Raw genomic sequence first — 55,066 nt, forward strand, 5'->3', positions numbered from 1 at the left:
GGGGCCGGGTCTCTGGGGCGCCCCGGGCCGCCTCGCCGCACAGTGGAGGTGGTCATCCCGAGACCCTATCCCCGTTCGGTGATACGGGTCAGCCAGGATCGCAGCCCGCTCGGGTCTTCACCACGCCAGGCGAGGTATCCGTCCGGCCGCACCAGGAGCGCGGGGCCCTTTCCCTCAGCGTCGAGGCGCAACCACCGGACTCGGTCCCCGATGGACTCGGCGGCAACATCGCGCAGGACCTCGGTGTCGGCCAGCAACACCCAGCCGCCGTCGAGCGCGTCATGCAGCCGGATCCGTTCGCCCGCTTCCGTTCGGCAGTCCCGGTCGGTGACACGGTCGCCCGAACGGAGACGGCCCGAACCCCCACCCAGAGGCCCGCTTCGGTAGCTGATCCACAGCTGGGAAGCCCGCCGGGTGGCCGCGTGCTGGATGGCCGGCAGCCGAAGCATCGGGACCACCAGCCGGTCCCGGACGAACCGACCGACGGCGCCCTCTCCCAACAGCAGCCGGGTATTGCCGGTGGTGCGGTCGAGCACCTCGGTGGCTATCGGACGGCGCTCCTCCGGATAGGTGTCCAGCAGTGCCGGATCGGCCCGGCCGTCCAGGACGAGCCCCAGTTTCCAGGCCAGGTTCTCCGCGTCGCCGATGCCGGTGGTGATGCCCTGCCCGCCGATCGGACTGTGGATGTGGGCGGCGTCGCCGGCCAGCAGTACCCGGCCGCGCCGGTAGGTGTCGGCGAGCCGACGGTGAATCCTGAACACCGAGGTCCATGCGGCGGAACGGATGCGGGCTCCGGACTCACCGGTGCGTTCGGCCAGCATCCGGCGGATCCGGTCGAGGACGTCGTTCGAGGACAACCGTTCCCCGTCGTCCGGGACGTCACCCATCAAGCGCCACAGGTCATCGGCTTGCGAACGCATCGGGATGGCCAGCAACATGCCGTCACGATGGAACCAGCCCGCCGATCCGGTGCGGTCGCGCTCCCAGTCCAAGTGGACGTCGGCGAGCAGGAATCGTTCGGCGACGGGCACGCCGGGGAAGCCGATTCCCGCCAGTCCTCGGACGGTGCTGTGCGCCCCGTCGCAGCCGACGACGTAGTCCGCGGTGACGGTCCGGCCGTCCAGATCGGCGACGACGCCGTCGCCGGTATCGGTCAGGCCGGTCAGCTGGGTGGACCATTCGATGTGGCCGCCCAGCTCGGCGAACCTGTCCCGGAGCCGCCGCTCGATCTGGGCCTGCGAGACGAACAACGCCTGGACGGGCTCGCCGGCCAGGTCGGTGAACCGCATCGTGCTAATGGGACGGTTGTCGACGTACATGGTGAGGCCGAGCGGTTCCAGGGCCTGTTGCGGCAGATCACCGAGGGCTCCCAATCGTCGCAGCGCCGCGGCCCCACCGGCGTGCAGGATGTTGGCCCGCGAGGTCTGGGCCGGGCCGGTCGCGCGGTCGACGACCCGTACGTCCAGCCCGTAGCGGGCCAGACCGCAGGCGAGGCTCAGGCCGGTCGGTCCGGCTCCAATGATGAGTACCTGGGACATGACGGCTCCTGTTTGTATACGCAAACGGTTGCGTATACAAATATAGTCCACTCTCCCGTGATAGTCCATCTATCCGGACCCCGTTTCCCGAGTTGTCATCACAATGGCCGTCGAGGTTTCTCATGGGCCCAACCGATTCTGTGCGGTCCGGCGGTCGGGCCCAGAGGGTTCGTCGGACTCGCAGCCCATCGTCCAGTCCGGAGGGGATCTGCGGATCGAGCCGGCCCAAGGATCTGGTAAGCATTGTGGATGTTCGCGGGCCTTGGTTCTGCCGTCGAGCGGTACTGCTTGGATGGGGTCTGCTCCTCGACGTCCTCGTGAAACGTGAGGTAGTCGAACGGTATGGGACTTGCGAACGGACGGCGTGAAGGAGGAGACGGATGACTGCTGGTGGCTTTTCGTCGACAGGGCTGGCTCGGGTCCGGCAGTTGCTCGAGCGTCATGTCGACTCCGGCTTCGTCCCGGGCGCCTTGGCCGTCTTCGCTCGGAACGGCGAAGTGCACATCGAAGCGGCGGGCAATCTCGCGTTCGAGGGCGCGGGCTCGACGACACCGATGGCGGGCGACACCATCTGTCGGTTGGGTTCGATGTCGAAGCCGATCGTCGCCGCGTGCGCGATGACACTCGTCGACGATCGCATCGTCGGCCTCGACGACCCGGTCGACGACCTCCTCCCGGAACTGGCGAACATGACCGTCCTCGCCGATCCCAATGGGCCACTGGAAGACACCGTCGCGGCGGAACGCCCGATAACGCTGCGGGACCTCCTGACCTACACCCTCGGCACCGGCATGGTTGTCGCCGATCCGGCAACGGTTCCGATCGCGAACGCGCTGAACGGCCTCGATGCACCGTCGCCGGACGAATGGATCCGCCAACTCGGTGCGCTTCCGCTGGTCCATCAGCCGGGTGAGCGTTGGATGTACGACACGGCCGGCAACGTGACGGGCGTGTTCATCTCCCGGGCCACGGGCATGTCCTTCGGGGACGCCCTGCGCGAGCGGATCTGCGGGCCACTCGGGATGAGCGACACCGGCTTCAGCGTGGACGGCGAGAACCTCGGTCGATTGGCGACGGCGTACGCGCGCGACAGTTCCGCCACCGGTGAGGCGGTCGTCGAGGACGGCCCCAACGGGCGATGGAGTCGGCCGCCGGCGTTCGCGAGCGGTGGCGGTGGACTCGTCTCGACCGCCCACGACTGGCTCGCTTTCGCCTCGGCCCTGTTCGCGGGCGGCACTCACCGGGGCGAGCGGGTGCTGTCTCGGTCGTCGGTGGATGCGATGACCACAGACCAACTGACCCCCGCGCAGAAAGCGGTCTCCGGGTTCTGGCCGGGGTACTTCGACACGATGGGCTGGGGTTTCGGCATGTCGGTCATCACCGGCCACGCCGACCTCGGTCACTCGGTGGGAAGCTACGGATGGCCCGGCTTCTACGGCACCGCCTGGTACAACGATCCCGCCCGGGACCTGACCACGATCTTCATCCTGCAGCGCGCGCATGCGGGGAACCAGCAACTGCCGATGTGGCACGACTTCTGGACCGCCGTCCACCAAGCGGTCGACGACTGAAAACAGGCGCGAAAGACCCCCGACAGCCGTCTCGAAACCTCCACATAGTGGCGATGGAGCCTGAAACCCGTTGGCCATGATCTGGGAAACCATCAAGTCTAATGAGGACTCAAGATGTAGGTTCCGAACCGTCTTGTCCTCGGGTGGTTGATGCACCATAGGTCTCATTCGGACTCTGGAACCCCCACACCATGGACCATGGTGGACACGTTCCATTGGTTCGCGGAGATGGGTTCCATCTCATCATCGACGACCTCCTGTTGCTGCCCGATTCGGCACCGATCATTGGCGAGGATCTCCATATCTTTCCGCACCTGGTCGCCTCTATCGTGGCACCGGTCCGTGCGGTCTGACGGCTTCCGACGCCTGACTTCCGCCCCACCGCGTTTCGTCAACGCGGTTCACTGTGGTCGATCGCGGCCGGGCACGACGACCGTCGATCTCTGGGTGGCCGGGCCGGACGCGACTCGATATGTCCGTATTGCTCTGTCGACTGTCGATTAGTATCCAGACGACCGGTGCCCATTTGCGCCACGATGACATATGTCACAGGAGATCCATAATCCGTCCGGGTGTGACGTCAGTCCGTTTACCTGTGATTTCTCTCCGTGAATACTCTGAAACAGGCTGGTAGTGGCCTTGGTCGAGATTGATCTTGCCGTTCGCGGAGCGTTTGCTTATGGTTGCAGCGGCCTCAAGTGGAGGTTCATGTACTTCGATATGCCCATCGATTAGTCGCCCAAGAAGGTCTGCCTGCTCATGCGCCGTGTTTCTATCCGCAATGCCCATGTGCGTGTGGCGTTGCTCGCCGCGTCCTTGGCGACGGTCATCGTCGTGGCGCCGGCCGCTCCGGCCTCGGCGGAGGATTCGTGTACTTCCGGCGTCGCCAACGATTTCGACGGTGACGGGGTCCGCGACCTCGCCATTAGTGATCCCCGGGCCACTGTGAACGATCGTGCGAGCGCCGGTCGCGTCCACATCGTGTACGGCGACGGTGCGACGCAGACGATGACGCAGTCCGATCCCTTCTTCCCAGGCTATGCGGCCGAGGTCGGTGACCAGTTCGGCTATGCGTTGGCCTCCACCGACTGGAACGGCGATGGCTGTTCGGATCTCGTGATCTCCTCGCCGTTCGAGTCGTTGGACGCTGCGAACCGCGCGGGCATGGCGTCGATCGTCTTCGGATCGCCCACTGGGCTCGGAGCGGCGGGAACGCTGAACTTCTACGCGAACACGGCTCCGTTCACCGCCACGGATCCGACGAATGACCAGTTCGGATATTCGCTAGCAGCCGGAAAGACTGCCTCGGGCGAGCCGTACGTGGTCTTCGGAATCCCCGGTCGTGAGTTGGTGAAGCCGGACGGATCGGTCTTGGAACAGGCGGGTGCCGTCGCGTACGCCCGTGGTTCTCAGAGGACGGTGACTCATCAAGACTCTTCGGGCGTGTTCGGTATCGCCGAGGCGGGAGACTTGTTCGGATACTCGGTGGCCGCAGCGGGGCGGCATATCGCGGTCGGCGGTCATGGTGAGGACGTCGGCGGCGAACCGTACTCCGGAACGGTGGCGGTTCTCGAGCACACCATCTCGGCGGGCGCCCAAGTCGCCGTTGGTGGCATCGATCAGACGGCTCCGGGCGACACCGGCGTGCCGGGCGCTGACGACTGGTACGGCCGTACCTTGGCCATGGTCGACTATCTCGATACCGCTGGAGTTCCGCAGTCACTGCTCATCGTCGGCGTTCCAGGCGAGGATTCATCGGACGGCACGGTTCCCGATGTGGGCAGGCTGGTCACGGTGTCTCCCACGGGAACCGTGACCGAACTCGATTCGGTCAACCAGGACTCCCCGGGAGTCGATGGCGGTTCCGAGGTCGAAGACCTGTTCGGGTGGAGCGTGTCGGCCGTCAACCGCGATCCCGTGAACCTGGTGACCTGGGACGACCTCCTGTTCGTCGCGGGGAGTCCCGGAGAGGATGTCGGCGCCTTCATCGATGCCGGGGGAATCCAGGTGTTCTCCGCGATCGGTGCTCCCGGCGATCACGATGTCACGGTCTCAGCGTCCTATCTGGCCGGAGCTGGATTCGTCGAGGTGTCGGACCGACGGCTCGGGCAGTTCGTTCACGCCACCCCCGATCTGCTCTACATCGCCGACCCTCGAAGCGCCGACCCGGCGGTATACGGAGTTCCGTGGAACAACCTCCTGTTCGGAGCGACTCTCCCCGTGGTCGCGTACCGGCCGGGCCAGAACGGTCTTCCGTCCGACGGGGTGGGTCTATTCGGAGCGGCACTGGCATGACGGCGACGGATGCGAATGACATGTGGACGATCGGCAATGGGAAGAGGAGCACGGTGAACACGTCGAGGACTGCGGTGACCGGGATGACGGCACTGGCGATGGTCGCGTCGGGCCTGTTGGTGGGCGCCATCGTCGACGTCTCACCGGCGTCGGCGGATCCAGCGCCAACGGATCTCACAGCGGAGACTGAGACGGAGGCCGTGGCACTGGCTCAAGAGACGGGTGACCCGGTCGAGATCCTGGCACTTCGCGGCGAAACGCGTGACGTGTTCGCCAATCCTGATGGGACATTCACCGCCAATGAGCATGTCGCTCCAGTTCGAACCATCACGAATGGCGAGTGGGTCGGCATCGACACCACGCTCCACCTCAACGCGGACGGTACGGTCAGTCCGGCTTCGACCACACTCGACCTGGTCTTCTCCGGAGGTGGAGATACGGATCTGGTGAAGGTCAGCGAAAACGGTAGGAATGTCGAATTCGATTGGCCGACGACTCTTCCCTCACCGTCGATCGACGGCGACACCGCGGTCTACCTCGACGTGATGCCCGATGTCGACCTTCACGTGACGGCTCTGCCGGATGGTTTCACGCACACCTTGATAGTGAAGACCGCAGTGGCGGCGGCGAACCCCGACCTTGTGGCGATCCACATGCCGATCGCGACCGACGGTGTGACGGTGACGGGTGCCGCTGACGGTGGGCTGCAACTGACGGACACCGCCTCCGGCGGGTTGATCCTGAACAGCGCCGCTCCGACGATGTGGGACGCATCGTCCACACAGGCTCCAGTTGGCACCGAAGTGGACAGTGGGTCGGTGACTATCATTCCTGACCGGGATCTGTTGGAGAGCCCCGACACTCAGTTTCCGGTCGCGATCGACCCGGTGTACCGAGACGATTGGCGTTCGAGTTGGGCGATGATCGATTCCGGATACCCGAGCCAGTCGTACTACAAGTTTCCCGGGACGGTTCACGAGGGCCTCGGATACTGCCCCGGTCTCAACGGCTGTGCGGCGTCGCTGATCAAACGTCTGCTCTACAAAGTCCCGACGAGCGCCTACAAGGGGAAGGACATCATCTCGGCGCAGTTCGCCGTCACGGTCGAACACTTCTCGGGTTCGAGCGCCTCTCATCAGGTGGAGCTGTACAAGATGCCCTCGGGCATCAGTACGAGTACGACGTGGAACTCGAAGGCTGACGAGTGGGCGGGCAACAAGATCGACACCAGGACCGCTCCCAGCGTTCCATCAGACGAATGTCGCTCCAACGACTCCTCCACCGCGATGGAGTTCGATGTGAAGCCGGAGATGGAGCAGGCGGCCAGCGCCGGTACCAGTGCGTTGACCTTCGGTCTCCGCAACACTGTGGAGAACGACTCAGCCAACTGGATGCGGATGTGCGAGAACGGCATCCTGCGCGTCCACTACAACACGCCGCCAGCGCAGCCCGACACCGCCGAGATGGGAATGAATCCGGGCAAAGCGTGCACCTACGAGTTGGGGTCCGATACTTACACTCGCACGCCGCCCACATTGTTCGGAACGTTGAGGGACGCCGACCACGGGCTCATCAACGATTGGAGTGGCGACGGAGGCCGTGTGTCCGAGCAACTTCAGGCGCAGTTCAAACTGCTCTGGGGTACCGGACAGGAATGGACGTCACCGTTGTCCCCGGCGAAGGCGTCCGGGAGTCAGTTCAGTATGGACCTGGCTCTGGAATCCGGGCTTCCGACGCTGCCGACGAACGCCCCCATCGGTTGGATCATGCGGGCCTACGACGGTGAGTCGTACAGTGCCTGGTCGTGGTCGGGTGACGCGAGCCGCTGTCGGTTCATCATCGATCCGACGAAACCCTTGCCTCCCGTCGTGACCAGTACCGACTTTCCCGATGGCGACGTCGTCACCCCGGCGGTCGGCGAAGACGGCACGCTGTCGATCGACACCGGCGACGACGACATCGCGTCCTACACCGTCGACTTCAACAAGGATGAATCCGGTCCTGTGACGATCGAGCCGTCGACTCCAGGTGGGCCAGCGAACGCCGTCTTCCGTCCCGAGCTTCCCGGCCGTCATCTCATGACCGTAGTGGCCGCTGACGCGGCTGGCAACAGTTCGACCGGCGTCTACTCGTTCAAGGTCTCGGTTCCCGACGCGATTTCCTCCTTCGCCCTCAGCGACCCGGTCGGTTCGACGACCGTCGTCGAGGACGGCGGTGAGAATCCAGGTACCGCCGGTCCCGGCGTCACCTTTGGTATTCGCGGCCCCGGTGCCCTGACCGCCGCCGACTTCAACGGCACCTCGAGCGCCTACATCTCGACGAACGTTCGCGGCATCGTTCGCACCGACGAGGCGTTCGCGGCCTCGGCGTGGGTCAGAGTGGACGCGCTTAACCGGGATCAGACGATCGTTTCCGTCGACGGAAGCGGAGAGGCCGGGTTCATTCTCGGATACCGCTCGACGAGCGCGACCACCGGTGCGTGGATGCTGCAGATCCCTGACACCAACGTCGAAGCCTTCAATCACTGGCGAGTTACCGGCGGAGTGGTCAACGAGGCGAACCGTGGCGAATGGGTTCACGTCGCCGGCGTCTACGACAATCACGACAGGAAGATGTACCTGTACGTCAACGGTCAGCTGGTCGGTCAAGGCGAACGGAAGAGTTCCTGGCGTGCCACCAACGCGATCCAGATAGGACGCTCCTATGATGCTGGCCTTCGTGGCCGTTATCTCGACGGCGCGCTCGCCGACGTCCGGGTCTTCGATCGGTTCGTCGCTCCCGACGAGACGGGATTCCTCGCGACCGTTCTGGCCCGCCGCGCCGCCTACTGGCAGCTCAACAGCGGTACCTCGGAGTATCTCGGCGGCGCGTCGTTGACCTTGACAGGCAATGCGACGGTCGTCCAGCCGGGGGGTTTCGACCCTCCCGCGTTGGTTGGAGATGGTCATCTCGAGTTGGATGGCGTTACCGGCTACGCGTCAACCCCATCAGAGTTGATTGATTCGAGGTCGTCGTTCAGTATCACCGGGAGGGCCCGCCCAGTTACCGACAATGCCGTGGTAGATATGGCGGTCTTTGCTCTGCCGGGTAACAACACCGATCTGGTCAAAGTCCAGTATTCCGCTCAGTTCCAGGCGTGGCAGCTGATCGCCGCGACCAGTGACAGTGCCTCGGCGGAGACGGTCACCGTTACGAACCCGGCGTATGTCTCTGATGGTTCCGCGGGCCAAGCGATCGCCGTCACCTACGACGCGTCCACTGGCCAGTTGCGCCTGTGGGTTGATGGGGTCGCTAGTGACCCGTTGATCGACCCGTTCACCACTTCGTGGCAGACAACCGGAATTCGTGTCGGACTGTCGAGTGCGACGACGGATTATTTCGCCGGGGCGATCGATGACGTGCGTGTCTATGCCGGTTCGTGCCATCACGCCCTGATTCGACTCCTCGCCACCAGGGCCCAACAACCTTCTCTCTAACCCGATGACGCCTTCACCCCAGGAGTCCACAGACATGTCCACACCCCCCATGGTGGAACTGACCCGACGCCGCCGTGTGTCGGAACACCTCCGCAACGCGCAACTGTTCGTGTTGAGTCTGGTGCTCGTTATCGGATTGATGTCCTTCGTTCAGATCGTCCTTCAACCGGCCTCACCAGATGATCCGGTGATGGCGGATCCCGTTCCCGGTACCTCGGTGGACGTGGAACCCAAGCGGGGCAACCCATTGGCGGCACCGGAACCCACCAAAGTGACGTGGCCGGTGACGGCTCGTGAGACCGTTCGCGACGGCCGTACTGTCGACGTCGGCGGTCTGCCGGTCACCGTCATGGGTGGGGACGCCGTCGTATCGACGGCCGATCGTGACGATGTCCTGGCCGCTGGGGTGAGCGGCACGGTTGTTGGCATCACGGTGGACGAACCCGTCGACATCGTCCTCGACTACTCGTCCTTCGCCGCGGGTTATGGCGGGGACTGGGGCACTCGGGCGACTCTGTATCGCCTACCGGACTGCGGTTCCGGCGTGACCGACGAGTGCGCGACGACGGCCGAGGCCGTGTCGGTCGTCAACGACACGGAAGCACGCACCCTCAACGCGACCGTCTCTAGTGGTGTCTTCGCCGTTGTCGCTGCCGCTTCGGGTTCCGGCGGGTCCTTCGCCGCGACTCCACTCGGGATCTCTTCACAGTGGACTGTCGGTGGGCCGTCCGGTGCGTTCAGTTGGTCGTATCCGATGCCGTCCCCGGCGACGTCCGCGGGGCCAGGGCCCGCGGTCAGTTTCGACTACAACTCGCAGACCGTCGACGGCCGGACCGGTATCACCAACAACCAGGGATCGTGGATCGGCGAGGGCTTCACCTTCGAACCCGGATATATCGAACGGCGTTACAAGCCCTGTGTGGATGACGGTCACGACGGCGTCGGTGACCAATGTTGGGCCTTCGACAACGCGACGATCATGCTGGCGGGCGCGTCGGGTGAACTTGTCAAGGACGGTACCGTCTGGCGGTCGTCCACTGACGACGGTGCGACCGTCGAGCGGTTGACCGGGGCGGTCAACGGCGATGACAACGGCGAGCACTGGAAGGTCACGACCCTCGACGGCACGCAGTACTTCTTCGGGATGAACCGACGCCCGGGTTGGGCGACCGGGGACGTTGAGACCGGCTCCGTGTGGACGTCACCGGTATTCGGCGACGATGCGGGGGAGCCCTGCAACGCGTCGACGTTCGAAAACTCTCACTGCGATCAGGCCTGGCGGTGGAACCTCGACTACACCGTCGATCCCCTTGGAAACGTCGTCTCCTATGTGTACGGCAAGGAGACCAACCACTACGCCCTCAACGCGGACTTGACGGCCGACGGCGTGAAGTACACCCGTGGCGGCTACCTCAAGTACATCGAATACGGCCAGCGCGAGAGCACCCTCTTCGATGTCCCGGCGCCCGCGCGTGTCGACTTCACCGTGGCCGAGCGCTGCCTGCCGACCGCCGGGATCGACTGCGACCCAGCCGATCTGACCGACGCGACCGCAATGCACTGGCCGGACGTTCCTGCCGACCAGATCTGCGACGCGGGAGTGCCGTGCGAACCGTTCCAGGTCTCGCCGACGTTCTTCACGCGCAAGCGGCTGACGGCGGTCACGACCCAGGTGTACACGGCGAGCGCGTACAAGCCGGTCGACATCTGGGCGTTGAACCACACCTTCGTCACCAACGTCGACGGCACCAGGACCTTGTGGCTCGATTCGATTCAACGGACGGGGCATACCGCGACGACTCCGGTCACACTGCCGCCGACGGAACTTCTGCCGGTTCAGTTGGAGAACCGTGTCGAGGTGGCTGACGACAACCTTTCGGCGTTGGTCCGACCTCGCCTCGCGACCGTGTACACGGATACCGGCGGACAGGTCGAGGTGACGTATTCCAATATGGACTGTGCTGCCGGCGACACTCCTACGCCTGCGACGAACACCCGGCTGTGTTTCCCGGTGATCTGGCAGCCGTCGTCCCAGACGGAGAAACTCACCGACTGGTTCCACAAGTACGTCGTCACCATGGTGGTGGTCTCCGACCGTGTCGGCGGGGCGCCGGATCAGGTCACGCGCTACGACTATCAGGGCGATCCCGCTTGGCGGAAGACGGAGCCCGACGGGATCACCAAGGACGAGTTCCTGACCTGGCGTGACTGGCGCGGCTTCGGTAAGGTTTCGTCGATCATGGCACCCGGGAAGCCTGGCGAGTCTCGAACGGACTACGTCTACTTCCGCGGCATGCATGGCGATAAGACGAGTTCCGGCGGGACGCGCACCGTCGACCTCACCGACTCGACCGGTGCCGTGCATCGCGACTGGGACGAACTGTCCGGCCGTGTCCTAGAGACGATCGTCTATGACGGCGCGGGTGTGCTGGGAAGCAGCATCACGTCCTACTGGCGGCACGTCACCGCGACGGAGACCCGTGACTGGGGTGACGAGGTCGCGACCTTCGTCCGTCCATCGCGTACGCGTTCGTTGACTACATTGTCGACCGGTGCAGTGCAGGAGACGCGCACCGATTCGACGTACGAGACGGGGCACGGGCGTCTGACTCAGGTGTTCGACCACGGCATCACCACCGACGTCGGCGATGACACGTGCACCCGTACCTCGTACGCGGACAACCCCGGGAAGCGGATGTACGCCTATCAGAGCCGCACCGAGCTCGTGGCCGTCGGTTGTGACGTCACCCCCGACCGCTCGGTCGACGTTCTCGATGACACCCGAACCAGCTATGACGGCGGCGTGTGGGGCGCGGCTCCCACGAAAGGTCTCCAGACTCGTCACGAGATCTTGAAGTCGCACAACGGAACCACTCCGACCTATCTGACGGTTAGCACCACCGAGTACGACGGTTACGGTCGCGCGACTCGCGTGGTCGATGCCGACGGAGTGGCCGCGACGGTGGCATACGTGGACGTCAATGGCCGATCGTCCACGATCACGGCTGTGAATGCATTGGGCCACACCACGACGAGCATCCTGGAGCCGTTGCGAGGACTCCCGTTCAAGCAGACCGATGCGAACGGCAAGGTATCCGAGATGGCCTATGACGCGGTCGGTCGCCTGTCCGCCGTGTGGCCGTCGTTCGCACCAAACGCACTGGGGCGGGCGCCCACGTACGTGTTCGAGTACGTCAACACGGAGAACGCGCCGGCCGCAGCCATCTCGCGTTTCTACGACGTGGCGAAGCATGCCTATCGGTTGGAGTCGATCGCGATCTACGACGGCTGGATGCGCGAACGTCAGGCTCAGGTCCCTGGCCCAGAAGGAAACCGCCTCGTCACTGACGTCATTTATGACGAGCAAGGCCGCGCGGCGAAGACCAACGACGCCTACTACGTCACCGGCGCACCCAATCCATCCACTGTGATTGCAGTAGCCGATGATCTCGTCAATGGCCAGATGCTGTCTGTGTATGACTCCGCCGGTCGGATCACCGCCGAGATCGTCGCCGACGCCGGCGAGGAACGCTGGCGCACCACGTACTCGTACGACGGCGAACTGACGCACAAGGTTCCGCCGCAGGGCGAGGCGGCGGTGACGACGGTCTCCGACGGTCTCGGCCAGATCATCGAACAGCGCCGATACCACGGCCGTCAACTGAGCGGCGCGTACGACTCGACGCAGTACGAGTACGACCGCGGTGGAATGCTCTCGTCGGTGGCCGATGCCGTCGGCAATGTCTGGTCGTATGAATACGACCAGCAGGGGCGTCAGATTGTCGCTCGTGACCCCGATGCCGGTGATACGACCTTCGTCTATGACGATCTCGACCGTCTCGTCTCGACAACCGACGCTCGTGGTGTCACGTTGTCGACCTCGTATGACGTGCTCGGGCGCGTTAAATCCACATGGGAGGGACAACCGGAAGTCGGCACCAAGCTGACCGAGACGGTGTGGGACTACAACTTCAAGGGATATGAGTCGGGGACGTATTCCTACGACGACGACTTCACTCTCCTCTCACGGATTGGCTCACGTGACTGGGACTACCGGCCGACGATGATGTCCTACGAGGTCGAGGGCCCTGCCGCTGGCGCATTGGCGGGAATCTATAGACAGGAGGTCGATTACAACGACGACGGCACTGTGAAGCACCAAGGCCTTCTGTCAGCCAATGGCATGCCGGAATCGATGCAGACCTTCGATTACGACGAGTTGCGACGACCTATTTCCATCATGGGTTCTCGATCCTGGGCCTCGAGTATCTCTTACACGGCGACAGGCTTGCCGTCGGTGATTCGGCTCCCGATGGCGGGCACGACGTTCGAGCAGACCTTCTCCTACGAGCACGGTACGAACCGTCTCGAACGGATGTGGCTCGATAGGGATGACACCGGTGGAACGTTGTCCGACGTTCGGTTCGACTATGACGACGCGGGCAACATCCTGTCGATCGTGGACGACGCCACGGCCCCCGGCTCGGCACGTGACGCGCAGTGTTTCCAGTACGACCACGCCCGCCAGATGACGGAGGCGTGGACGTCGGCGGCCGCCGGAGTCTCATCCAACGAGGTCTGCGCCGGTGGTCCGGAAACGACCGGTGTCAACGGACCTGCGCCGTACTGGAATTCGTACCGATTCGACGCCACAGGAAACCGTTCGGGTGTCACCACACGCTCCACGGCGGTTCCCGACAGCGGCGTTGACCACACCTACAACTACCCGACTCCGGGTTCGCCTGGGGCGCACCAGGCTCAGACGGTCACCTCAGGATCCGCCACGATGGCGTCCTATCTGTACGACGAGGTCGGGAACACGCTCAGCGTCGACCGCGCGGGTTCCCTCCAGACGATCGGCTGGAACGCGCAAGGCAAGGTCGAATCCATCTCACAGGGCGACGAGGTCGTCGACTTCAAGTACGACGCGGGCGGCAACGAGGTGCTCCGCACGGACTCGTCTGGTCGGACGCTTTACCTGCCTGGCATGCAGTTGCATGAGGACACGTCCGGGGCGGTCGACTGGACACAGTACGTTTCTCTGCCGGGTGGTACCACCGCGGTGGTCACTGAGGACGGTACGCAGTACCAGTTCGCCGATCACAATGGCACCGGTCAGCTGGGCATCGATGGCACCACCGGCGAAGTCACGCACCGTTACACCGACCCGTATGGGAACCAGCGTGGTACCGATCCGACGTCGTGGAAGGGCGAGAAGGGCTTCGTTGGCGGGACCGTGAACGCGGCCACCGGGTATACGACTATCGGTGCCCGGCAATACGACCCGGTGACGGGGAAGTTCCTGTCGGTCGACCCGATCATCGACTACTCCGACCCCGAACAGCTCAACCCGTACACATACTCACACGGGAACCCGGTGACGTTCTCCGACCCGACGGGGTTGAGGACTGATCAGGGTGAAGGGTTGGGCGGGAAAGCCGCCAAGCCCAAGTCGAAGACGAAGACTCCGGCTCCGACGCCTGATGAGGTTGAGGAGGCGCAGAAGACCCTCAACACGTCGTTGACGGATGTCGTGATCGATATCGCCGGTGACATGCTCCTCGATTTCATCGGTGTCAATGACTTGATGTCGTGTGTCGGTGATGGCGACATGTGGGCGTGTGTGAGCCTGGCATTGGACGTTGTCCCGTGGGCGAAGGTGTTCTCGGTCGGGAAGAAACTGTGGAAGGCCGCCGACCAGATCATGTCCGCGGTGGCCGGATACGACAAGGTCATCGGCAGCGCGAAGAAGGTCATCGAACGAGCCAAGGCCGCGTCGAAGAAGGCCGAAGACTCCCCGAAGAAGGACGTCGATGACGTCGCGGAACCGACGCCCCCGAAGAAACCCGACGACAAACCCGATAAACCCAAAGACGAACCCGCGAACACGGACAAGGCAGCGTGTAACTCGTTTACTGCTGCGGCGAAGGTTGTCATGGCGGACGGGACGGCGAAGCCGATCGCTGACGTCGAGATCGGTGACGAGGTCCTGTCTTCTGACCCGGCCACGGGTGAGGTCAGCACTCAGCTGGTGACGGCCCTCCCGCGTACGGGCGATGAGAACAACAAGGTCGACCGGGTCATGGTCGATGTGACGGTCGACGTCGACGGTCATGGCAAGGGCGACGAGGTCATCGAGTCGACCGCCGGCCACGCGTTCTGGACGAACCTCACCGAAGCGTCGAATGACGGCGCGAAGTGGGTTCCCGCCCGCGATCTCGTCTCGGGCGCGTGGCTCCGCACTTCGTCAGGCACGTGGGTCCAAGCAACAGCCCTGACAACCGAAACCCGCCCCGTCAACACCTACAACCTGTCAGTCAGCCAAACCCACACCTACTTCGTGGAAGCTGCCGCAGCAGATGTACTCGTACACAACTGCGAAGTAAAAGGGCACTCTGAGCTCTGTAAATGCGATCCGGACGATCCGACGAGCGAAGTTACTCTCGACTTCAGTTCGTTCGAGCAGGCAAGAAACTACGGACTGGAGTTCATAGGAAGCATTGATCTAGGATCGAGGTCGCCGCTTAAAGGCAGGCTCGAGGCAGCAGTCGAAACATTCGGGAAGGTCGTGGGGTTTACAGGAAGAAGCGGGGGAGAGTTTCGTGAATTTCGACTAGACTTCGACCCTACTAAAGGGCCACATATCAATGTCATGACTGGAAAGAAAGGAACGGCTCGAAAACTGGCACTTGTGTGGCCGGGCACCAGCATTCTTCCTCTGTTGGGAAAGAACACATGAAACAGAATGATCCTTCAAGCGCGTACGGGAGTCATCCTGAATGCCTTCCGGGATTTATGAAAGATCGCCGGCACTCCACGGCGGCACAGATCGTGAGGTTGAGCTTCCAGGAAAGTCGCTCAATTGAAGAACAGAGCTTGAATCGATTTCCAGCATATGGCAGTGGAGCTTTGTGGTGGGAGGAGTGCTCGTATGATGACCGCTGGCGGTGTAGTTCCGATGAAGACTTGGCTACTCTTCTAGCGAAACTGCTTCATCCGCATATAGCGAAGGGGGAGCGGGTCGCCATTTTCTGGGGGAACCTCGCGATTCCGACCGTGACTCTTCCAGCTCGCCTCGTTGTTGCATATGCCGGTGAGATATCAGATATCGGGCCACACTTCTGGATCTATCCAATTGGCGGTTCGACTCTGATCGAATGCCTTATGGATGGACAAGTGACTGTCGCCACGATTCCATAGAGCTCGTATCAAGTTTTGTTGAGTCTTCGCTAGCAGATGAGGGCGCAGGCGAGTGAGATGAGTCCGTTGTGGAGGTCGGTGTGGACTTCCCAGCGTGTGGCGAGGCGTTTGTACTGGTGGAGCCAAGAGATCGTGCGTTCGACGACCCACCGGATTTTGCCGAGCCCGATGATGCCCTTCGTGCCGCGTTTGGGGATGATCGGTGTGATTCGCCTGTGCTGCACCGCTTCTCGGACTCTGCGAGAGTCGTAGCCCTTGTCGGCGAGGACCGTATCGGGGCGCCGTCTGGGCCGGCCGGGTCTGCCGGCGATCGGCGGGATCGCGTCGACTAGTTCGATGGCGCAGGTCACGTCGTTGACGTTGGCGCCTGTCGTCAGTACGGCGAGCGGTACACCGTTTCCGTCGCAAGCCACGTGGTGTTTGGACCCAGGACGGCGACGCCTCGACCGGGTGAAGGCCCCACACGTGAGCCCCCTTTTTAGACCGTATGTGCCCCGCGTCGATCATCGCCGTCGACCAGTCGAGTTCACCGGCTCGGTTCAGCTCCGCCAACAAGACCCGATGCAGGCGGTCGAACACGCCCGCATCGGTCCAACGTCTCAAACGCCGCCAACACGTCATGCCGGAACCGAACCCCAGCTCCTGGGGCAGATCCTCCCACCCGATCCCCGTGAACAACACGAACAAGATCCCTTGCAGACACTTCCGGTCATCGATCGGAACCGGACCCCGCCGCCCCGGACGGTGAGGAGGCAACAGCCTCTCCACGAAACTCCACCAGCGATCATCCACGATCCACGGTGCAGCCACCCCGCCATCAAACCAAACCCGGCAAGCCCACTACCAGCGGGACCACCACAGAAACTTGATAGGAGCTCTTAGAGCGATATCTTGGGCATTTGGAGGATTTCAGAGGAGGTGAAATGCCGCGAAGTGATTATTATTTGGCTCTTTTCCGCATGTTGGGTGATGAGCGTGTGGGTTGGGATGTCGTTTCTTTGGCAGGGAGGGGCATTGCAGTGGAAGCATCCAGCAACGTTTGGATGTTGAATGTAGGGAAGCGTTCGGTGGATCCGTATCGATTGGGTGCTCTGCTTATCGCTTTCGGTGTGACGGCTGAGCGGATTCCTGATCTGTGGAAGGCGTTCGATGATGGCGTGTTGTCGAGGGAGGATTTTGTTGCGCGGTTGACTGAGACCGTCGAGTTTCTTGAGGCGTGGCCAGACATTGAGCCTTTTTCATCCTGTTGGGGATTCGTTGGAGTGCAGCGGATCTAGGGTTCTCGGGGTGTGGTTCTGGTGTGGATTGTGGCCGGGTGTGGGCGTGAAGGAAGCTCCTGGTAGAACGACGGTTGTCTATGTCGCTGTCCCGCAGGAGCTTCTCTTGTTGTTGTATCAGGCGGGTTTGGGCGTTGTCGTCGTCGACCCTGCGGTTCGTGGCCGGGGTGATTCGTGCCCACCGGAAGAAGGCCCGGGTGCGGTGGCGGCGCGTTACTGCTGGTCGGCAGGCGTTGATGACGCTGGCGTATCTCCATAAGGGTGAGACGTATGCGTGTTTGGCGGTGGGGTTCGAGGTGTCGGTGTCGACGGTGTTCCGTCGGGTGAACGAGACGATTTCCCTGGTGGCGGCGCGTGCGCCGGGTTTGGTGAAGGTGTTGCGGCGTGCGAAACGGCGTGGGGTGCCGTATGTGATCCTCGACGGGACGTTGATCCATGGTGATCGCGTTGCGGTGGATCATCCGTATTACTCGGGGAAGCATCGGACGGATGGGGTGAACGTGCAGGCCATCACGGCCCCCGATGGTGATCTGTTGTGGACGTCGGGTGCGTTGCCGGGGTCGGTTCATGACACTGCCGCGGCACGGATCTGGCGGATCCCAACCTACTTGAGGGAGACGGGCATGCCGACCCTCGCCGACAAGGGCTACACCGGACTCGACGACCAGAACATCGCAACGCCGTGGAAGGGCCGAGACAAGCCCGGCCCGAAGAAAACCCAGAACCGGACCCAAGCGCGCCTTCGCGCACCCGGCGAGCGTGGCTTCGCCGAACTCAAGAAGTGGCGGATCCTACGACGTTTGCGCTGCTCAACACACCGAGCCACCATCATCGTCCGCGCCATCACCGTCATCAACCACACAGGATGAAAAAGGCTCAAGGATACGGAGCGACTATATTTGACCTGCGATGATGATCTGGTTAGGGACAGGGAGGTCTATGGTGCAAGAAATTGATGAATATCGTGCTAGGCGGACTTTGTCGATGCTTGCGGTGGATGGATGGAAGTCTGCTCAGATGGGATTGGAGATGTGGGAGAGGTCGGATCGTCATGATCTTCTAACTTCTCCGCTCGAGAAGGGTTACGTTTCAGGGCTGTTCGCTCTCCGCGCGAGAATTCTTCGAAAGTCTGGGCTCAAGTCAGTCGATGTGGATCGATGTGTACGCGCCATTGAAAGTAGCGATATGTCGGAGGTTGTTGTTCTTTCGATTTTCGACAGTGAATGGTCGTGCATTTTCGTGACCTCTCCGGATCTACTCGTCCCTATCGGGTCTATAGCGATTGCGCAGCGGGAACCAACCCTGATTCTTGATCAATGAGCTGACGGGTGAGGTCAGTACTCAGGTGGGCACGAACCCTTGTGACATCTCAACTCCTTCCTGCCCGCTGCGTCCCCAGAAGACTGCCCAGCGGTGAATGGCGGGCCCAAGGACGGATTCGCTATTGCCGTCTGGGCTGTTCTCGGTACAGCGACAGGTAGGTTGGCGGTACTTCCTAATAGGAGGAAATGACGGTGTTGATGATTCTGTATGGTGACCTTAATGGGGAGATGGGTCTCGATGGGACGGTCGGCAGCTTCGTTGCGTTGGGGCAGCTGCTTCGGCGTGGATCAGGTGACATGGATCTGGCGACGGCGGATGATCCGTATCCATACGTGGGTTCCTTGTCGCGTATCACTGTCCGCCAGTCGAACCGCAAGATCGTGATGCGTGTTGTTGATGGTAAGGACTTCGAAGTGTGCGGAAACATGGATTCGCTACGTCAGCTCGCGCGGAATATCGAGAACTTTGCTGCTTCTGCATACGGTAAGGATCATCTTCATGTCGATTATCATCCCGATCATTGGTATCTCGAAGAAGAGTCGGTTTCGCTGGTCGTGCGCGTTGACCCAGCCCTCGAATGATCCCGTTTCAGCCTGCCGAGATGTGGTGGACTGCAACGGATCTAGGAACCTGATGGTGTGATTCTTGTGTGGGTTGCGGAAGAGGCGTCTTCATGAGTGCTGACATGAGTCGGGCATTTCGTATTGACCCGGACTCGATTGCTGGCAATCGCTGGCCGCATATTCAGCACGTGCACTTTGAGATATTTGAGAACGGCAAGAAACTAAAGGTTGTCCCGTTACGGTGGGTGGGTGAGGGTGATGTCTCGCATGTGGGCGATGGCGATGGCGCTGGTGGCGTGGAGGACTCCGTCGCCTTTGAGTCTGCAGTTGCGGAGGATGTTCCAGTTTTCTATGCTGCCGATGGCGTGTTCGATCCGCGCGCGTATTCGTTTGTGGATGGTGTTGAGGTCGCGTTGCCATGGGGTTATGGTGCCGCCGTTGGGTTTGCGGTAGGGGATGATCACGTGTGGGTGTCCGGCGTAGCCGCCGTCGGCGATGACGGTGGCGTTGCCGGCGGCGTGGTTTATTCCGGATTGGGTGAACGCTTTCGAGTCGTGGCGGCTGCCGGGGAGGGGACCGGCCACGGCGACGGTCAGGCGGGTGTCGGCGTCGATCATCACCTGGATGTTGCTGCTGCGTCGGTAGTTCTTCGACGAGTCGGCGCCACGGTCGTGGGTGGGGACCAGGGTCCCGTCGACAATGAACACTCTGCCGGTCGTCGCGGCGGGTCGAGCGTGTTCCAAGCCCAGCAACGGTTTCAGCGAATCCATGATCCGACCGGCCGCTGACTTCGAGACACCGAACAGCGGTCCGATCTGACGCACTGTCAGGTTCGTTCGCAGGTAGACGGCCACCAGCAACACCCGATCGGCCAAGGTCAAGCTCCACGGCCGGCACTTACGCCCATCGGCGATCACGGGCCCGCCACGATCGGCCACAATCTCCACCAGATTCCCGAACTGCCTGGGAGACAACCCACTGAACACCCGAATCCACTCCGGACTATCAACACTCAACCTGAACACGCCCAGTACAACGACCGACACCCCAACCAGTAACGGGACAACCTCTAGTAAACAATCATGTGGAACTCGAGTAGTAATGAGGAGAGGTGAGTGATGGAGATCAAGCTGGAGAAGCAGGGTCGCATTCTCTCAGGGTTTTATGAGGGTTACTACATTAAGTTCCATAAAGATTCTCAGGTGACTGGTGGCTATTATGTCTTCCTGCTCAATCACCTGACTTTGCCGACGGATGGGGGTGACTTCTGGGAGCAGGATTGGGAACACCTCGAAGAGTTCGTGAAGTCGTCCGAGTGGGAGATTGAGTGGCTGGAGGATGGCGGTGATGTCATTCTCAGTGAGCCTGTCCCTGGTGTAGAGCGTGGTGACCAGGTCGATTCGGCTGGGGTCGTGGTCGATGTTGAGGTGGAGTCGATGCCTGTGGAGGTCGATGAGGATGCTGTTCGGCGGGTTTTGTCGATGCTCGCCGAGGATGATTGGTCGGCGGCGCGAACGGGTTTGTCGATGTTGTCGTGTGTGCCGGAGCGTCGTGACTTCGCGGCATCGCTGATGAAGCGAGGCGACGCTGTGGCGTTGTATCAGCGCCGCGTATCCGGGTTTGCGTGGCACGGTGGTGTGGCGGCGTTCTTGCATGCGATCGCTCACGCTGATGTTCCGGAGGTGGTGACCTTCTCGTTCACCAACAACGAAGCATGGACGTGTGTCGTTGTCGCGGATCCGGACCTTCAACACCCGATCGGGTCGGTGCTGATCCCGAATGAGAAACCCTCCCTGGTAACGGAACCAGGACCAGGGAGCTGTCTTGGGTGCACCGAACAGTGAGCCCCTTCCCTCCTGTTTCAGTTACGTTGGGCTGCAGCGGATCTAGGCTCGTGTCCATGTAGTTCTCTCCTCGGATCCGAAGATGGGTGAGGTCAGCACTCAGCTGGTGACGGCCCTCCCGCGTACGGGCGATGAGAACAACAAGGTCGACCGGGTCATGGTCGATGTGACGGTCGACGTCGACGGTCATGGCAAGGGCGACGAGGTCATCGAGTCGACCGCCGGCCACGCGTTCTGGACGAACCTCACCGAGCCGTCGAACGATGGCGCGAAGTGGGTTCCCGCCCGCGATCTCGTCTCGGGCGCGTGGCTCCGCACTTCGTCAGGCACGTGGGTCCAAGCAACAGCCCTGACAACCGAAACCCGCCCCGTCAACACCTACAACCTGTCAGTCAGCCAAACCCACACCTACTACGTCCAAACCGCGACAGCTGACGCACTCGTACACAACTGCGAGGTAAAGGAGCACTCATCCCTCTGCAAATGCAAACCAGATGAACCTAGAAGTGAAGTAACTCTCGACTTTAGCTCATTCGAACAGGCTAGGAACTATGGACTGGACCTGATAGGAAAAATTGATCTAGCATCGAGGAGCAGTATCAAAGGCAGATTGGGATCGGCGGTTGAAACATTGGGGAGAGTGACCGGTTTCAAAGGGCGCAGCGATGGAGCACATCGAGAATTTAGGCTTGATGTTGATCCCGAAAAAGGGACACATATCAATGTGATGACAGGAAAAGGTCAATGTGTCCGAAAGTGGGCACTCAGGTGGCCGGGAACTAGTGTCGCTTCCTGGCTAGTTAGGAACGCATAATGAAAGTCAACCCCGCTCGTGACTACGGAAGTCGACCGGATTACCTTCCTGAATTTATGCAGGACAGTGAGGTTTCTGAGGCGTGCCAGATTGTGATGTTGAGTTACGAGGAAAGCCACGTATTGGAGGAAGCAAGCCTGAATAGATTTGTAGCCTTCCGGAGTTCGGAGCTGCATTGGGAAGAAGGCTCGTACACTATTCGACGATTGTGTGATGATGGTAATGACCTCGCTCTAGTGTTGAGGGAAATGTTGGCACCCTGTGTGGAGGAATATGACCATGTCGCCATTTTCTGGCCAAACCTACTGCTGCCGACCGTGACGCTTCCTGTCCGGGTATTCATTGATCGCGTTGCGGAGATCTGGGACACGGATCCGCAATTCTGGTTGTATCCGGTAGGCGGACCGATTCTGATCGAATGCTTGGTTGACGGCCAAGTGACGGTCGCCACCATTCCATCGACTTGATCCATCGAGCCTCTTTCATCCTGGCGTGGATCTTTGTGCTGCAACGGTTCTAGGGTTCTAGGTGTGTGATTCAGGTGTGGATGGCGCCGGGTGCGGGCCTGAAGGAAGCTCCTGACAGAACGACGGGCGTTTATAACCGTTGCTTCACAGGAGCTTCCTTTTGTTGTTGTATCAGGCAGGTTTGCCGTTGTCGACCCTCCGGTTCGTGACGGCGGTGATCCGGCGGGTGAACGAGACGATTTGCCTGGTAGCGGCACGTGCACCGAGTTTGAGACGGTGTTGAGAGGGCGAAACGGCGTGGGCTGCCCTCGCCTGATACAACAACACGGGAAGCTCCTGTGAGACGGCTGGCTTAGACACTCGTCGTTCTGTCAGGAGCTTCCTTCAGGATGATCACCCAGGCCGTGCCTGCCCCACACCCCGACCCCACCAGACACAAACCCGACAAAACGACACCTCGAGCAAGCCCTGGGCCGGGTACGACAAGGTCATCGGCAACGCGAAGAAGGTGATCGAGCGGGCGAAGGCGGCGTCGAAGAGGGCGGAAGATTCTCCGAAGAAGGACGTCGACGACGTCGCGGAACCGACGCCCCCGAAGAAACCCGACGACAAACCCGATAAACCCAAACACGAACCCGCGAACACGGACAAGGCAGCGTGTAACTCGTTTACTGCTGCGGCGAAGGTCGTGATGGCGGACGGGACGGCGAAGCCGATCGCCGACGTCGTCGTGGGTGACGAGGTTCTGTCTTCTGACCCGGCCACGGGTGAGGTCAGCACTCAGCTCGTGACGGCCCTCCCGCGTACCGGCGACGAAACCCACAAGGTCGACCGGGTCATGGTCGATGTGACGGTCGACGTCGACGGTGATGGCAAGGGTGACGAGGTCATCGAGTCGACCGCCGGTCACGCGTTCTGGACGAACCTCACCGAGCCCGGTAATGATGGCGCGAAGTGGGTTCCGGCCCGCGATCTCGTCTCGGGCGCGTGACTCCGCACCTCAAGCGGCACCTGGGTCCAAACAACAGCCCTCACCGCCGAAACCCGCCCCGTCAACACCTACAACCTCACCGTCAGCGGACCACACACCTACTACATCGACCTTGCGAACACCGATGCACTCGTACACAACGTTGGCGAATACTGCGGCGACGATGCAGAAGCTCTAAAAGAGTGGGACAAAGGGACCTTTGCTACTGTTGAAGATTCTGCCGATTATCATCTCGATAAGCATGGAAAAGGAAGAACGTTCGCGGAATACACTCAAGAAGCTCGGAATCTGTGGAATAAGACAAAGCCGAGTGATCGCATTCCTTGGCCACTTAAGAATGGAGCCAAGGGATGGAAAATCAGGGGTGGATTCTTTGGCGGCGAGGGTATCTATACCGGAATCGGAAAGATCGTGACCTGGTTTGACTAATCAAAAGAGATTTGAGCTGGCTTTTGCTGCATTTCTATCAATTCCATTTCCAGCATATCCACGATCTGAGGAGCTAGCAGACTGGTGCTCTGAGTTGCTTACGATAGACGGGCATGTCGCGGGATACGCATCTCGTGTGCGGTCTGGCTTTTTGCACGCCAGAGAAATACCATCACTTGACGAACTAGTGTCCGACGTTGAATCGCTTCGAATGTCGCTCGAGCTCATCCATTCCGAGTCAAAAGAAACGACCGAACTCATCGACGAGTTTCGAACCTATGTTTCAGCGTTGGAGCGTTTGATTCAAGAGCTTGGCCGTCTTTCTATGAGCTCCTACTAGAAAGGTCCTTTGGCGGATCCTCATACCCCTATTGATCCCGCTACGATTCGGCCAGGGGATGACTGGCCAAAGGAGAAATGATTGTGCTGGCGATTCGGTATATCGACCTTGATGGGGAGCTGGGCCTCGATGGGACGTTCAGCAGTTTCGTTGCCCTGGGGCAGCTGCTTCGGCGTGGGTCAGGTGACATGGATCTGGCGACGGCGGATGATCCGTATCCATACGTGGGTTCCTTGTCGCGCATCATTGTCCGCCAGTCGAACCGCAAGATCGTGATGCGGGTCGTTGACGGTAAGGACTTCGAAGCGTGCGGAAACATGGATTCGCTACGTCAGCTCGCGCGGAATGTCGAGAATTTTGCTGCTTCTGCATACGGTAAGGATCATCTTCATGTCGATTATTATCCCGATCATTTCTATCTAGACGAAGAGTCGGTTTCGCTGGTCGTGCGCGTTGACCCAGCCCTCGAATGATCCCGTTTCAGCCCGCCAGGATATGCTGTGCCACAACGGATCTAGGACTCTGACTGTGTGATTCTGGTGCGAGTTTCGGCCGGGTGCGGTCATGAGGAAAACTCCTGATAGGGCGGCGGTTGTCGAAGACCGTTATCCCACAGGAGCTTCCCTTGTTGTTCTACCTGGCGAGTTTTCCGTTGCCTGAGTTGACCTTCCGGCTCGTGGTCGTGTAGCTCTGTCTTCTGATCCGAAGACGGGTGAGGTCAGCACTCAGCTGGTGACGGCGTTGCCGCGTACTGGCGATGAGAACAACAAGGTGGACCGGGTCAAGGTCGATGTGACGGTCGACGTCGACGGTGATGGCAAGGGCGACGACACGATCGCGTCGACTGCTGGTCACGCGTTCTGGACGAACCTCACCGAGCCCAGTAATGATGGCGCGAAGTGGGTTCCGGCCCGCGATCTCGTCTCGGGCGCGTGGCTCCGCACCTCGTCAGGTACGTGGGTCCAAACCACCGCCCTCACAGCGGAAACCCGCCCCGTCAACACCTACAACCTCACCGTCAGCCAAACCCACACCTACTACATCAAGTTCGCGAACACCGACGCACTCGTACACAACTGCGACGACGGTGGCTTTAAGCGACCAGTTTCTGAGGATGAGACGTCCAAGATCAATCAGGAATATGGCGGGACGAACACACTTCATGGATCTCCGGGAAATGCACTCGCCAATGCGAGTCGCTACCGTAGTTTCTGGGAGAAGTCGGCAGTGATGATTCGCGACATCGCAGGAAGCCACATGTTCAATGACGGGAATAAACGGACCGCTCATGCGGTAGTTTCTTTGCTCATGCAGCGAAATAACGTTATCAGTGGACCTACTTCGGCGGATCTGTGGAACGTCATTCTGAGGGTGAGTGACTCGAAAAAACCAGGACACACCATGGATATTAAGGGCATTGCATCGATGTTGAGGGGGTTCTGATGGGAGGTAGCCTTGGGTGGATATTGAGCTGATAATGGAGGCGCTTGGAGAAGCTGGCGTCACTACAGTAATCAAGTGCGACCATGAGAGATCAGTGCTTGGAGGAAAGCCGTGGACTTTGGTGATGTCGGGTCTTGCCTTGGGTAGTTCCGGTCCTATCCATACAGACTCACGAAGCTTGCAGGATTGCTTGGAATTCGGTTTCCGTGAATTGCGAAAGCGCCCCGGAAACTGGGACTGGCTGGAGCTGCTCTCATAGGCCATTCTACGGTCCGTCTGTATCTGAAGGACGAGCACCCATAAACAGTGCTCGTCCTTCGACTGTTTATACGCTGTTCCTCGGAAGGAGCTGAGTTATGCATCGATATGACGAATTTACTTTCGGTTTGACCTTGCTAATGCGTTCGTTTCATTAAGACTGGACGAAATTGATCCTGAGACAGGAAGCCAAAAGGTGTTCAAGGGCTCGAGGGTTCATGAGAGGCCATGGGCAGGTGCTCTTGAGTTCGATGTCCCTGGTGCTCGTGTTCCAGGTAAGGCGAGGATTCTTGCGTTGAAGGGAGATGGGTGGATGCGGCTTGGGTGGTCGACGGATCATTATGAAACAATTCATCCTTTTACTGCCCCACATTTCCCTGATGCGGGGTGGACGCGTCGCAGGTTAGATGTTGGTACTTAATCGAGGAGAAGGTCTAAATAGTATGAGTGATGGCCTGGCGTTTACGCCCTTGTATCGTTTCACCAATGGTGTGGGTGGGACGACGATCATTGAGGCGCTTGAGATCGAGGGGTGGTTTGTTGATCCTGAGGAGGATGAACCGGATGAGTTCGTGATATTCGGTCGGATGGTCAATCCGGAAGGTTTGAGCGATGAGTCTCCTGGGAATGTGGTGATGGATGTCCTCGATGCGACGGGCGGGGATATGGGGGGCTATGACATCGGTTCAATGGTGGTTAGTCGTGTTGAGTCGAGTGACATTCCGGGGGTGGATCGTATCGGCGGTACGTTCTTCGGCCATACGGCACCGTTCGCGGGTGCCGGCCTGTTTTATCGGCGGTTGGCGACTGGTGTGCCGGTGCGGTCAGGGGAGTGGATGGAGTATCCAGGCGAATGGCATCGGAGTTGGCTGCATACGGTTCAAAAGCGGTGGTCGGGTGGTGGGCGGTCGGGTGATTGGCCGGTGTGTGTGATGGATGGTCGGCGGATCGTGGGGGAGGCGAGTTTCTACTGTGCGATCGGTGAGGCCGTGAGCGGTCCGGGGAAGTACTTCGGGAGCAACCTGAACGCGCTGGATGATTGTCTGATGATGTCGGTTCACGGTGTGCCGTTCGAGTTGGTGTGGACGGATTTTGCGGCGTCGGCGCGGCGGATCGACCCGTTCGAGGTGGAGATCGCGATCGACATCTTGATCGAGTACGACATCACGGTCACCCTTCGATAGAAGAGCGCCGATTGAGCCTTTCCGCGTAAGCCGTGGTGTGCAGGGAGCGCCTGGTCGTGTTCTTTGTCGAGCATGACGAGGGTGGCTCGGGTGATGTCATGGCTGACGGGACGGCGAAGTCGATCGCCGATGTTGTCGTGGGTGACGAGGTTCTGTCGTCGGATCCGAAGACGGGTGAGGTCAGCACTCAGCTGGTGACGGCGTTGCCGCGTACTGGTGAGGAGAACAACAAGGTCGACCGTGAGATGGTCGATCAGGGGTGGATTTTTTGGTGGCGAGGGTACCTATACCGGAATCGGAAGATCGTAACCTGGTTTGACTAATCAAAGAGATTTGAGCAGGCCCTTGCTGCATTTCTATCAATGTCCTTTCCAGTATATCCACGATTTGAGGAGCTAGCAGGCTGGTGCTCTGAGTTGCTTATTCTAGACGGGTATATTGCGGGATACGCATCTCGTGTACGGTCTGGATCCTTTCGCTCCGGAGAAATACCATCGCTTGACGAACTAGTGTCCGATGTTGAATCGCTTCGGATGTCACTCGAGTTCATCCATTCCGAGTCAAAAGAAATGACCGAACTCATCGACGAACTTCGAACCCATGTTTCAGCGTTGGGAGCGTTTGGTTCAAGAGCGTGCCCGTCTTTCTGTGCAAGATCCCTGGCTATATCGGAAGCCCCTATTCCGTCGCAGATTACGTCCTGGCTTGAGAAAAAGGGAATACCATGGAGGGTCATGCCAAGGGTATGAGGCACGGCTTCCTCATATATGACGTTCGAAAATTGCGAGAAGATCAGAGGAGCAGCTATGGGGATATGCCTATTTCCTGCGGATGGTAATAATGATAGTCCAGATGCGTGCTTCTCATACGGTGGATTTCACAGGTTTCGTACATGTCTCGCGATGGTTGAAGGAATTGAACTTGGAAAGATGGTTGGCTTCGGTGGGGAGTTGTCATGGGACGAGGTTTCTTCGCCACTCAAGCCGATCTTGAATTTCCCTGATGATGGCGTGCCGACATTTTCTGCCGAGCAGTGCCATCCAGTCTTGGCTCGGTTGAAGGCCATCCAGGAAAGCTGGCCGTTGCATAAGTTGATGATAGCCGAATCGATGGAGTTCGAGCGTGGGGAAGCCAGCGAAGTAGATCGTGGCCTCCACAATCTCATTGCGGTTATCGACATATGCGTCGAAAAGAGAGTGGATCTCTTCACGATATAGAAAAAGGGCTAAATGTGAGCCTTCTTCATCCACTGTGGTTGATGGTGATGATGGCTCGGCGACGTCGGTGGATCAGTCTATTGAGCAGCGTAAACAATGGACTTGCACTTGAGGGAAACTGTGCATATCGTTTCACACGCTGATATAGAACCTCATGTACGTCGATATGCCCATTGCTCGATTGGTTCCGGGCGCGAACCCTTGTGACATCTCAACTCCTTCCTGCCCGCTGCGTCCCCAGAAGACTGCCCAGCGGTGAATGGCCGGCCCAAGGACGGAGTCGCGACGACGGACTCGCTATTGCCGTCTGGGCTGTCCTCGGTACACGACAGGTAGGTTGGCGGTACTTCCTAATAGGAGGAAATGACGGTGTTGATGATTCTGTATGGTGACCTTGATGGGGAGCTGGGCCTCGATGGGACGTTCAGCAGTTTGGTTGCGTTGGGGCAGCTGCTTCGGCGTGGGTCAGGTGACATGGATCTGGCGTAGGTCGGTTGATGGTTTCAAAGCCTGGCGGGGCGTGCGGTTTCTGCATGTCAAATGTGGCAGGAATGTTGCCAGCGAACTCATCGCTCGCGGTTCGATCTCAGCTCGGCCAAGTTTTCAGTGAGGTATCCTTCTGAGGATTTGCTGAGGCGCGGTCTTTGTTGCCGAACCTCGACTGCTTCCTATGAGCTCCTATCAAGTTTCTGTGGTGGTGCTGCTGGTAGTGGGGTTGGCGGGTTTGGTTTGATGGCGGTGTGCCTGGACTGTGGATCGTGGATGATCGCTTGTGGAGCTTCGTAGAGAGGCTGTTGCCGTCTCATCGGCCAGGGACCTGTAGCCCGGTTCCGATCGATGTCCGTAGATGTTTGCAAGGGATCCTGGTCGTGCTGTTCACCGGTATTGGGTGGGAAGATCTACCACAAGAGCTGGGGTTCGTTCGGGTATAACGTGTTGGCGGCGTCTCCGCCGGTGGACGGATGCGGGTGAGCTCGAACGGTCGAAGGCGATGATCGATGCGGGGCACATCCGGTCTAAAAATGGGACTCATGTGTGGGGGCCTTCTCCAGTCGAGGCGTCGACGTCCTGGGTCCAGACACCACGTGGCTTGCGACGAAAACGGTGTACCGCCGTACTGACAACCGGCGCCAATGTCAACGACCTTGGCCTGCGCGATCGAACTCGTCGACGCGATCCCTCCCGTCGCCGACAAGGCCTACGACGCCCGGAAAACCCGAGAAGCTTCGCAACACAGGAGAATCATGCCGGTCATCCCGAAACGAGGCACGAAAGGCATCATCGGGATCGGCAAAATCCGATGGGTCGTCGAACGCACCATCCTCTTGGCTCCACCAGTACTAACGCCTCGCCACACGCTGGGAAGTCCACACCGAACTCCACAACGGACTAGCCTCACTCGCCTGCGCCCTCATCTGGGACCGACGACTCAACAAAACTTGATAGGACCTCTATAGGCCACTATGGTGCATTATGAAATGAACAGAAAAAATTTTAATCCATCCGCGATCGTCAATCTTACCGATTGGGCTAATCTCGAAAATGCTGATGGGATGGCCTTCCCGGACACTCCGGCCAAGCTTCGCGACTTGGTGTCGGGTGACTTTTCGGCGGTGACGAGTTCGCTCGATCACCTTTATAATAATCTTCTCAATGATGGGGTGGTTTATTCTGCAACCGTGCCAGCTTTCAGATATGTTACTGCGCTTCTGGGTGACCTGCCAAGTCGAGCCGCACTTATCCCTTCGTGGGAACGTGGAAAATTCCCACTCCGAGGCAAACTTCTTACATGGCTAGCCAACGTGGCCTTTGACGTCAGCGTTGGCCAGGAGCAACGTATTCGAGAGTGGGGAAAGTATTCACCGACCGAGCCATTTCCGAATTTCAAAGATATTAGGAGCATTTACCCGGAAGCTTTTCCGAGCGTTGCTTCCCACTTTAATGACTCTGATTTGAGGGTAGTGGAGGTGGCTCTCGTTGTCGCCGTTCGTTTCTTGGAGTCTCCGGCGTTGGCGGTGCATCGCGGGAGATTGACCCCTTTGGTCGAGAATATTCTAGCGTCAAGTTCCAATACATGGCATAGAATCTTGGCCTCCCAGGCATTGAACGCTTGGAAGAAAGGGCGCGTGTTGATTGAATCTGTTGCCGATTCGATCTCCTCCGAGAAGTATGGGCGAGTTTGCAACTCACAGGAAAAGGGGGGATCAATTGACGAGCCTCCTTTTTAGAACTCCTCTCAAGTTTTTGTGGTGATGTCGCTGGTAACACGGTTGGCGGGTTTGGTTTGATGCCGGGGTGGCCGGACCATGGATCGTGGATGATCGCTTGTGGAGCGGCTGCTCCTGCCTCATCGTCCAGGGCGGCGTGGACCTGTTCCGATCGATGACCGTAGATGTCTTGCAGGGGGTCTTGTTTGTCCTGTTCACGAGCATCGGGTGGGAGGATCTACTACAGGATCTGGGGTTCGGCTCGGGGATGACGTGCTGGCGGCGTTTGAGACGTTGGACCGACGCGGGGGTGTTCGACAGGTTGCATCAACTCCTGTTGGCGGAGTTGAACGCCGCCGGTAAGCTCGACTGGTTGAAGGTTCTTGAATCGATGCCGGGCACATGCGGTTCAAAGAATCGAGGCTCAGGTGTGGCGCCTTCACTCGGTCGAGGCGTCGAGGTCCTGGGTCTGAACACCACGTGGCTTGCGACCGAAACGGTGTACCGCTCGTCGTGGTGACCACTGGCGCGACCGTCAACGACGTGGCCTGCGCGATCTGATCGACGCGATCCCCGCCATCGCCGGACGCCGTGGCCGGCCCCGTGAACGGCCCGATGTCGTCCTCGCGGACAAGGGCTATGACGCGCAGTCGGTTCGAGAAGTGTTGCAGCACAGGCGAATCACACCGGCCATCCCTGAGAGAGGAACGAACGGCATCATCGAGATCGGCACAATCCGATGGGTCAGCCTGATCGGTCCATCTCCTGGCTCCACCAGAACCGAACGCCTCGCCACCCGCTGGGAAGTCCACACCGGCCTCCACAACAGCCCCGTATCCCTCGCGTGCGCCCTCATCTGCTACCGACGACTTAACAAAACTTGATAGGAGCTCCTATATACGATGGGAAATGGGAAAAAGTTGGTCAACAATCATGTCCGACTCCTTTGGTCGTGAGGTTACGGAGACGATGGAGATCAAACTCGAGAAGCAGGGTCGTATTCTCTCTGGTCCCTTTGAGGGATATTTTGTCAAACTTCATGAAGATCCACAATGGATAAGCGGTTACTATATTCTGCTGGTCAATGATCTGGAGAACCCAACTGATGGAGGTGATGATTGGGTAAAAGATTGGGAGGATCTTGAGGAGTATGTGAGAACGTACCGATGGGAGATTGAGTGGTTGGAATGAAGTGGGAACGATAGGAATCGACACTTCATCGCTCTGCGGCTTGGCCGTAGGGATGTGTTGGGGCGCAAGTGATGTGGGCTAGTTGGCGTGTGGTTCTAGTGTGGATTGTTGCTGTCCGTGGGCATGGGGAGAGCTCCTGATAGAACGGGCGGTGCTCAGAATCGCTGTCCCACAGGAGCTTTCATGCGAACCTGGTCTCGGGCGAATGGCTCCGCACATCAAGCGGCACCTGGATCCAAACCACCGCGGCCACGACCGAAACCCGCCCCACCAACACCTACAACCTCACCGTCAGCCAAACCCACACTTACCACGTTCGGATAGCCGACACCGATACCCTCGTACACAACTGCGGTGAATCCCTATACGAACCTGGTGGAAAGCATGGGACTGCATCCCGTCCAAGCTCTCGGGGAGTAAACAGCGCCGAGCCTCAAAATGGTCAGGCCGCCCTGGACAATTCAGTTCCTGTTAAGGGGACCTCACCTCGGAGAATCGGCGTTGATATCAAGAATGGTGAGATTGTGGTTCTGGACCGAACTGTCCAGCGCCCATGTACATGCGGTGGAGGAGGAACGATCGATATTTTCCACGGCCATGTTCGTTCGTGGGCCGACCTTCATGTGGATATGCAAAATTCCTTGAAAAAGGCGGGGCTTGTTGATAAGAAGGGGAGGATAGTGGGGTGACATCAAAGGATTCCAAAGCGTCTGATGGGGAATGGCGATCGGAGATGGTAGCCCTCATCGCCAATGGTTCGCTTGAAGAAGCGGCGAACGCGCTTGTGTCATTGGCATTCAATGACGCAGACGGCGCCTGGGTCGAAGGCGTTCTTTTGAGCTGCCTTGATGGAGACTCCCATAGCGAACTGAAACTCCTCTCGCTCACATGCATCGGACATCTGGCGCGAATCCATGGAACGATACAAAACCCTCGCACGATAATGCGGGTCAAGCAAATGGCCAAGGTCTCGGGTTTTGAAGGTCGGGCGCAGGATGCGCTAGATGACTTCGAGGTGTATCTAGGTATGAGGTTATACTCCAAATGAATTGGGCGGGCCTACATCTTTGATTGAGCCTTTTTCATTATGGCGTGGATCTGTTGGGCTGCAATGAATCTAGGACTCTTGGTGTGTGATTCTGGTGTGGATGGTGGCCGGGTGTGGGCATGAAGGAAGCTCCTGTTACAACGACGAGTGTCTAAGCCAGCCGTCTCACAGGAGCTTCCCGTGTTGTTCTATCAGGCGTGTTTGCCGTTGTCGTCATCGACCCTCCGGTTCGTGGCGGGCGTGATCCGTTCCCACCTGCGGGAGAACAAGGTCCGGTGGCGGAGTTCTTTCTGCTGGTCAGCAGGCGTTGATGACGCTCGTATATCTCCACAAGGTGCGTGTGTGGGAGCGGGCTTCAGCGTGTCGGCGTCGACGGTGTTCCGGCGGGTGAACGAGACGATTGCCCTGGTATCGGCCCGTGCGCCCAGTTTGAGGATGGTGTTGCGACGCGCGAAACGCCGCAGATTGCCCTATGTGATCCTCGACGGTACGCTGATCCACTGTGACAGGGTCGCGGTCGACCGCCCGTACTACTCACCGGAAACACCGGACCCATGGCGTGAACGTGCAGGCCATCACCGACCCGACGGTGATCTGTTGTGGACGTCAGGTGGCCTGCCAGGTTCGGTTCATGACTTGAGGGAGGCGGGCATGCCGACCCTCGCGGACAAGGGCTACACCGGACTCGACGACCAGAACTTCGCAACGCCGTGGAAGGGCCGAGACAAACCCGAACCCCAGAAGGACCAGAACCGGCTCCAAGCGAGACTCCGAGCCCCAGGCGAACGCGGCTTCGCCGAACTCAAGAAGTGGCGGATCTTGCGACGTTTGCGCTGCTCAACCCACCGAGCCACCGACATCGTCCGCGCCATCACCGTCATCAACCACACAGGATGAAAAAGGCTCAATCATGTTCCCCTCATCTAGTCCAAAGGTCTGTTTATGGACATCAAGTTGGAGAAGCAGGGTCGGATTCTTAGGGGGCCTTACGAAGGGGCTTACGAGGGTTACTTCGTGAAGTTTCGCGATGACACTGATGTGACCGGTGGGTACTACATTCTTCTTGTCGATGACCTGATAACCCCCACCCATGGAGGTGATTACTGGGTGAAGGATTGGGCTGAACTCGAGGAACTCGTGACGTCGTCCCATTGGGAGCTTGAGTGGCTGGAGGACAGCGGTGACACCCTTCCCCTTGAACCTGTCCCTGCCGTAGAGCGCGGTGACCCGATTGCTCCGCCAGTGCGCCGATGGGTCGTGGTCGATGCCGAGGGGGAGTCGATGTCCTTGAAGATCGATGAGGATGCTGCTCGGTGGGTTTTGTCGGTGCTCGCTGCGGATGGTTGGGCCTCAGCGCTAATGGGTTTGTCGATGTTGTCGTGTGTGTCGACGCGTCGTGATTTTGTGGCGTCGCCGATGAAGCGAGGCGAGGTTGCGGCGATGTGCGAGCGCCGCGCAAGTCTCGTCCGGGAGTCCGGGCTCATGTCGCTCAATGTCGAGCCGTGCATACTTGCGATCGCTAACGCTGATGTTCCGGAGGCGGTGACCTTCTCGTTCACCAACGAAGCATGGACGTGCGTCGTCCTCGCGGATCCCGGCCTTCAGCACCCAATCGGGTCGATGTTGATCGCGAATGAGAAACCCTCCCCGGTAATGGAACCAGGACCAGGGAGCGGTCTTGGTCGTTCCGAACAGTGACTGATTCTCATCCTGCCGGGTATCTGGTGGGCTGCATCGGATCTAGGCTCGTGTCCATGTAGTTCTCTCCTCGGATCCGAAGACGGGTGAGGGATCTCGTCTCGGGCGCGAGGCTCCGCACATCATCAGGCACGTGGGTCCAAGCAACCGCCCTGGCAGCCGATACCCGCCCCACCAACACCTACAACCTGTCAGTCAGCCAAACCCACACCTACTACGTGGAAGCTGCGGCAGCTGACGTACTTGTACACAACTGCGAGACCGGTACTGTCTGGGATGACATTAAAGGAACTCAGGACCCGATCCCGGGAACGGGCGGTATTCCGAAGTCGTTTGAATTGACGGCGGGAGACACTCGGGCTTCGGTCCATCCAAATGTGACAAAGCACTTTGTTGAAAAGTTGACTCCACTAAAAAGGGAAGGGGCAAGTCCAGAAATGATTGGATTGGCTTCGCAACAGCTACTCAGAAGTCTTCAGGCCGTAGTGACCGATGCGATTCGTGGCGGTGTGCCTCTAGCGCAAAGGATGTTCGTCCAAGGTTGGCAGCTTGAGTTCAACCAACGTCCTAGTGACGAACTTCCAGCACTTATGCACGGAAAGTATAAACTGCCAATATGATGCTGCAGATACTTGGTGATGTAGAGTGTTCCGGGGCCATAGCGGAGGCTGACCCTTGGATACCTCTGACAGTGTTGTGGCAGATCAGCTGGCGCGGAGGGCCGCTCTATCTGTCTATCCACGGAGATGATGGCGGTTATGTGGCGCTCAAAGTTGATCCTGATTCGGGTGCGCTCTACAGCCTCGTGGTCAGCGGACTTCCGCCTGAGAGTGATCGGCCAATCGATGATGCCCCGACGGTGCCTGGATCATGGTCTCCGGTCTTTGATGTGAACATGTGGGAGTGGAAGGTGACTCCGGATTACCGGGAGCCGTCTCAGTTTCATATAGATGCGACTTCCCCGCTTTACCACTCGGCTCCGGGTGACCTGTTGGCCGTGTGGTTTTCGGATTCGCCGGTCAGTCGCTATCTGGCGTGCGGTGAGGTCCGTGTCGGCGTATCGAGCATCGATGAACTCGTCAGCGTGGTCGTCCGCCGACCCCCGGTTACCATGCCGGAATTGCTTCCTGGAGTGAGCCTTTTTCATCCTGGAGTGGATCCATTGGACTACAACGGTTCTAGGGTTTCGGATGTGTGATTCTGGCGTGGATGGCGGCCGGGTGTGGGCATGGAGAAAGCTCCGGATAGAACGACGAGTGTCTATGCCAGCCGTCTCACAGGAGCTTCCCGTGTTGTTCTATTAGGCGACTCTGCTGTTGCCTGAGTCGACCTTCCGGCTCGTGGTCTTGTAGTTCTGTCCTCGGATCCGAAGACGGATGAGGTCAGCACCCAACTCGTTACTGCCCTCCCGCGTACTGGCGACGAGAACAACAAGCTCGACCGGGTGATGGTCGATGTCGACGGTGATGGCAAGGGCGATGAGGTCATCGAGTCGACCGCCGGCCACGCGTTCTGGACGAACCTGACCGAAGCGTTGAACGATGGTGCGAAGTGGGTTCCGGCCCGCGATCTCGTCTCGGGCGCGTGGCTCCGCACCTCATCAGGCACCTGGGTCCAAGCAACAGCCCTGACAGCCGAAACCCGCCTTGTCAGCACCTACAACCTGTCAGTCAGCCAAACCCACACCTACTACGTCGACCTCGCGAACACCGATGCACTCGTACACAACTGTTCTGATCTTGTGGGTGACGAAGCCAAGTTCCCCCAGGCTCATACACTCAAAGAACATGTGAACGTATCGGAGAGTCAGGCTATCGCATTGGCGCGCAAGAAGGGCGGCCCGAACAGCGTCTTCGATAATGTTGAGATTGCTCAATCAGTTGCAGATAGCGCGATTGCTGGGAGCGCCAAAAGAATTGCAAGATGGCTTCGAGGTGGGGGCCAGAAATTGACTATATCCGGGCCTTCTGGTATAGCTTCGCTTGGTTGGATGGCTGATGTCGATGGGGAGATCAGTAGAACTGGAGGCGATTTCACGATGATACTTCAACGTGAAAAGGGCCATAAGGCTGGCTACATTGTTTATACGCTGTTCCCCGGAAGGAGGTGAGTTATGCGATCTACTGAATTTACCTTCGGCTTGACATTGCTAATGCATTCGTTTCATCAAGACTGGACGAATGATGCGGCGTCCGAGGTCGAAGCGGTTCAGAATAGGCTATGGCTCGGGTCTGATCCGAGAGAAGTCATGCTGCTGCGCGGGGATGCACAACGATTGCTGGAGCACCTCTCGTCCGAAGCGATCGAACGTTTGTGGAACTCCGGGGTATGTGGTGGCTGGGATCTGAACTTTTTCGGTCGTGGTGTTGAATCGGGAAGCGAATGGATGCGCATGATCGTGGAACAATGTGACTCCTGGTTGTCGCGGAACGAACATCAGACTGTGCAATTGTCGGATGCTGACATGGACGATGGCTTTGCGCACATTCGTCCCATTCGAGACGAGGTGACTCGATCCGTTGATGTGCTCGGAACCGAATTGGTATCTGTACTTGACGAATGTGCGCGGTCATGCTCGCCGGAGCTTGCATTCCGAGTTCTTTTGCAGGCGTTGGTGAACATGGGTGGGAAGTGGATCACCCTTACTCAATATGAACGGATGCGCGAGATCGGCGTACAGCTTCACTATGGTGAGTTCGTGGTATCGGATATCGAACACGTCGTACTAAATCCATATGCAGAGATCGTGAATATACTTCGAAGCCCCGAGAGAAACGGCCTCTCAACATTCGGCGAATACGTTGCGTATCTGCGAGGGATTGATGAAGCATCTCCACAGCGCCTCCTGGTGGACTTTGGCTTCTGGCTGGCCTGTAAGTATGAGGAACGATTGAACCTGACATTTCGAGAGAAGGTCGGAATGCCATGGGATGACATCATCCTCAAAGTCGTTCGTGGTGATTCAGCGAACGCGCCATCAAATGAGGTCCTCCGTAGTAGCTCGGTGAGTACCGAAGTGCTTCGACTCTTGTTTGACGAGCTCAATACCTACGTCATGGAACGGCATGGCCGGACCTTGGAAGATCCGTTCCGTTCGCGCATGGCCATCGAAAGTTAGCACGTTCCGGAGCTCAGACGTCAATAGTGACGGCAATGGCACCAAAAATAGGTAGTGTGGATCGTTTTCGAGTGAGTTGGTGAAATGCCGCAACGTGATGATTATATGGGATTCTTTCGCATGCTGATTGATGAGCGACTGGGTTGGGATGTCGTTTCCTTGGCAGGAAGGGGCATTGCAGCATATGCATCCAGCAATGTTTGGACGTTGGACGTTGGGAAGCGTTCGGCGGATCCGTATCGGTTGGGCGCTCTGCTCATTGCTCTCGGTCTGTCGATTGAGCTGTTGATGGATCTGTGGAAGGCGTTCGATGATGGCGTGTTGTCGAGGGAGGACTTTGTCGCGCGGTTGACTGAGATCGTCGAGTTTCTGGAGGCGTGGCCTGACAGTGTTCCGGAGGACTACACGCCGCCTCCATTCGAGGACTGAAGATCTGTATCGCGGCTGAGCTGGTAGTCCGGGATCGGCGAGGGAGGTTTTATGAACATCGATGGTGATCCGGTTTTTGCGGCTCTGATCGATATGGTCGATGAGCGGGACCACTTGGATGTTTCGAGGTGGCTGGGCTGGGACGGTGTGGCCATTGCGGGCAGGGGTATCGCTGCTTATGCGGCTGTCCAGCTGCGGATCGCGGAGGCGCGGGAGCGATCGGCGGGTCCTGATCAGTTCGCGGGCCTTCGCGAGTCTTTGAAGTCCATCATGGATCCGTTGCCGGGTGCGTGGAGGTGGTTCGATGAGGAGGCGATATCCTGGGAGGACTTTATGGCGCTGTTGACGGAGACCGTTGAACGCCTCGAAGCGTGGCCCAGCTGCGACGTCTGACGTGTGATCGACCCGTCAAAAAGGATGACCTGATGCGGCCTTCACCGGCAGCGCAAGGTGGCTGGGCTATGGCCCGCCTGAAACTCTTGCTGCCACACAGGTGTCTACGTGAAACAGCGGTAGATAGGAGTTGAGTCGTCACATGGATGCTGAACCCGGGATTCCCGATGGTCTGAACGATGAGTTGAAGGCGATCCTGGCCGAGGGATATCCGGAGGTGGATGCGGTCGATGCTACCGACTATAACGGCGAAGTGGGGAATGCTCTGGATGCCTTGTCCTACTTCAGGTTGTTCTGGCCGGAAACCTTCATCCACCATGGTGCCGTGTTCGTTTGCTATTACGGAGGTATGCGGGCTGACGTCATCAAGGGCATGAGTGGTGATTCGGGACGTCCGTCGGCGGTTTGGACGTGGGAAGAAGCGGTGAACTCGTGGAATCGAGTGGAACCGCATCACATGTTCCGAAACTACCCCGTTACATATGATTCAGACCTCGATACGGAAAGCATTCTCGCTAGGGCGTTGATCGTTTCCTGGAGTGGCTGTTTGAAGGCCAAGTACCCTGACCGGCACTTCGCGGTCACATTGGATGATCCTGATCCTCATTCGGGTCCCTGGCTGCAGGTCACTCAGATCTCACCCAAATTGGTGACCCCACAGGGATGGCAGCCGATGGGCGGATACGTAAAGCCTTCTTCATCCTCTGTGGTTGATGGCGGTGATGGCGCGGACGATGGTGGTGGCTCGGTCGGTTGAGCAGCGCAAACGTCCTAGATTCTGCCACTTCTTGAGCTCGGCGAAGCCGCGTTCTCCGGGCGCGCGGAGTCTCGCTTGTATCCGGTTCTGGGTCTTCTTCGGGCCGGGTTTGTTCCGGCCCTTCCGCGGCGTTCCGACGATCTGTTGTCGAGTCCGATGTAGCCCTTGTCTGCTAGGGCTGGCAAACCCGAGGCGGCCAGGTGTGCGGGGATCATCCGGATCCCCGCCCCCGTGTCATGAACTGACCCCGGCAACCCACCAGAAGTCCACAACAGATCACCGTCGCGCGAGGTGATGGCTTGCGCGCCATGCCCACACCCGGTCACAATCCACGCCAGAACTACACGACCTCGAACCTCGATTGTTTGAACCCCAGCACATCTGAACCAGGATGAAGAATGAAGAGTTTCGAGTTGAAAAATTCGAGACCATGGCATCGGAGTATCCCAAAGATCGTGACATTGCATCCTTGGTTGAGCAGTTCCCCGAGATACATGCTCGGATCATTTCGTGGATTCGCGATGCGATTCGTGATCGCGCATGGCGTAGGGTTGATAAGTTCGTTCTCGTGGCTGCTGCTGTGAAGGCCGAAGGTTTGGGCGATGTTCTCGTAGAGATTCTTTGCTCAGATATTGAGCAGGTTAATCGAGAGGATTATGTATGTATCCTTGGGGATCTCCGTGAAGTGGACGCCGTTGACTGCCTGACCAACTTGGCGGAACGGACGATCTTGACGGATGGCCCTTCGTACTGGCTGATCCAGAAGATCATCGGATCGCTCGGGGATATCGGAACGCACGATGCGCGTGAGTATCTTGTAGCGATGACTAAGGAGCCTTGGCCGAAGGTTCTTAGATGGCATGCGGCGGTCGAACTTCAGATCGAGGATGAGCTTGGATTTGATGAAGATGAAATGCTTGGCTGGTCTGAATAGCCTTATGTGACCCGAAGACGGGTGAGGTCAGCACTCAGCTGGTGACGGTGTTGCCGCGTACCGGCGACGAGAACAACAAGGTCGACCGTGAGATGGTCGATGTGACGACCGATGTCGACAGTAACCCTAGGGCAGAACAAAGTCGAGTTGCGAATCAACGATACCGAGTTCTGTGACAGGGCTGCGAAGACTTGTTCCGGGATGACAATGGCGGTTCAAGGCGACGTCGACGGCTTACCCTGCGGTCCTGTCGGTATCTAAAGAACGAGCTTCTATGACTGTTTGTCCTTCAGATCTACCCGAGAGCTGGGTTGGGCTCCGGTCTGAAGTGTTGATGGCGCTAGGTTAACGAAAAGAGACTACGAAGATTTATGGACGAGTCTGACCTTAGCAATATGGAACGTGTGTATATGGCTGCAACCACTGGCCAATGGCATGTCCGGTCTCTTGACGATGCCAGGGCGATGAATCTATTGGTGATCAGCAGTACGCCTGACACTGGTCGTCAAGAGCGGTGGCCGGACTTTTATCATGGTGAGATCATCGCCGCGGCGTTGGTGCAGCAGCCCCGGTTCGTCGAAGTGACGGATGAACGATGGGACGAGAACGCTGGATTCATCGAGGTCGCGCGAGAGGATTTTCCACGGCTCATTGATGAGATCCGTCGATTGAGGGCTTCGTTGTTGGAACAGTCCGTTCACCATGATGATGTCTTGTCGAGAGTCGATTCGGGGATCGGAGGACACATGGACGATTCGGAGCTTGACGAGCTGGAAGGCGTGTGCGCGAGGGCGACTCCGGGCCCATGGTACGTGCGGGAACTCGCCGACGATCGCGGAAAACGCCTAGTCGCCGTGAGTACTGTTCCCGATACTGGTTGGGGTGATCGGTGGCCGGACTTCGATGGTGGCGAAATCGTCGCCGCGACCCTGGTGCAGAACCCTCGTTACGTGGACTCGAGCGATGGGCGATGGCGTGAGAACGCAGAGTTCATCGTGATGGTGCGCGATGCCGTACCGCGGTTGATCGCCGAGGTCCGTCGCATGCAGAAGCTAGTGGCGCGGCGGTCATGACGCTGGCGCTGATTCGGTCAGGGGCGCAACGTTTCAGTGATCCTTAACCAGAGCGGTGAGGCACCACTGCGCGGGTCGTGAGCTGGCAGGGTGTCGCTTGGGGATGGAAGACGGCGTTCATGGTCGGCCCACGGACGAGGAGCAGCGTCGCCTCGAGGTTGAACGTGAATCACTGAGCGCGCGGCGTCGGCGAGGGGGTTGTTCTGCCCCCGTCCGGGCGAACTCCGGCCCGGCACCAGTATTCCGATGCCGGGCCGCCGCTGTCCGTCCTCATCGGAGGCTGATGGCGGCGCCGGAGACTCAGGCGGAGACCGGTCGTGACCGTGCCGCCAGTGCCGCGTGGTGCAGCGCGCCGTCCAGGGAGGCGTTGCGGTCCGGGGGAAGCCAGCGGATGGCCGGCGGGTCGGCCAGTTCGTCGTTGAGCGCCTTCTCGACGCGGGCACGCAACAGTGGATGGGCCGACAGGCCGCCGAAGACCACCACCGCATCGGCGTCGAGGACGTGCTGGCAGAACGTGATGGCCCGGCCCACGGCGTCGAGACGGGGCAGCACCACGGCGGCGACCTCGGGATCGACCTTGGCCCGGTCGAGGAGCTCCTGGGCCCCGGTCAAACCAACCGAGGCGGCGAGTCGATCGAAGGCGCGGCCCCCGGCGAACTCCTCCAGCCGCACCAGTGCCCCGTCGGCGTCCCCGGCGGGGACCCGGCTGTAGCCGATCTCGCCCGCCGCGCCGCGGGCGCCGGGCCGCAGCACCCCGTCGACGACGATGCCAGCGGCGGTGCCGGTGCCGAGCCCGACGACGAGGCCGACGCCCTGTCTCGGAACGACACCGGCGGCCAGTTGGGCGGCAGCGGCGGCGTTGAGGTCGTTGACCAGGGCCAGCGGCGCGCCAGGAAAGACATCCTCCACTAGGGATGGCAGGTCGAGTTCGTCGAGCCCCGGAACGTTGTCGGCGAGCCGGATCACGCCGTTACCGACCGCGCCGGGCACCGCGACTCCCACGGCCGCGACGGCACCGTCCGCCAAAGCGGCGGCCGTCGACAGTGCCCGGTCCACGACGTGGGCCGCGCCGCGGTCGGCCTCCGTCGGGATGCGGCGAGTTCGCCGTTCCCCGTCGACGAGGATCGCGATGTCGACCTTGGTGCCGCCGACGTCGATACCGACGAGCGGACCGGTCGACGGTTCCGGGCCCGCTGTGTCTTCGACCTTCTCGGGCCGGGGGTGAGGATCGGGGACCGGACACGCCATCTCGGCGCCGCACATGGCGACGCGCCGGTCGGCACCGTTCACGCGTCGGCCTCCTCGATGCGCTCGCGAACCGCCGCGTCGAGTCGGGAGGCGGCGGCGCGCTGTCCGTCGAGGAACGCGTCCAGTCGCGCCCGGTGCCCGGCGAAGGACTCGCGGAGTCCGGCGATCTGGCCCGCGACGGCGGCGGTGCCGGGTCCCTCTGGCTGCGGCCGGTCGAGAACGGCCCGGGGCGACAGCGACGCGTGCAGCATCGCGTCGACGAGTTCCGGCGCGATCGTGAGATCTCGCTCGGCGGCGGTCGCGGTGACGAGCTCGGCGTCCCAGGTCGCCGGCGGTTGTTTCGCCAACAGCGCGGCGAGCAGACCGTGGGCCGCACGGAACGGGACCCCGCCCATCGACAGCGCGTCGGCGGCGGCGGTGGAGGTGGCCCCGGCGGCGACCATCGTGACGTCGTCGGGCGGCGATGCGGGTTCGACGACCTGGAAGAGCCGGTCCATCATGCGCAGGAAGCGGAGCGCGCGATCGTTGGACTCCCACAGTCGGGTCTGGATGTCGGTGGTGGCGTTGTTGGAGTCCTCCCACCAGGCGGCGGCGATGCCGCCGACCACCGCGGTCTGGTCGGCGACCGCTGCGATCGCCATGGATGCCATGTGTTCCAGCACAACGGGATTGCGCTTTTGCGGCATGGCGCTGCTGCCCTGGCAGAACTCGTCGGGGACGGCGATCCAACCGAAGGCCATCCACTCCTGGAGGACTCGGGCGACCCGGGCGCCGGTGGCGAGGGTCCGGGCGTTGGCGGAGACGACACCCGTGAAGTGGTCGGCCCCGGCGACGGCCGAGTACGCGTTGGGTACGACGTCGGCGAAACCGAGCAGGTCGGCGACCCGCGCCGACGAGATCGGCAGGTCGGTCCCGGCGATGACGGCGGCACCGAGTGGCGAGCTGTTGAGTTCGTCGAGCACCGCGAGGTAGGCGGCGGCCTGGCCGCGCAGCGCGTCGGCGTAACCGGCGAGTACGTGCCCGATGGTGGTGGGTTGGGCGGGCCGGCGGTGGGTGTACGCCAGGACGGTCGTGGCGCTGCCGCGCTCCGCGGCGTCGAGCACCGAGTCGGCGGCGGCGAGGAGCTCACCGAGGATGGCGGCGATCTCGTCGCGCAGGATCATCCGGAAGACGCCGGCGTCGAGGTCGTTGCGGCTGCGCGCCAGCTGCACGTCCAAATCGGACTGCGAGATGCCGGCCTCGGCGGCCAGGTTGCGTTCCAGCGCGAAATAGACGTCCTCGAAAGTGCCGTCGTACTCGGGCAGCTCGACGGGGCGGCTCCGGAGCCGGTCGAGCGCCGCCAGCAGCGAGGCGGCACGCTCGGCCGGCAGCACCCCGCACTCGGAGAGCATCACGACGTGGGCCCGGCTGGCCTCGACCATCGGCGGGTAGAGGCGCGGCCCGTGGTGGTGGTATGTCGGCAGCAGGTGATTGCGTTGGTAGACGCTGAGCATGGTCATCCGTTCTCTCGACGGCCCCGGGTCGCGGGGCGTTCCAACTCGTGCGGCCCGGGCACACCGGTGGTCGGCGACTCGGGTTCGGGGCGGGCAAGCCATTCGGCGACGAGGGCGTGCAATTGGCGTTCGGCGCGTCGGCGGATCTCGTCGGCGCCGTCCTGCGTCACCATCGACAACCTGCCCGACCAGCCCTGCCACGGCGCCGGGTGCGACTCGACGAGGACATGGTCGGCGGTCTGGAGACGGGGCCGCGGCGGGAGGTCGTCGACGCCGTCCAGGCGGACCGTCTCGGGGTCGAAAGCCAGCACTCCGGCCGTCTCGAACGCGCCGCCGTGCCCGCGGGCCGGTCCGGGCCCGAGGATCTCGGCGGTCTCGGTCCAGGGGACGAGTTGGAACCAGTTCGCCAGCAGGATGCTCACCGGTAGCTCGCCGGAGACCCATTCCATCGCCGCGCGTGCCGTGGACATGTTCGCGTCGTGGGCGTTGAGGACGAGGACGCGACGGAATCCGTTGCGCGCGATGCCGAGCAGCACCTGGCTCAGATAGTCGACCATGGTGTCCGGCCGCACGGCGACGGTGCCCGGGTAGTGCCTAGTCTGGCCCGGCACCGCGGTGAGGCTGACCGTCGGGTACCGCACGGCCGTCCAGTCGCCGCCGTCCAGCGCGTCGGCGAAGCCGTCGGCGAGGATGGTGTCGGTGCCGAGCGGCAGGTGCGGTCCGTGCCATTCGATGGCACCGACCGGCAGCACCGCGAAGTCGGCGGACGCGACCACGTCGGCGACGTCGGCGCCGGTGACGCGCCTGATCGGGATGACGGTCATGTTTGCCTCTCCCTCCCGCCCCGCGACTCCAGGCGCCGGGTGACGAGCATGATGACGAAGATCAACGCCACCTGGAGCATGCCGTACGCGGCGGCGGTGCCCATGTCGAACGAGTAGAGCCGGTTGCTGATCGCCACCGAGATCGGTTGGGTGGCCTTGGTGTAGATGAGGACGCTCGCCACGAACTCGCCGACGCCGTTGACGAACGCGAGCAGCGCGCCGGCGAGGATTCCTCGGTGGATGACCGGCAGCGTCACGGTGCGGAACGTCCGCAGCCAACCGGATCCCAGACTGCGGGCGGCCTCTTCCAGCGCCGGGTCCATCTGCGCGAGCGAGGCGTTGGTGGAGCGGAACACCAGTGGCATGAACCGGACGAAGTACGCCAGCGGCAGGATCCAGAAGGTACCGACGAGGACATTGCCGAAGCTGAAGACGTTGGCCTGACTGAAGGCGCTGATCAGGTTGACGGCGACGACGGTGCCGGGCAGCGCCCACGGCAGCATCACCGCGAGGTCGAGCAGCCCGCGACCGACGAAACGGTAGCGCCGGGTCAGATAGGCGGCGAGCACGCCGATGACGATGCTGGCGGCCGTCGCGACAGCGCTCATCGACAGCGAGTTGGCGATGGGCCGGAAGGTCCGTTCGTCCCCGAACAGGTCCACGAAGTTCTGGAAGGTGTACGCCGACGGGATGATCTGGCTGGTCCAGGATCCGTTCTGGGAGAACGCGACCAGCGCGATCGTCGCGACGGGGGCGAGCAGGACGACGGTGGCCAGAATGCTGCCGGCGAACGCCGTCCAGCGCCCGACCGCGGTGCGTACCTCGCGGCGATGGTGGGCGACGCCCTTCGACATCGAGCGGAAGCTGCGACGCCCCTCGTACCAACGCATCCCGAGCAGGAACACCAGCGAGATGATGGCCAGCATCGACGAGTAGGTCGCCGACATCGGCAGGTTCCCGTTGGTCCGGTTGAGGACGATCTGCATCGTCATCATGCTGTCCACGTTGAACAACAGGGGCGCGGTGTACGAAGCCATCGAGACCATGAACACGATGAGCGAACCGGACACCAGCGCCGGTGTCAGCATCGGCAGGGTGACGGTGCGCAGCGTCCGCAGTCGCCCGGAACCGAGATTCGCCGCCGCCTCCTCTATGGACGTGTCCATGCCGACGAGCGACGCCGACACCGCCAGGTAGAAGAACGGGTACATGGTGAAGGTGTGGACGACCAGCACCCCGACGATCCCGGTCGCCGGCAGCACCGGGGAATCGGTGCCCAGCACCGATTGCAGCCAGCGCGGCACGATGCCGATGTTGCTGTACAGCATCTGGAACGCGACCGCGCCGATGAGCGGCGGCAGCGCACTCGGAATGAGGATGATGGCCTCGATGAGCCGACGCCCCGGGAAGTCGAAGCGCGCCAACAGGAACGCCATCGCGGTACCGACGACCGCGCAGCACACCACACTCGCCAGTGCGATGCCGATCGAGGTGAGCACCGCCTCCATGGCCACGCCGTCGGGATTGAGGAACTGGCCGTAGTTGGCGGCCGCGCCGTCGCCCAGTCCGCTGACACCCGCCGTCTGCAGCATCGGCGCGACGATGAATCCCCACAGGACGATGACCAGCGGGATGCTCAACAGGTACGGGAAGGCCCGCGACGAGGAGATGTCGCCGATACGCTCCCTCAGCCCGCGACGCGCGGGCGGCGCCGCCGCCGTCATTCCGCCACCGCCCGGACCCGGGCGGCGTCCGGGACGACGCCGACCGTCTCGCCGACGGCCGGGGCGCTCGCGGCGTCGACCAGTGCGACGGTGACGACGGCGTTGCCCAGCGTGGCGGTGACGGTGGTGGTGAGACCGGTGAACTCGACGGCGGTGACCGTAGCCGGTAGCGCGCCGGCGGTGCCGGGCGCGGCGAGCGTCAGGTGTTCGGGGCGGATCGCCAGCCGGATCCCGCCGGCCGGGTCGACGTGCGCAGGCAGCGCCGTCTCGATCTCGACGGTCGCGTCGCCGGACCGCAGCGCGACGACCGGCCGGCGGTCGTCGCCGCCGACGGCCGCGGCGTCGAGAACGTTGCTGTTTCCGATGAAGCGGGCCACGAACGCGGTGCGCGGCTCGTGGTAGATCTCCTTCGGCGTGCCGACCTGGTGGACCCGGCCGGCCTCCATGACGGCGATACGGTCGGACACCGCCATCGCCTCCGCCTGATCGTGCGTCACGTACAGCGTCGTCGTGCCGGCCTCGACCTGGATGCGCCGGATCTCGCGCCGGGTCTCCTCGCGGAGCTTCGCGTCGAGATTGGACAGCGGTTCGTCGAGCAGCAGCACCCGCGGCCGGATGACCAGCGCCCTGGCGAGCGCGACCCGCTGCTGTTGACCGCCGGAGAGCTGATCGATGCGGCGCTTCTCGTACCCGTTGAGGTGGACCTGGGCGAGCGCCTCGACGATCCGCTCCCGACGGGCGGCGGCGCCGATCCTGCGGACCTTGAGTCCGTAGGCGACGTTCTCGGTGACGTTGAGGTGCGGGAACAGCGCGTAGTTCTGGAAGACCATGCCGGTCCCGCGGCGATGCACCGGACGCCGGGTCACCTCGTCGTCGTCGAAGTACAGCTTGCCCGAGCTCGGGTAGTAGAACCCGGCGACCATGCGCAGGGTCGTGGTCTTGCCGCACCCGCTCGGCCCGAGCAGGGTGAAGAACTCGCCGCTGGCGACGGTCAGGTCGACGTCGCGGACTACGGCGGAGTCAGCCCGGCGGGTGAAGCGCTTCGTGATCTCGACGAGGCGGATCTCGGTCATGGAGGGGTCCTTCGATGGTGGTTCTGGGGAGGGCTGGGGTGGCCCTCCCCGGGGTGATCACTTGTTCTTGATGTTGTTCAGCCAGTGGTCGACCCATTCGGCCTCGTGCTCGGCCGCGATCGCCCAGTCCACGTCGAGCGGGACGATGTCGAGGTCGGCCAGCCAGCTCGGCTGGGCTTTGATCTCGGTGACCGGGATCTGGAAGTAATCCTCGGCCAGCGTGGACCGCAGCTCGACGTCGTACAGGAACTCGGCGAAGAGCTTGCCGCCGTCGGTGTTGGGGCCGTCGGCGACGATCCCGAGACCGTCGACGAGCACCGGCGTGCCGGAGGACGGGATGAGGAAGTCGAACGGCATGTTGTTCTGTTCGATCTGGATCAGCGTGTCCTGGAGATTCCAGAGACTGACGACGCCGGACTGGCGGCTGAGCTGGAGGTACAGGTCGGCCGGGTCGGCGGCGTAGGTGGTGGTGTTGGCGTCGAGCGCGGTCAGGTAGTCGTAACCGGGCTGTGGGTCGGAGCCGTCGGGAGACTCGCGGAGGATCATGGCGTCCCAGATGGACCGCATGCCGCCACTGGCGGCGACGTCGCGGATGATGATCTTGTCGCGCCACTCGGGGTCGATCAGGTCGTCCCAGTCCTGCGGCGCGCTGTCGGCGTCGAGGACCTCGTTGTTGTAGACGATCACCTGCGGCAACTGGTACTCCGCGAACCAGCGGTCGTCGGCGTCCCGGTACATCGGGTCGATCTGGTCCTTGAACGACGGGTCTGACCAGGCCTCCAGGAGACCGTCGTCGGCGCCCAGGCTCAGTGCCTGCTGGGTGCCGCCCCACCACAGGCTCGCCTGTGGATTCTCCTTCTCGGCGCGGACGCGCTCGGGAATCTCGGCGGCGCCCATGGTGAGCACCTCGACCTTGCCCGCGTACTCGGGGTACTTCGCCTCGAACTGCTCGACGACGTACTCCGAGATCGGTTCGGCCCGTGAGGTGTAGATGAGCAGTGAATCGGTGCCGGAGTCGCCCTCGCTGGGCGCACTCGTGCCGCATCCGGCGAGGGCGACGGCCACGGCGGCGACCACCGCACCGGTCACGACGGCTTTGCTGCGACGCATGGTGTGGTTCCTTTCTGGATGGTGGGGTCGTGCTGGGTTCGGTGTCTTGATCGCTTGTTCGTCAAGGGCACTCACCGATGTGCGTCGACTGCGGCGAAGGCTCGCCGCGCCGCGCCGAGCCTCAGGGCGTCGACGCCGACGACCAGGTCGACGACGACCTCCTTCGGCCAGTAACGCCGAAGCCGGTCCTGCAACGGAGCGATCCCGGGACGCCCCGCTGCGGTGAGTTCGCCACTGAGCAGGACGAGGGTGGGATCGACGATGCAGACGACGGAGGCGATGGCGCGTGCCCACGAGTCGACGGCCTCGTCGTACAGCCTGGCCGCTTCCGGGTCGGAGGCCGATCGGTCGAGGAGGACGACGAGGGGGTGCTCGTCGTCGCCCGTCGCGATACCGCGTTCGCGGGCCTGTGCCCGCAGGCCATCGGCGGACCAGCGCCGCTCGAAGTCGCCGACCTCGTCGCGTTGGAACGCCCCGGCCGTCAGCGGCAGGAAACCTATCTCGCCGGCGTGTCCGTGGGCGCCGGTGCGGACGGCCCCGTCGAGCATGAAGGCCGCGCCGATGCCCGTCGGACCGACATGCAGGAGTGCGATGTCGCTGACGCCCTCGGCGACGCCCGCGACGTGCTCGCCGACCATGATGAGGTTGACGTCGTTGTCGACGACGACGGGCAGCCCGGTCGCGGACTGGAGCAGTTCCGCCAATGGCTTGCCGCGCATGGACATCAGAGACGGTGCCAGGCTCAACTCGCCTGTGGTGGAGGCGACTCCGGGGACGGCGACGCAGACGGCGCGCAGTCGCCCGGCGACCTCGACGCCGAGTTCGCCGATGAGCCGGGCGATGTGCCCGACCGGGTCGACGTCGAGCACGGCGGTCCGGTGTGCCACCACATCGCCGTCCCACCCGGCGACGTGGATGTCGACGCCGACCCCGTCGGTCTCGACGACGGCGGCGAGCTCGGCCGCACCCTCGAAGCGGATGAGTGTCCCGGGACGGCCGCCCCGGGAACGACCGGCGCCGATCTCGGTGAGCAGTCCTTCCTCGATGAGTTCCCGGATGACCTGGGAGACGGTCGCGGCGCTGAGTCCGGTCTCCTCGACCAGAAACGCGCGGGAGAACTCGCGCAGTTCGCGCGCCTTGTCGATCACGACCTCCCGCCGTCGTTGACGTGACCGGGATTTGCTGATCGGGCTTGGCTTCGTCGCCGGGTTCATGCTTTGTTTCTATCATGTACGAAGAAAGTTGAGGCATCGGACGATCGGCCGACCTGAGTCACATCCGGGACCGACTACCGGTGAAGTCCTCGACATCGCCGGGACATCGCAACGCCATGCCTTGGGGGACCCGATTCATGACTGTCGTGCGGGAAGGCGTTGCGTGCGGGCCGCCATGATGGCGCAGTCGGCTGCGTCGATGAGCGCGTCACGAAACTGGCCGGTGATTTGGCCGTGGATCGTTCAGCCTGATGTGGACGAGTTCGTTCAGGTGATCACGCGGCGAAGCACCGGTGCCCGACGTTGGCACATCCGCAGTCCAGAACATCCCGTGCGCGGGGAGCAGAATTTCGGTCGTCACGTTCCGGTTCGTGGTCATGGAACATCCCCGCCGGCCGCGCCGCTGCGGACGTTGGGTCCGTGACGTCCTGCGCCCGAGTTGGACTGGCTGTCGACGGTGACACCGTTGACCATATTGGGCAGTTTGGGGCGGTTCTCGACTTTCCTGTAGCGGCCTTCCTGGGGAAGGTGCTCGCTATGTCGCATGGTGGGCAGCAGCCTCTTGCCGTTTGTGTCCCTCGCGTGGGGGAGGTGATTGGCTCGGCGGAGTGACGTTCGGGCCGCTAGGGCCGCATAGCTTGACGGCATGACTGTGACAATCGAACGTTCGAGAGTGTTCCTTCCGGCGCCTCGCTGGGCGGTACTGGCGGCGCACGCGGTTCCTTTGGTGGTGCTGCCGTCGAGTCTGTGGCGCGTCGGCCTGGTGCTCGATCTGCCCGTCATCGGCGCCTTGAATCCGCTATGGACTTTCACTCCGGTGGCGGAGGTCGTCTACATACTCCTGCTGAGCATCGTCGGTGAGGCGGCGGCTCTGTTGACTTTGGGGCTTGTCCGGCCGTGGGGCCAGGTGGCGCCGAGCTGGATTCCCTTCATCGGTGGTAAGCCGGTCAATCCGGTCGCCGCGGTCACGGCCTCCTGTGTCGGCGCGTTCTTCGTCCTGGTCGTCTGTGTGCAGATGGTCGCCGGGGGAGTAGGCGCGGGTTTCTCAGGAATCCTGAACGCTTCGGGTCAGGTGGTCATGGTGGCCTGTTACCTGCCGTTCCTGGCATGGCCGCCGCTGTTGCTGGCCGTCACCTACTCGTACTACCGGCGCAACCGCGCGGGCACCAGCTGAATGTTGGCGATGTGGGCCGAGCCTGGGCGTCCCCTGTTGTCTCTGGTTCGGCTCACCGGATGCTTTGTTCGGAGGGGACTGGGGACTGTACGAGAGCCTTGCTGCTGAACTTGCGGGTTCCCGTTCACCCTCCCAAGACCATCCCCATGCGCGGGGAGCAGAGGAGTTGACCTGGGTGTCTACCGGTGAGCAATGGCAGTTTTTACCAAGAGCATCTTCGTGGGGTTTTTCGAGTGTGACTCGGTTGGTCGAGTTTGGTCACTGTGAGCCCGTTCGGTTGAGGGTACGTGACTCGGTGGCCAGCGAGGGTTGTGGCGCAGTGTGGGATGCGGGCCGTCGCTATGGGCCGGTCGATTCGCGTCTTGGCGTCGATTGACTTCCGCTTCTGGATCGCGCGGAACCTGGTCTTTGTCTGGGCAGGGGAGACTGCTAGTCGGTGGGTTCGACGTGGGAGTCCCCATAGGTGCGTTGCGCGAATGCCGAGACGTCGGCCGGGAGTCGTACGGTGTTGCTCCTTCCAGGCTGTGCTCAAACAGGACCGATGCCGACCGCAGCGCCTCCTTGTCATCACCGCCCGACATCACATTTCCGGGTTGGTGCGTCGTTTCTCTCCGTGTCAAGGTCGCCGTTGTGCGCGTCTCGTTGTCGTACCGCCAACGATGATGGGAGAGACGATCATGGTCCTCCACAAGGAGCGCCGATATGTCGAGTGCAGCTTAAGAACTTCCTGGTTACGATGTCCACTGCGGATTGTCAGGCTTGCAAGTCGTTGGACGGGTGGGGGTGTGGACCGGTCGCATTAGAATTGTGAGTGTCTCCTGTCTCGACACTTCGAAGGAGTCCGTTCGTGTTTGAGATGTTCTCAAAGCTCGCTGAGATCCTGGTCGGTTTGCTGGACGGCGTCCGGCGGCGGCGTGAAATCGGCAAGGACGCGGTGCTGGCCCAGTGGTTGTTCGGTGTAGTCGATCAGCTCTTGGACGTCTGTGTACGAGGCGAGCGAATCCTGGGCGAACTCGATGCATGGTTGAATGGTCAAGGGGTGGATGGCCACCTTCCTGAGCTTCTGCGGAGCCAGAGCGTTGCCGTGGAGTTGCTGAGACGCGACTTGGACGCATCCCGGGCGCTTCTTGGCTCTGTCAGTGCCAACGCCTTTCTCACCCTTGCGCCGTTGGTCGATGAGAAGTCGGGATTGCTGTCACGGTGGGCTCAGCAGGTCACTCAAGCGGTGCATTCGAGCACGGCGGTGTTCTTTCTGCCTGGCGATGTTCTCGAATCGGTGCTCCGGCTGGCATCGGAAAGCGATGCATTCGATGGGGACCGGATCGAGTATGTCGTGGTTCTGGGGCAGTGCATTCGGGAAGCCAAGTCGCAGGAGGTTCGCGACCTCCGGAGCGTTGCGGCAACGGAGCACCAGCGATTGGAGGCGGACGTCCGGGCCGCTCGGGAGCGGCTTCAGAAGACGCGCGAGTGCTGTGTTGCGATGGTCTCGGATCTGGAACAGTCCATCGGAAGCGAGCCGGTGGCAGTCTTTCGGCGAAAGCTGATAGCTCAGTTGCCCGACCGCAAGCCGTAGGCGGTGCGTTTGGTCAGGCTCGGCCCCACACCTTCTGATACATGGCCACATCTCTGGGGACCACCTGGGTGGGGAAGGCGACCGAGCCGACGTCCGTTGCGAGAAGAGTGATGCGCGACAATCCGAGGCGGCGTGCGAGCTGTTCGGCATTCGTGTTGAGCTTCTGAAAGAGCCCCGACCCTCGAAAGCCCTCGGCCACACGGACCTCGTCCAGATTCATTGTGCCGGAGGGTTTGGCGAAGCTCATCTCCACGACCGCGCACAGTTCCGATCCACGCATCACCGTGACCGTGAGCTGGCCGTTCCCGTCTTCGCCCAATGTGACCTCCACTGAGGCTCCAGGCACTCGATACGTGAGGATCTCGGTGAAGAGTTTCGGGCTCAGCGGTATGTGTTGCCGCCACAGCGATGCATACTGTTCGTCCAGTCGGACGGCGGTGAGTTTGGGCGCGACCGCCTCGAAATCGGCGATCTGCACGTCGCCGACGGATTCTCGTGCAGCGAACGGAGACGTCCGCTTCCTCGGTGAGGTGCCTCGGTCTTCGGCGGCAGCCGCGAGGGACTCCCATCTCGGGTCCGATCTGAACATGCCGATTCCGATCTCTCCGTCAACAGCGCCCAGCGCCCCGAGCCAGCCGGACATCGTCCGAACCGGGCGCAGACCGAAGCTCATCGCGCCGAAGAGGAATCGTCTTATTAGGATCAGGTTGGCGCCGATCATGTCGAGATCCATATCGTCGTCGTAGAGCGCGGTGTGGAGCAAGTTGGCGGCGGCGTCCTCCATCTCGGAGTACGCCACGAGCGGCGGAGCCCCATTGATCACAACCGGAATACGGCTGTCCAGCTTGCCGTCGTGATGAGGCATGAACACGACGTCGAAGTCGGTCAAGATGAGGGGCCGCTCCTCGCCTCCGAGCTCGACGACGAACTCAACGGCCAGATCACCGGTCGGCCCGTGATAGGACGTGGCACGCCTGGTATCGGCCACTCTCCACATAAGCGTGTCGTCGATTTCCGGGACGAAGACGACGACGGTCCCGTCGTCGAAGGAGACCGTCGGTTCGGAGAGTATGGACAGAGCCGAGGCGAGCTGATTGACGTCCATCGTTGCCTTTCAACACAGGCGATGAAAGCTCAGAATATCGAAGATTGGTGGCTTCGCCGTCCTCGATCTCTTGCACCACAAGACTTCCAAGGATCGAAGGTGGCTTCAGTCGGAACCGTCGCTGGTGAACCGCCGTCATCGCCTTGGCGGCGCAACCGCAACCATTCCATCGCCGCTCTGTGTCCCACTGAGTATCTTTACAACCACATTCCCGACTGAAGAACCACGTGGCGGCACACCTGCTGAGATCAATGCTTGTGGTCTACCCCGCTGATCAGGAACAGGAACCAATGTGAACCCGGCACCACATGAACCGGCACCGTTCGTCCCCATTGAGGAACTCGAGACGGTCGCACCGCGAGCGATACGTGAGGCGTTGCCTGTAGGGGGTTGGAGGCTAGAACTGCTGTGGCAACTGGACCTACCCGTGCGGATGGTGTCCGTTAGGGAACTGGAGTGGTTGCTCGATCTACCGGTCTGGCAGGCATATGGACGGCACTTCGCGGTGAGTCCTCGTGATGTCATGGCAACACCCGATGTTCTGAGTTGCCAGCACGCCCGAACACTGCTCGCAGACCTCACGTATCCGATCCACCTATGTCTATGGCAAGGGCGCACGGTTATCCTGGACGGCTTTCATCGCCTGCTCAAAGCCGTGCTGATCGGCCGAGCCAGTCTTCCTGCGATGGAGTTGTCGGCCACCGACCTGATCTCCATCAGCCGCTTGCCCGCAACAACTGACAATTCACCGGAACCACTGATGCAATCGAAAACACCAACGGACATCTGAGCGAGAAATCTCAAGATCGGAGTCGCTACGGCCGAGTTCAACACTGAGATCGCCGATGATTCTCGGAGAAGAAGCCTCAGTTTGTGGGAAGGCCGCGAGTCTCATGGCCTCGGGTTCGGTCTTTCAGACGTTCGAGTACGAGGCCGATACTCGTCGATTGTCGCGAATGGTGGTGAGCCGGTCGTCGGTGTCGCCGAACCGGTTGCAGGAACTCGCCTTTCGAGTACGACGACGCGGGAAACGTCCTCAGTGTCACCGACAAACCGGAGGTCGAGACGGGCATCGTCGGTCGCAACGAGCGGCAGTGTTCCGAGTACGACCACCTGCGTCGCCTTACGGAGGAGGGGTGGCCATCGATATCGTCGTAGGCGACGGAATAAAACGTAAAGTGCATTTGCCGAAACGAAAATGAGGGGATTAAGTCTTATGAGTTTTGAGGATGAAGTCAATGAGGTTCTTGCTGATGGGCTTTATGACTGGGTTCCGTTGGATTATGTGATGATCGGAGCTAAATGTTACGCGGAGGAGTCGGGCATACCGAAGGAGGATGCGATACGGGAACTGATCGCTTATTTGTTGGGTGAGGGTTTGATGGTGGTGGGCGAGCTCGGTAATGGGTTCGAGGTGTGGGATATCAGTATTGATGAGGCGATTGGTCAT

The 55,066-nt window shown here is 60.9% G+C and carries 45 protein-coding genes and 4 pseudogenes; 38 read left to right on the forward strand and 11 right to left on the reverse strand.

The window, feature by feature from the left end; translation table 11 throughout:
• Positions 1 to 65: 65 nt before the first annotated feature.
• Complete coding sequence (locus ACM9NP_RS09335) at positions 66 to 1,538, reverse strand: FAD-dependent oxidoreductase (RefSeq protein WP_415646237.1); 1,473 nt, start codon at positions 1,536 to 1,538, stop codon at positions 66 to 68.
• A gap of 380 nt (positions 1,539 to 1,918) precedes the next feature.
• Here ACM9NP_RS09335 and ACM9NP_RS09340 point away from each other — a divergent pair, with 380 nt between their 5' ends.
• From ACM9NP_RS09340 to ACM9NP_RS09355, 4 genes are all read left to right on the forward strand, one after another.
• Complete coding sequence (locus ACM9NP_RS09340; RefSeq protein WP_415646238.1) at positions 1,919 to 3,109, forward strand: serine hydrolase domain-containing protein; 1,191 nt, start codon at positions 1,919 to 1,921, stop codon at positions 3,107 to 3,109.
• Between the two features lie 789 nt (positions 3,110 to 3,898).
• Positions 3,899 to 5,404: a hypothetical protein gene (locus ACM9NP_RS09345; RefSeq protein WP_415646239.1), complete on the forward strand. Its 1,506-nt coding sequence runs from the start codon at positions 3,899 to 3,901 to the stop codon at positions 5,402 to 5,404.
• A 53-nt stretch (positions 5,405 to 5,457) separates the two neighbouring features.
• Positions 5,458 to 8,880 (forward strand): LamG domain-containing protein, encoded by a 3,423-nt coding sequence (locus ACM9NP_RS09350; protein ID WP_415646240.1) that lies wholly within the window; start codon positions 5,458 to 5,460, stop codon positions 8,878 to 8,880.
• 34 nt (positions 8,881 to 8,914) lie between these two features.
• Positions 8,915 to 15,619, forward strand: a complete 6,705-nt coding sequence (locus tag ACM9NP_RS09355) for an RHS repeat-associated core domain-containing protein (RefSeq protein ID WP_415646241.1) — start codon at positions 8,915 to 8,917, stop codon at positions 15,617 to 15,619.
• Positions 15,620 to 16,109: 490 nt separating this feature from the next.
• Here the strand turns inward: ACM9NP_RS09355 and ACM9NP_RS09360 are convergent.
• Positions 16,110 to 16,890, reverse strand: a protein-coding gene (locus tag ACM9NP_RS09360; RefSeq protein WP_415646242.1) for an IS5 family transposase whose coding sequence is annotated in 2 segments (ribosomal slippage) — positions 16,110 to 16,520 and positions 16,522 to 16,890 — 780 coding nt in all. Because the reading frame shifts where the segments join, the coding sequence is not laid out codon by codon here.
• Between the two features lie 113 nt (positions 16,891 to 17,003).
• Here ACM9NP_RS09360 and ACM9NP_RS09365 point away from each other — a divergent pair.
• The 3 genes from ACM9NP_RS09365 to ACM9NP_RS09375 all read left to right on the forward strand — a co-directional run bounded on the left by ACM9NP_RS09365 (position 17,004) and on the right by ACM9NP_RS09375 (position 19,261).
• Complete coding sequence (locus tag ACM9NP_RS09365) at positions 17,004 to 17,357, forward strand: hypothetical protein (RefSeq protein ID WP_415646243.1); 354 nt, start codon at positions 17,004 to 17,006, stop codon at positions 17,355 to 17,357.
• An 80-nt stretch (positions 17,358 to 17,437) separates the two neighbouring features.
• Positions 17,438 to 18,226 carry a transposase family protein gene (locus tag ACM9NP_RS09370; RefSeq protein WP_415646244.1) on the forward strand — a complete coding sequence of 263 codons (789 nt, stop codon included), beginning with the start codon at positions 17,438 to 17,440 and terminating at the stop codon, positions 18,224 to 18,226.
• Positions 18,227 to 18,865: 639 nt separating this feature from the next.
• On the forward strand, positions 18,866 to 19,261 hold the full coding sequence (locus ACM9NP_RS09375) for an Imm32 family immunity protein (protein WP_415646245.1): 396 nt from the start codon (positions 18,866 to 18,868) through the stop codon (positions 19,259 to 19,261).
• Positions 19,262 to 19,479: 218 nt separating this feature from the next.
• Here ACM9NP_RS09375 and ACM9NP_RS09380 read toward each other — a convergent pair whose 3' ends face one another.
• On the reverse strand, positions 19,480 to 20,268 hold the full coding sequence (locus ACM9NP_RS09380) for a transposase (RefSeq protein WP_415646246.1): 789 nt from the start codon (positions 20,266 to 20,268) through the stop codon (positions 19,480 to 19,482).
• A 90-nt stretch (positions 20,269 to 20,358) separates the two neighbouring features.
• On the opposite strand from ACM9NP_RS09380, the gene ACM9NP_RS09385 reads away from it, so the two are divergent.
• The 27 genes and pseudogenes from ACM9NP_RS09385 (at position 20,359) to ACM9NP_RS09515 (ending at position 41,078) form a co-directional block, all read left to right on the forward strand.
• Positions 20,359 to 21,087 carry a hypothetical protein gene (locus ACM9NP_RS09385; protein WP_415646247.1) on the forward strand — a complete coding sequence of 243 codons (729 nt, stop codon included), beginning with the start codon at positions 20,359 to 20,361 and terminating at the stop codon, positions 21,085 to 21,087.
• A 73-nt stretch (positions 21,088 to 21,160) separates the two neighbouring features.
• Positions 21,161 to 21,901 (forward strand): annotated as a pseudogene (locus ACM9NP_RS09390) (polymorphic toxin-type HINT domain-containing protein); the annotation flags it as partial.
• Positions 21,901 to 22,368, forward strand: coding sequence for a hypothetical protein (locus tag ACM9NP_RS09395; RefSeq protein WP_415646248.1), 468 nt, complete (start codon positions 21,901 to 21,903; stop codon positions 22,366 to 22,368). The pseudogene ACM9NP_RS09390 and the gene ACM9NP_RS09395, both read left to right, overlap by 1 nt.
• 508 nt (positions 22,369 to 22,876) lie before the next feature.
• Entirely contained in the window at positions 22,877 to 23,359 is a 483-nt protein-coding gene (locus ACM9NP_RS09400; RefSeq protein WP_415646249.1) for a Hint domain-containing protein, read from the forward strand.
• Between the two features lie 72 nt (positions 23,360 to 23,431).
• Positions 23,432 to 23,788 (forward strand): annotated as a pseudogene (locus ACM9NP_RS09405) (hypothetical protein); the annotation flags it as partial.
• Between the two features lie 417 nt (positions 23,789 to 24,205).
• Positions 24,206 to 24,601: an Imm32 family immunity protein gene (locus tag ACM9NP_RS09410; protein WP_415646250.1), complete on the forward strand. Its 396-nt coding sequence runs from the start codon at positions 24,206 to 24,208 to the stop codon at positions 24,599 to 24,601.
• 217 nt (positions 24,602 to 24,818) lie between these two features.
• Positions 24,819 to 25,571: a polymorphic toxin-type HINT domain-containing protein gene (locus ACM9NP_RS09415; protein ID WP_415646280.1), complete on the forward strand. Its 753-nt coding sequence runs from the start codon at positions 24,819 to 24,821 to the stop codon at positions 25,569 to 25,571.
• Between the two features lie 701 nt (positions 25,572 to 26,272).
• On the forward strand, positions 26,273 to 27,013 hold the full coding sequence (locus ACM9NP_RS09420; protein ID WP_415646251.1) for a barstar family protein: 741 nt from the start codon (positions 26,273 to 26,275) through the stop codon (positions 27,011 to 27,013).
• Positions 27,014 to 27,069: 56 nt separating this feature from the next.
• On the forward strand, positions 27,070 to 27,336 hold the full coding sequence (locus ACM9NP_RS09425) for a hypothetical protein (protein ID WP_415646252.1): 267 nt from the start codon (positions 27,070 to 27,072) through the stop codon (positions 27,334 to 27,336).
• 579 nt (positions 27,337 to 27,915) lie between these two features.
• Positions 27,916 to 28,230 carry a hypothetical protein gene (locus ACM9NP_RS09430; RefSeq protein WP_415646253.1) on the forward strand — a complete coding sequence of 105 codons (315 nt, stop codon included), beginning with the start codon at positions 27,916 to 27,918 and terminating at the stop codon, positions 28,228 to 28,230.
• A 758-nt stretch (positions 28,231 to 28,988) separates the two neighbouring features.
• Complete coding sequence (locus ACM9NP_RS09435) at positions 28,989 to 29,162, forward strand: transposase (protein WP_415646254.1); 174 nt, start codon at positions 28,989 to 28,991, stop codon at positions 29,160 to 29,162.
• Positions 29,163 to 29,708: 546 nt separating this feature from the next.
• Positions 29,709 to 30,458, forward strand: coding sequence for a hypothetical protein (locus ACM9NP_RS09440; protein ID WP_415646255.1), 750 nt, complete (start codon positions 29,709 to 29,711; stop codon positions 30,456 to 30,458).
• Between the two features lie 67 nt (positions 30,459 to 30,525).
• Positions 30,526 to 31,321 (forward strand): annotated as a pseudogene (locus ACM9NP_RS09445) (IS5 family transposase).
• Positions 31,322 to 31,406: 85 nt separating this feature from the next.
• Positions 31,407 to 31,628 carry a hypothetical protein gene (locus ACM9NP_RS09450; protein ID WP_415646256.1) on the forward strand — a complete coding sequence of 74 codons (222 nt, stop codon included), beginning with the start codon at positions 31,407 to 31,409 and terminating at the stop codon, positions 31,626 to 31,628.
• Positions 31,629 to 31,861: 233 nt separating this feature from the next.
• Positions 31,862 to 32,317 carry a hypothetical protein gene (locus ACM9NP_RS09455; protein WP_415646281.1) on the forward strand — a complete coding sequence of 152 codons (456 nt, stop codon included), beginning with the start codon at positions 31,862 to 31,864 and terminating at the stop codon, positions 32,315 to 32,317.
• Positions 32,314 to 32,676 carry a hypothetical protein gene (locus ACM9NP_RS09460; RefSeq protein ID WP_415646257.1) on the forward strand — a complete coding sequence of 121 codons (363 nt, stop codon included), beginning with the start codon at positions 32,314 to 32,316 and terminating at the stop codon, positions 32,674 to 32,676. Before ACM9NP_RS09455 ends, ACM9NP_RS09460 begins: the two co-directional genes overlap by 4 nt.
• A 180-nt stretch (positions 32,677 to 32,856) precedes the next feature.
• Positions 32,857 to 33,573: pseudogene (locus ACM9NP_RS09465) on the forward strand (transposase family protein).
• A gap of 45 nt (positions 33,574 to 33,618) precedes the next feature.
• Positions 33,619 to 34,374: a hypothetical protein gene (locus ACM9NP_RS09470; protein ID WP_415646258.1), complete on the forward strand. Its 756-nt coding sequence runs from the start codon at positions 33,619 to 33,621 to the stop codon at positions 34,372 to 34,374.
• Positions 34,375 to 34,460: 86 nt separating this feature from the next.
• Complete coding sequence (locus ACM9NP_RS09475) at positions 34,461 to 34,994, forward strand: hypothetical protein (RefSeq protein WP_415646259.1); 534 nt, start codon at positions 34,461 to 34,463, stop codon at positions 34,992 to 34,994.
• On the forward strand, positions 34,991 to 35,572 hold the full coding sequence (locus ACM9NP_RS09480; protein WP_415646260.1) for a hypothetical protein: 582 nt from the start codon (positions 34,991 to 34,993) through the stop codon (positions 35,570 to 35,572). Before ACM9NP_RS09475 ends, ACM9NP_RS09480 begins: the two co-directional genes overlap by 4 nt.
• Positions 35,573 to 35,728: 156 nt before the next feature.
• Positions 35,729 to 36,484: an RNase A-like domain-containing protein gene (locus ACM9NP_RS09485; protein ID WP_415646282.1), complete on the forward strand. Its 756-nt coding sequence runs from the start codon at positions 35,729 to 35,731 to the stop codon at positions 36,482 to 36,484.
• Positions 36,485 to 36,487: 3 nt separating this feature from the next.
• A complete protein-coding gene (locus ACM9NP_RS09490; protein WP_415646261.1) occupies positions 36,488 to 37,492 on the forward strand; it encodes a hypothetical protein in 1,005 nt (334 codons plus the stop codon).
• A 120-nt stretch (positions 37,493 to 37,612) separates the two neighbouring features.
• Entirely contained in the window at positions 37,613 to 37,921 is a 309-nt protein-coding gene (locus ACM9NP_RS09495; protein WP_415646262.1) for a hypothetical protein, read from the forward strand.
• 51 nt (positions 37,922 to 37,972) lie between these two features.
• Entirely contained in the window at positions 37,973 to 38,314 is a 342-nt protein-coding gene (locus ACM9NP_RS09500; RefSeq protein ID WP_415646263.1) for a hypothetical protein, read from the forward strand.
• A gap of 142 nt (positions 38,315 to 38,456) precedes the next feature.
• The gene (locus ACM9NP_RS09505) at positions 38,457 to 39,071 is read left to right on the forward strand and encodes a hypothetical protein (RefSeq protein ID WP_415646264.1); all 615 of its coding nucleotides are present in this window, start codon (positions 38,457 to 38,459) and stop codon (positions 39,069 to 39,071) included.
• A 391-nt stretch (positions 39,072 to 39,462) separates the two neighbouring features.
• Positions 39,463 to 40,005: a HEAT repeat domain-containing protein gene (locus ACM9NP_RS09510; protein ID WP_415646265.1), complete on the forward strand. Its 543-nt coding sequence runs from the start codon at positions 39,463 to 39,465 to the stop codon at positions 40,003 to 40,005.
• A gap of 395 nt (positions 40,006 to 40,400) precedes the next feature.
• Complete coding sequence (locus tag ACM9NP_RS09515; protein ID WP_415646266.1) at positions 40,401 to 41,078, forward strand: hypothetical protein; 678 nt, start codon at positions 40,401 to 40,403, stop codon at positions 41,076 to 41,078.
• Positions 41,079 to 41,378: 300 nt separating this feature from the next.
• Here the strand turns inward: ACM9NP_RS09515 and ACM9NP_RS09520 are convergent, their stop codons facing one another.
• The 7 genes from ACM9NP_RS09520 to ACM9NP_RS09550 form a co-directional block, all read right to left on the reverse strand.
• Positions 41,379 to 42,368 (reverse strand): ROK family protein, encoded by a 990-nt coding sequence (locus tag ACM9NP_RS09520; protein ID WP_415646267.1) that lies wholly within the window; start codon positions 42,366 to 42,368, stop codon positions 41,379 to 41,381.
• Complete coding sequence (locus ACM9NP_RS09525) at positions 42,365 to 43,825, reverse strand: lyase family protein (RefSeq protein ID WP_415646268.1); 1,461 nt, start codon at positions 43,823 to 43,825, stop codon at positions 42,365 to 42,367. The genes ACM9NP_RS09520 and ACM9NP_RS09525 overlap by 4 nt, the downstream gene beginning before the upstream one ends.
• The gene (locus tag ACM9NP_RS09530; protein WP_415646269.1) at positions 43,822 to 44,643 is read right to left on the reverse strand and encodes a creatininase family protein; all 822 of its coding nucleotides are present in this window, start codon (positions 44,641 to 44,643) and stop codon (positions 43,822 to 43,824) included. The genes ACM9NP_RS09525 and ACM9NP_RS09530 overlap by 4 nt, the downstream gene beginning before the upstream one ends.
• The gene (locus tag ACM9NP_RS09535) at positions 44,640 to 46,367 is read right to left on the reverse strand and encodes an ABC transporter permease (RefSeq protein ID WP_415646270.1); all 1,728 of its coding nucleotides are present in this window, start codon (positions 46,365 to 46,367) and stop codon (positions 44,640 to 44,642) included. Before ACM9NP_RS09535 ends, ACM9NP_RS09530 begins: the two co-directional genes overlap by 4 nt.
• Complete coding sequence (locus ACM9NP_RS09540; RefSeq protein ID WP_415646271.1) at positions 46,364 to 47,440, reverse strand: ABC transporter ATP-binding protein; 1,077 nt, start codon at positions 47,438 to 47,440, stop codon at positions 46,364 to 46,366. Before ACM9NP_RS09540 ends, ACM9NP_RS09535 begins: the two co-directional genes overlap by 4 nt.
• Positions 47,441 to 47,497: 57 nt before the next feature.
• Complete coding sequence (locus ACM9NP_RS09545) at positions 47,498 to 48,550, reverse strand: extracellular solute-binding protein (protein WP_415646272.1); 1,053 nt, start codon at positions 48,548 to 48,550, stop codon at positions 47,498 to 47,500.
• A gap of 71 nt (positions 48,551 to 48,621) precedes the next feature.
• Positions 48,622 to 49,764 carry an ROK family protein gene (locus ACM9NP_RS09550; RefSeq protein ID WP_415646273.1) on the reverse strand — a complete coding sequence of 381 codons (1,143 nt, stop codon included), beginning with the start codon at positions 49,762 to 49,764 and terminating at the stop codon, positions 48,622 to 48,624.
• Between the two features lie 646 nt (positions 49,765 to 50,410).
• On the opposite strand from ACM9NP_RS09550, the gene ACM9NP_RS09555 reads away from it, so the two are divergent.
• A complete protein-coding gene (locus tag ACM9NP_RS09555; protein ID WP_415646274.1) occupies positions 50,411 to 50,938 on the forward strand; it encodes a hypothetical protein in 528 nt (175 codons plus the stop codon).
• Between the two features lie 847 nt (positions 50,939 to 51,785).
• Complete coding sequence (locus ACM9NP_RS09560) at positions 51,786 to 52,511, forward strand: hypothetical protein (RefSeq protein WP_415646275.1); 726 nt, start codon at positions 51,786 to 51,788, stop codon at positions 52,509 to 52,511.
• Positions 52,512 to 52,524: 13 nt separating this feature from the next.
• Here ACM9NP_RS09560 and ACM9NP_RS09565 read toward each other — a convergent pair whose 3' ends face one another.
• The gene (locus tag ACM9NP_RS09565; protein WP_415646276.1) at positions 52,525 to 53,616 is read right to left on the reverse strand and encodes a GNAT family N-acetyltransferase; all 1,092 of its coding nucleotides are present in this window, start codon (positions 53,614 to 53,616) and stop codon (positions 52,525 to 52,527) included.
• Between the two features lie 292 nt (positions 53,617 to 53,908).
• Between ACM9NP_RS09565 and ACM9NP_RS09570 the strand changes: the two genes are divergently transcribed.
• Positions 53,909 to 54,406, forward strand: a complete 498-nt coding sequence (locus tag ACM9NP_RS09570; RefSeq protein ID WP_415646277.1) for a hypothetical protein — start codon at positions 53,909 to 53,911, stop codon at positions 54,404 to 54,406.
• 426 nt (positions 54,407 to 54,832) lie between these two features.
• Positions 54,833 to 55,066, forward strand: a 234-nt coding sequence (locus ACM9NP_RS09575; protein ID WP_415646278.1) for a hypothetical protein, incomplete at its 3' end; no start/stop codon positions are given.

It is taken from the genome of Stackebrandtia soli, assembly GCF_965137155.1.
Lineage (GTDB): Bacteria > Actinomycetota > Actinomycetes > Mycobacteriales > Micromonosporaceae > Stackebrandtia > Stackebrandtia soli.

Coding starts and splice junctions, on each gene's coding strand:
- ACM9NP_RS09335 (WP_415646237.1), bottom strand. CDS start 1,538: ATGTCCCAGGTACTCATCATTGGAGCCGGACCGACCGGCCTGAGCCTC.
- ACM9NP_RS09340 (WP_415646238.1), top strand. CDS start 1,919: ATGACTGCTGGTGGCTTTTCGTCGACAGGGCTGGCTCGGGTCCGGCAG.
- ACM9NP_RS09355 (WP_415646241.1), top strand. CDS start 8,915: ATGTCCACACCCCCCATGGTGGAACTGACCCGACGCCGCCGTGTGTCG.
- ACM9NP_RS09365 (WP_415646243.1), top strand. CDS start 17,004: ATGCCGCGAAGTGATTATTATTTGGCTCTTTTCCGCATGTTGGGTGAT.
- ACM9NP_RS09370 (WP_415646244.1), top strand. CDS start 17,438: ATGTCGCTGTCCCGCAGGAGCTTCTCTTGTTGTTGTATCAGGCGGGTT.
- ACM9NP_RS09375 (WP_415646245.1), top strand. CDS start 18,866: ATGACGGTGTTGATGATTCTGTATGGTGACCTTAATGGGGAGATGGGT.
- ACM9NP_RS09395 (WP_415646248.1), top strand. CDS start 21,901: ATGAAAGTCAACCCCGCTCGTGACTACGGAAGTCGACCGGATTACCTT.
- ACM9NP_RS09410 (WP_415646250.1), top strand. CDS start 24,206: ATGATTGTGCTGGCGATTCGGTATATCGACCTTGATGGGGAGCTGGGC.
- ACM9NP_RS09420 (WP_415646251.1), top strand. CDS start 26,273: ATGAGTGATGGCCTGGCGTTTACGCCCTTGTATCGTTTCACCAATGGT.
- ACM9NP_RS09430 (WP_415646253.1), top strand. CDS start 27,916: ATGGTTGAAGGAATTGAACTTGGAAAGATGGTTGGCTTCGGTGGGGAG.
- ACM9NP_RS09440 (WP_415646255.1), top strand. CDS start 29,709: ATGAACAGAAAAAATTTTAATCCATCCGCGATCGTCAATCTTACCGAT.
- ACM9NP_RS09450 (WP_415646256.1), top strand. CDS start 31,407: ATGGAGATCAAACTCGAGAAGCAGGGTCGTATTCTCTCTGGTCCCTTT.
- ACM9NP_RS09470 (WP_415646258.1), top strand. CDS start 33,619: ATGGACATCAAGTTGGAGAAGCAGGGTCGGATTCTTAGGGGGCCTTAC.
- ACM9NP_RS09480 (WP_415646260.1), top strand. CDS start 34,991: ATGATGCTGCAGATACTTGGTGATGTAGAGTGTTCCGGGGCCATAGCG.
- ACM9NP_RS09490 (WP_415646261.1), top strand. CDS start 36,488: ATGCGATCTACTGAATTTACCTTCGGCTTGACATTGCTAATGCATTCG.
- ACM9NP_RS09495 (WP_415646262.1), top strand. CDS start 37,613: ATGCTGATTGATGAGCGACTGGGTTGGGATGTCGTTTCCTTGGCAGGA.
- ACM9NP_RS09500 (WP_415646263.1), top strand. CDS start 37,973: ATGAACATCGATGGTGATCCGGTTTTTGCGGCTCTGATCGATATGGTC.
- ACM9NP_RS09505 (WP_415646264.1), top strand. CDS start 38,457: ATGGATGCTGAACCCGGGATTCCCGATGGTCTGAACGATGAGTTGAAG.
- ACM9NP_RS09510 (WP_415646265.1), top strand. CDS start 39,463: ATGAAGAATGAAGAGTTTCGAGTTGAAAAATTCGAGACCATGGCATCG.
- ACM9NP_RS09515 (WP_415646266.1), top strand. CDS start 40,401: ATGGAACGTGTGTATATGGCTGCAACCACTGGCCAATGGCATGTCCGG.
- ACM9NP_RS09525 (WP_415646268.1), bottom strand. CDS start 43,825: ATGACCATGCTCAGCGTCTACCAACGCAATCACCTGCTGCCGACATAC.
- ACM9NP_RS09530 (WP_415646269.1), bottom strand. CDS start 44,643: ATGACCGTCATCCCGATCAGGCGCGTCACCGGCGCCGACGTCGCCGAC.
- ACM9NP_RS09535 (WP_415646270.1), bottom strand. CDS start 46,367: ATGACGGCGGCGGCGCCGCCCGCGCGTCGCGGGCTGAGGGAGCGTATC.
- ACM9NP_RS09540 (WP_415646271.1), bottom strand. CDS start 47,440: ATGACCGAGATCCGCCTCGTCGAGATCACGAAGCGCTTCACCCGCCGG.
- ACM9NP_RS09545 (WP_415646272.1), bottom strand. CDS start 48,550: ATGCGTCGCAGCAAAGCCGTCGTGACCGGTGCGGTGGTCGCCGCCGTG.
- ACM9NP_RS09550 (WP_415646273.1), bottom strand. CDS start 49,764: ATGAACCCGGCGACGAAGCCAAGCCCGATCAGCAAATCCCGGTCACGT.
- ACM9NP_RS09555 (WP_415646274.1), top strand. CDS start 50,411: ATGACTGTGACAATCGAACGTTCGAGAGTGTTCCTTCCGGCGCCTCGC.
- ACM9NP_RS09565 (WP_415646276.1), bottom strand. CDS start 53,616: ATGGACGTCAATCAGCTCGCCTCGGCTCTGTCCATACTCTCCGAACCG.